Raw genomic sequence first — 57,671 nt, forward strand, 5'->3', positions numbered from 1 at the left:
AATTACAGGAGGTAAAAGTGGTTTTCTGAGGTTTGAATTAAGATAATCTAAAGTTATTACTTCAGGAGAAAAGGCAACTATAAAAGATGCAATAAATGTGAAATTGAAACTATCTATTGAAATCTTTGAGGGTACAGTTATATCATCTGTTTCAATAGATTGATAGTGATTATCACAGCACTTTGGCCCTTTCAAAATTGTTTGATTTGAATTATGGTCATGCTTACCTTCACGATCATTATCCATTTCCATCCCGCAATCAAGATTCTTCGTTCCAAATGTAATTTCAGAAAGCATTGGAATGCCACCGCAAATATGAGTTGCCATGGTAATGCTACTATTACCAAGTAACAATATTAAAATTAGCGATATGGAAATTACTCGTTTCAAATCAAACTTTTAACGATTCAAATATATGATTAGTTGTGATAAATTAAAATATAAGCACATTAATATTTGTTAATCGATTTTACTTTTAAGCTTTTTCAAATTAAAAGAAAGAATGATCTCAAATATTCCGATAGCTATAAATGTTATTGCTGTCCAGATAACAACAGTCGCCCCGGCAATAATAGGATTCCATAGAAGAATAAATGCAAGAATTACACCTATTATCCCTAAGAAAAGCATCCAGCCCCAATTCGGGTTTTGGTATTTTCTGATTTCCATTGACCAGCTAACTGAAAGCATGGATCTGAACAACAAAGCAAAGCCTACTATAAAAGCTAAAACAATCATTCCTATTTCGGGTCTTGAAAGAATTATAATACCAATCAGGACTTCCAGGATTCCACCACCTAAAGACCAGCCCCAGCTATCCAATTCGTTGCGATTAGCAATTGCGTAGATGATCTCAATGGCTCCTGTAAATAAAAATGTAATACCGAAAATAAATGCCAGGGTGACATAAGCATCAACAGGATTGGTAAATACATAGGCTCCTACTAATATCAATAATATCCCAATGATTAAATGTAAATACCAATGCTTGATAGTCGATCTAACAGATTTAGTAAATTCAGACATAACTAGTTTGTTTTTTGATAATATAAGTCATGTCATTTATAAAAACAAACGGACTAACCTTAATGGCAGTCCGTTTTTTATAAAACTTAAAACAATACTATTTAAACTTTTCTACATCATCGCTGAGATCATAAACTGTAGTCTCAGGGATTTCTTTCTGTAGCAGACTGGATCCAATCGCAGATCTGTAACCACCTGCACAATGAACTACTATTGGCTTATCTGTCGGTATTTCATTAACCCGATCTTTCAATTCCGGAAGTGGAATTGCAATGGCATTATTAAAGAATAAGCCTTCTTCAGTTTCAGAGTTATTCCTGATATCTACTATTGTATAATTATCTGTATTGTTTTTAAAATCATCCAGATCAAGTTGTTTATCAGACACATCTTTTTCACCATTAACTGAATATGTTCCTAATAATCTTCCTTCATATCCAATTTTGGAAACCCGTTTTTTGGTCTTTTCAATCTGATCAGAATTAGCTCCTATAAGGTAAAAAGGACTTTTCGGATTAACTATCGACCCCAACCAGGTTTCGAATTTATCTTCTTCACCTGCTTGAATATTAATTGCGCCTTTAAGATGTCCTTCTTTGAAACTATCTTCATCTCTGACATCAACTAACACCGCATCTTTATTTATTTCTGAAGTATTTTTAACTACAGGTATTTTACTCAATGTTTCTTCTATCGAACCGGCTCCACTCCTGTTCATGTCCACATCAAATGGAAAATACATCGGTATGAATGGTTGCCCTTCCAGAAAAGCCTCAATAAACTTATCTTTATCTTCCACCTTAAATGCCCAGTTAGTTTGCTTTTGCTTACCTATGGTTGAATCAAGTTCATCACTCATATTCTTGCCACATAATGAGCCTGCCCCATGTGCCGGATAAACTATAACGTCATCATTCAGATTCTTAAATACGTTGTTTATCGTATCATACATCAACCCAGCTAATTCTTTTCGGCTTAACTGAATATTTCCAGCACCTTCTCTAAGATCGGGACGACCTACATCACCTATAAATAGTGAATCACCTGTAAAAACTGCATGTTCCTTCCCTTTGTTATCTATTAACAGGTAAGAGTTATGATCTGGTGAATGCCCGGGAGTAAATAATGCCCTGATTACCAGATCACCTATGAGTACCTCTTCATTATGTCTTAAGGGCTCAAATTTATAATCCACACCAACATCCGGGTTAATATATATACGAGCTCCTGTTTTTTCTTTTAGTTCGAGGTGACTACTAACGAAATCCGCATGGGGATGGGTTTCAAATATAGCAGTTAGCTTAGCATCTTTTTTTCTTAAATAATCAAGATATGGCTGTGGATCTCTTGCCGGATCGACAACAGCAGCTTCATTATTATCAATTATAAGGTATGATGCCTGTGCTAATGGTTTGTCGTAAAATCTTTTAATTTCCATGTCTTTAATTGTATAGTTGGTTTTAAATTGATTCTACTTATTATAACGATAACTAATAGTAGATGTTGGTGACCTTAGTCACATTAATTGTCATTACTGTAGCTTTAAGTAAATAATTACAAGTGCCTAATTTTCAATTAATTAAAAGTTGTAATTAAGAACAAAGTTAACTTGAAACATATCTACTTTATTTATTATGTAATTAGGATTGTCGGGATAATTACCACTTCCCGGTTTCCATGTTAATAACATTTCAGGCTTAAAGCCCTTTAAGGATTTGTTTGAATAAAATACATCCAGATTTACATGGGTATAATCGGGCATTGCGTATTTATTCAATTCAGGATCGGTAACGGTCGGTCTTATATGACGACCCGCACTTATTGTCGTATTGAATACATTTTTACCTGATACGATCTTTCTTTGATAAGTAAGAACAATGGCATGATTATTAGCAAATCCCTCAGTTCTCTCACGTTTTTGAAAACTAAATAAAAACTCTCTACCCCATTCTCTTGGAAATAGAAACCTTCCATCCGGGAAGATGTAATCATAAGCGATCGAAAATTTACCTTTCCCTATTTTATGACTGATTTGCAGCCCGACAATATTTGATTTTGATGGGGTGAAATATCGGAGTGAGTCAATTGGATTACCTCCTTCTCCTACTCTCAACTGGTTTAACCACTCGAAACTTATTGCTGTTTTATTATTCTTAAATTCATAGGTTGGTTTAAAATAAAAGGCATTGAATACATTATCTGTGTAATAATTCCATATTTCAAATTTCAGAGATTCTGTTAACTTGTGATCGACATTAAATACAATCAGGTAATCAGACTCTGTATTATCTTTGTAACCGCTTTTACTTCCATTTTCATTTCTTCCTGTAGGATATTTTCCGATAGATTTACCAATAGAATAAAATCCACTTGTTGATCTAGGTGATATTTCATTTAAAACTCCAACCTCAATCTGAGTTCTTTTTATAGATTTATTCTTATACCAGATTCCCTGTATCAAAGTAGGGATCATTCGCCCATCCTGTCCATTTAAAAACGGGGTTTTAACTTTCATTCTTCCTAATTTCACATCATGACTATTCTTGTGATATCTGATATATAATTCTCCTAATATTGGAATGAAGTTATCTGATGGATCATTTAAGTCATAAAGTCCAAGTTCATATCTACTGAATTTACCAGTAGTCGGATCAGGTTTGCTCAGGTCCTGAACATTTGTATTTACAGATAGATACCCTGCAATTCCAGCTTCAATAGATTCATTAAATTGATAAGTGTATTTCAGGTATCCTCCCACTGCGAGAGAATGGAAATCTTTAAGACTGTCTTTATTGAAAGTACTCATGTAGAATGTTCGGAACTGTCCGGAAACTCCAGATTCTTCAAGACTATCTGTTTTCTGTCCTGATACATTTAAACTTATTAGCAGTAATAGTAATAATGGATATAAAAGCCTGTTTAACCTCATTTTTTCTTTTTTAATCCGTACTGTTGATAATAATAATCAGCAATAGGTTTGAAAGGACCATATTTATGCTGAATAGAATCAAATTCATCTTCCCAGGGGCCATAAGGTGTTGAGATAGGTTTTAATTTCCTGTCAGGAAAGTCCTTTTGAGAATTACTTTTTATCGGTCTCTTAAATTTATTTATATATGCAGCAACGTGAATTGCTTCTTCATCACTAAGTTTTGGTTTTTCGACTGTCGCCTGGCCAAATGGCATATTCCCTTTTATAAAAGCAGCAGCTGTTAATACTCTGTGCATACCAGCTCCATTATTATAAGTATCGTATCCCCAAAGAGGTGGATATTGATAAACTTTATTTTTGTTATCTATTTTAATTCCCTCACCATCACTGCCATGGCAGAGAGCGCATTCCTTTTCATAAATAGTTTCGCCAATTAAAGTGTCTGCTCGAAAAGACGGGATTTCAATATTTGTAAAACCAGCATGTTTTTGAACTATCTGTTCTGTAGCTCCTTCACTTAACCACTCCATATAGCTTATAATGGCTTCCATTTGAGGTGAATCTTTTGGAAGTGGTTTGCCATCCATACTTCTTTCCATGCATCCATTTACACGGTCTTCCAGGGTAGATACTTTATTTTCCCTGCCTCTGAATTTAGGATATCTTTTCGTAACACCCACCCATGATGCTGCACCTGGTTTTGTACCATTATCCAGGTGGCAACTGGTGCATGAAAGGTTATTACCAGTATATCTTAAATCTTCACTTGATGTCTGTGAACCCATGTAACCGGGAGATTGACTTATTAATAAATATCCATATTTTATTTCTTTACCCTTACGGCCGGAAGGTAGATGTTTTTCGATAGTTTTATTTTCGATAAAGGAAACTTCTCTATTATTGTCAGATAAAAATTCGGGGTAAAAATTCATAAGGCTTACCAAAATAAAAAAAATCGACAATCCAAATACCAATAAGGACAACACGAGAGCTAATTTCCCGATAGTTTTTTCAATGTTCATTTGAATAGATCTGATGGTTAACAATTATACAGGTGAAGCTGTTTTTATGAAACCACTATACTTCACCTGTAATCATCGGAAAACAAGTAATGAAAATACGATTACAGAAATGTTCACTAACGTTTTACCGAATGACTGTTACAAAATTACTTCGGCAATCATTCAAAAAAAGTAACTAATGTCACACTAGAACATAAAAAAAGCCGCTCAATGGCGGCTCTTTATAATATCAATTTCACATTTACTTCTTGACTAACCTTGCTATCAAGGAGATGACAAACAGCACAATAAAGATGAAGAAAATAATTTTTGCGATAGATGCTGCACCGGCGGCTATACCTCCAAATCCAAATAGTGCGGCGATAATGGCGATTACTAAGAAAATTATTGTCCAACGTAACATAATAGATTGATTATTTGTTTTTTGGCTTTTAAACAACCAAAATTCTGCCAACTATTGTTAAAGCCATTTTAATGGGATTATGTTAGTTTATATATAATCTGAGGGGAAAATATTCTACAAGAATCGTAGTTTTTTCGGTACAACAATATTAGCTAATAGCCTTGCTAAAGTTTACAATATCATCGGGTTTGCCACAAACATAAATTACATCTCCCCTTCTGATTACTTCCTCGGGCCCTGATTGAATAAATTCATTTTGTCGGTTTATCCCTAAAATATTGATCCTGAATTTTTTCCTTATATCAGAATCTGCCAGAGATTTTCCAATTACTGAACCGGAGTCTGAAATTATCCTGATTGCCTCAATATTAATCTCAGGGATACTCAAAGGTCTGATTTTCTTACTTTCTTTTTTCCTGGTTAACAATTCGTAATTATCAGACCGGAATAGTTTGGCTATATTTTCTAAGCGATGTGCCGGAATTAAATATCTGTGAAGAGCTCTTGAAAATATCTCAATCGAAGTTTCAAATTCTTCAGGTATTACCTCATCAGCTCCCAGCAATAGTAATTCGTCTGTTTCAGAAATAAATCTTGTTCTTACTATCAGATGAACTGACTGAGTAAGTGTTCGAATGTTAGATACAATTCGTTTGGTTGCACCTGGATCTGAAATAGCAACGATAGCTACTCTTGCCTTCTCTATATTAGCTTTATGAAGAATAAAATCATTGGAAGCATCACCATAAAATATCTTTTCACCTTTGCCTCGCTCTGCTTTTACGGTTTTAGCGTTAAATTCAATTATTATATAAGGAATATCAGTTAGTCGAGCTGCTTTGGCTACATTTTTCCCATTCAAACCAAAGCCTATTATAACAAGGTGGTCTTGTAAATCTTCAGTTCCAACAATTTTTTCCTCTCTTAAATCATCCAGTCTACGCCTTTTCTGGCTTCTTTTCCCTGACAAGAAATTAGACAAGTTGCCAGAAAAACCCATGATAAAAGGAGTTGATATCATTGATAAAATAGAAATAGATAAAAAGTACTGGTTCAATTCCGGAGTTAGAAGTCCATTTTCTATACCTACCTGCGATAAAATAAAAGAAAACTCACCTACCTGGAATAATGCCAGTCCACTTACTACACTAGATCTGAATGGATATTTTAATAAGCTCGATGCAAAAAAGACTATTAATGATTTCAGTAGAAAGACCAATACCAATACGGGCAAAACAATGGCGATGTTTTCCCACAGAAAGCCAAGATTCAAAAGCATGCCGATTGAAATAAAGAAAAAGCCGGTAAAGAGCTCTCTAAAAGGCAGTACCAGGCTGACAGCCCTGTGACTGTATTCAGATTCTGAAATAATCAGCCCGGCGATGAAAGCTCCAAATGCCAGTGAAAGACCGGCTTGCTCCGTTAAAACTGCTACTCCAAGACAAATAGTTAGTGTGGTGAAAATAAAAATCTCATTACTCCTTGTCTTAGCGACCAAGTGCATCAGTTTAGGCACTACATATCTTGCACTTAACAAAGTAAAAACAACGATTACCAGTGTTTTTATTGCTAATTCAGCAACACTTTCAAATACATTATCTGTATTACCTGCCATAATTGGAGTAATCAGCATCATTGGAACAACGATCACATCCTGAAATATCAATATACCCAGTGAAAATCGACCATGAGGCATGTCCATCTCATTTCTATCCTGAAGCATTTTAAAAACGAGGGCAGAACTGGATAGAGAAAATAAGAAACCAATAAAAACAGCTACCATCAAATTGTCTACAAAAAAATAAACTACCAGGGTTACAATTATGATAGTGGCGATTACCTGCAAGCTCCCTCCCAGTAGCACTGTTTTACGAATTGAAGCCAGTTTTTTAATTGAAAATTCAAGCCCTATAACGAAAAGCAGGAATATAACCCCAATTTCTGCCAGCATTTCGACTTCTTCATTGGCAGCAACAAGACTTAAACCAGAAGGTCCTATTATGACACCCGAGGCAAGAAAGCCTATTACCGTGGGTAATTTCAGGCTTTGAAAAATCAGTACTACCAATACTGATATACCAAGCAGGTAAAGTATGTCAATGAGAAGAGGTGCTGCGTGCATTGGTTATAGGTAATTACTAATTAATTACCATGAAGATAATCAATGTTGCTTATCTGAAAAGTGTTTAAGCTTCGTTATTTAATAATTTTTCAAGTTTAGTAAAAAACTTCCCAACATCGTACCCATCTACTAAGGCATGGTTAGCATGAGCTGATACAGGAATTGTATATTTCCCATTCTCATTAGTTAGTTTACCAACGGATAGCTTTGGACAACTATCTTTATATTTAAAAGATCTGGCATGACTGATTGAAGAAAATTTAATCCAGGGAATACTTGAGAAATGAATTGCTTCAGGCCCTGCCCTTTCAGTATCTAAACCGGAAGATTTTTTTACCACATTCATTTCTTTTTGAGCATTAATAAAAAAGTCTTCAAAATCCGGATAATACTTAAGCGAGGTAAAGCCAAAAGTCTTATCATCTCTTAATACAGTTGATGACAGGCTCAAAACTTCATACTTATAGACTCTATTATCTAAAATTCGAAGTTTAAATGCATCTATTGAGTTTGCAACTTTAAGAATGCAATGCATATAATATAAAGAAAAGGACCAGTCTTTTGATTTACATAAATTATAAGAACCTGTACAATCTATATCTGTTGTAAATCCGAAATAGGGTTCTTCAAATGAATTGAAAAAATTAAAATGTTCACGTCTATTCCATGTGGAAATATCCAATTCAGATCTCTTACTCATTAATACCGGGTTTTCTGGAATTTAACTTTCCAATCAAAAATGCTAAAATTACTGCCAGATAAAGTTGTCCGGCTATTCCTGTGAAAATAGCAATTGACCTACCAAAATTTGATGTTGGGACAAGATCTCCATAACCGACTGTTGTTAAAGTCACAAAGCCATAATAAAGAAATATACCTGTTCTTGACCCACGGCCTCTTTCCATTATATCAAAACTGGAGGAAAAGTCAAAAGAATTATTATCGTACCAATAACCTATTCCGATGGCTAATGATATAACTATGCCCAATAATAAGTATCCGTTTATAGCCTCAATAATAACGGATGAACTGACTTTTTTAGCCGCCGCAATGATAAAGATCAATCTGAATACTACGTAAAAAAAGAATATTAATTCTAATAGTGAAATTATTGAAAAGAATATCGATCCAGGCAGGTAACTTCCTATAAACCGCGCTATAAAAAGGGTTATTCCGGTAATGAAAACCAGCGATTTGCCAGTTTTATTCTGTTCTTTGGTTTTAATAAATACAACGTAACTACATAATAGAATTATAAAAGCATAAGAGTGACCATATATTTTCTGTTTGTTTTCCTCAGGCAGGAGATTTATGATAAAAATAGTGAATACTAATAGAGCTGTCAGGAGGATATTAATCCAAAGGTTTATATTTTTCTTATTTTTATTCAAGGTGTTTTACTCTGCTTTTTCTATTTTTTCTTCTACTTCAACTTTTTCCTCATTATCCATCTCCAGGTTTTTATGCTCATCATGTTTAAAGGTAAGAGCAAGATCAACCATCACAGGAAAATGATCCGAATTTATTGAAGGTAAAGTTGTTAGTTTAATCAGTTGAAAATGATGACTACAAAATATATGATCAAGCGGCCATCTTAGTAATGGGTATTTAGCATTAAATGTATTATAAAACCCCCTTCCTCGTCGAGGATCAAGTAAATCGCTTGTTTTAAGAAATAATTCTGTCGTATGACTCCAGGCGACATCATTAAGGTCTCCGGCTACGATAACTGGTAAGGATTCTTCGGCAGCTTTTTTTCCAACGATCAAAATTTCTGCATCTCGGTCTGTAGCCCAGGCGTTTTCACTTGGAACCGGAGGTTCGGGATGAAGACAAAATAATTTAATTCGGTTATACCCTAAAACAATATTTGTTTCTATAGATGGTATTTCCTTCTTTATTAAGTAGTTAACATGAGTGTTTTCAAGTTTTAATTTAGAGAATAGTAACATCCCGTACGTATTTTCCTGATCTTCTAAGACACGCTCAGTATATTGATCTCCTATCGCTTTATCCATTGTTTCTCTCCAGTCAGCACTGGTTTCAACTAATAAAATGATATCCGGATCATTTTTGGAGATTAATTTAATGAGCTTTCCATATTGCTTATTATACTGATATACATTTGATATTAGAAGACGAATATTATTTTTGGAATCAGTTTTTACTCTACTCAATTGAATAGGCGAAAAAACAGTGTAGGGATAAATCTGATAGGACAAAAACAAGATACTTCCTGAAAGTAAAACCAGAAGAATTATGTCTATTACCTGAAAATCATCAAAATAAGCAAAGAAGATGGAGATGATGACAAGATTAATGACCCACTTTTGTAGCCTGGGAAATTCAAATACTCTAAAAGTCCAGAAATCATGTCTTAATAATGGTAATAAGGTAGCAAAAACCATAAGTATGGCTAATACCCTAATAACGATGGTCAATATTATATCCAAAATGATTATAATTTTATTGCTATAATTTCAGCAGAATTTTTCTATTTTAAAAATAAATAATAAAATAGACTGAAATGTCGATATTGTGTTTTGGAGAACAACTGTCTTTCCCTTTAACCAATTATTTTCTATTCAATAGTTAGAATTGCTCAATTGCAAAATTGGCTATAAAAAAAGTAAGTCCCTTATTAAAAGGAACTTATAGCATGAGTCATTTATTTAATCGTATTTTGACAAAAAAGTTTAGGCATCATTCATCTAAAAAAAGTTTGATTTTATTTTCTGAAACATATATTTGCGGCTTTAATTTTTTATAAACTTTTTAATTAACTATGAATAGGATTTTATTTTTTGTATTTGCGCTGCTTTTTATAGCGACAGGTACAATTCAAGCACAGGAAAAACTATGGAGTAAAGATTTAAAGGAAGTTCTTTATGAAGTTGGTTGGGTAGAGCAAGCAAACAATGGATATATTATAGCTTCCGGAGCTAAGGGACTTTTAGCTCTTGACCATTCAACAGGTAAAATTGTCTGGCATAATAAAGAGCTAAAAGCTGTTGATCGAAATTCTTTTAGAAATATCGATGGGTTACCATTGTTTATGGCTGAGTATGCACCCATAGCAGGCAAGAAAAGAGGTATTATTATCAATGCTATAGACGGTTCTATTGTATTTGATACCAAAGATGGGAACTACAGCATTAAGGAATATTACCTTGTTCCTGAAAAGGCTTGTATTCTTTTTGAATTAATGGGTGAAGGCAATCGACAGGTGATGAAATTTAGTCTGAAAACCTGGAAAGAAGAATGGGTTGCTGACCTTGGTGAATTAAAAGGATTAAAAGCAAAAGTAAATAATGTAATGGGAATGGGATTCATTAAACACGGTCCTATTTTTACAGAAAATGAATTAATCATTGGTCTTAAAGAGGAGATCTTTGCTTTTAACCTTAAAGATGGTTCTACTAAATGGCAAATGGAGGCTGATAAAAACATCAAAGCCTTAGTTTATTCAGATCTTAATAACAGCTTGTACCTTGGCGTTAAGGGAAGTAAAAAACTCCAGGTATTCGAGCCGGGTACTGGCAAAGATATTACACCTGGTAAATTGAAATTAAGAGGTACTTTGATCGATATTATAGATGATGGAAAAGGAAATCTTGTATTAGTCGAATCAGAAGGATTTAATCTAATTGATCCTAATAGTGGTGAGTTTAAATGGAAGAAATCTTTTAAGATAGATTACCTTGATGAAGTAATACCTTACGAAGGTGGATATATTGCAATTGGGAAAGATGAGAAAAAGAGTCCGATCGCAATCGTTGATGCTAATGGAGACAAGGTTTGGGATACTGATGTAAAAGGATACATTTACTATGCATTACCAACTAAAAAAGGAGTTCTTTACCTTTCTACTGAGCGTTCTAATATTCTTGGATATGATAAGGGTAAGGATGTATGGGATAAAGACATCAAATTTAAATCAATCCCAGCTGTTACTTTTGATAGCAAGTTAAATAAGATCGTTTTCTATGAAGGTGGTGATGCTTTCAAATTAGATCCGGAAACAGGTGCATTGGATCAAATTGCAGAAGATGTGGAATTCGCAGAGGTAAATAAAAAGACTGAATTAAAGGCTGAGTATGTAAACGACGGATATTTCTTTTATACAGCCAATCACCTTTCTTTCATGAATACTGATGGTCAGGTTGTTTATACTAAATTCTTCAAAGCACCTTATACTATTGAAGGGCTTTACCAAATAGCTGAAATAGGTTTAGCAGCTTATGGCATTGATGTTGATATTCAGGGTTCAATTGACAACCTTAAAACACTGGAGGCAATATCAAATGGAACATTGTATACAAACCTTGATCAGGCAGAGGGTTCTTCTTCTTCCAGTCTCGTAGTAGGTTTATACTCAGGTACCAGCTCCGGAACATGGGAGCCTGTGTTTGAAGTAACTAAAAAGAGATATATGAACTCTAAGCTTACTAAAGACCATCAGTTTGTAGTGACACAAATGCAGTCTGAAGGTGCTGACCCAGTATTTATTTATAGAATCAATAAAGCAACAGGTGAGATCGATCAAAAAATTCCATTGATGGACAAGTCTCCTAATTACGTGATTGATAATGTAGATGACAGAGTATTCGTAAACGAAAAGAACAAAATTATTACTGGTTACCAGTTGTAATTTTTAATGGTATCAATTTTAAAGCGTGGCCTTCTGGTCACGCTTTTTTTGTTTTTGCTGATTTTAGGAGATTTTAATTAATTTGAACTAATACCAAATTATCTAATATTTATTATTATACCAGATTCATTTGATGTCGGTAAAAGTGTCTATCCACATAATAAATATTAACTTCTGACTATATCATATACCCGATATAGTCACTTTTATTATATAAACATATGAATAAATAATATAAATATTTTATCTTAATAAAGGTTTCCTTAAACTTTAATCTTTATTACTATGAAATTTCTATTAACCACTTTTCTATCTTTTGTCATTCTCAATATTATGAATGCCCAGGATAAACCAAATATCCTTGTGATATGGGGAGACGATGTCGGACAGTCAAACATCTCAAATTACACAAAGGGTGTTATGGGTTACCAGACACCCAATATTGATCGAATTGGCAAAGAAGGAATTACCTTTACTGATTATTACGGAGAACAATCTTGTACAGCCGGTCGATCCTCGTTTATTATGGGGCAAAGTGTATTTAGAACCGGATTATCAAAAGTCGGATTACCCGGAGCAAAAGAAGGGATGAATGAAGCTGATCCAACTATTGCAGTTATTTTGAAAGACCAGGGTTATTCCACCGGGCAATTTGGAAAAAACCATCTGGGTGATCGTGATGAGCACCTACCTACCAATCATGGTTTTGATGTGTTTTTCGGTAATCTCTACCATCTAAATGCCGAAGAAGAACCAGAAAATGAAGATTACCCGAAAGATCCGGAATTCAGGAAAAACTTTGGACCAAGAGGAGTAATTAAATCTACAGCAGATGGTAAAATCGAAGATACTGGTCCACTTACAAAGAAAAGAATGGAAAGTATCGATGATGAAACTTCAGATGCTGCAATTGAATTTATTCGTGAACAACATGAGGCAGGCAACCCATGGTTTGTCTGGTGGAATGGAACAAGGATGCATTTTCGTACTCATGTCAGTGAAGAACGCATGGCCAAATTCAAAGAAAAATATCCCCACGCCGACGAATATACTGTGGGAATGTTAGAACATGATATGCATATTGGGAAATTCCTCGATCTATTGGATGAATTAGGTATTGCAGAAAACACTATCGTACATTATTCTACAGATAATGGTCCTCATTATAATACCTGGCCTGATGCTGCTGCAACTCCCTTTAGAGGAGAAAAGAACACAAACTGGGAAGGAGGCTGGAGAGTTCCAGCCATGGTAAGATGGCCAGGTGTTGTAAAACCCGGAACTGTATCCAATGGTATCGTTCATCACATGGATTGGTTACCTACTTTTGCTGCCGCAGCTGGAAAAGAAAATATTAAAGAAGATCTTCTCGATGGGTATACTTCCAGTGCATTAGGGAGAAACTATAAAATTCACCTTGATGGATATGACCTTAGAGAACATCTTAAAGATCCTCAAAATGTAGAAAGTCCAAGAGAAGAAATATTCTATTTTTCAGACGATGGCGATCTGACCGCATTAAGATATAAAGACTGGAAGGTGATTTTCATGGAACAAAAAACACAAGGAACTTTCCGGGTGTGGATGGAGCCGTTTGTTCCTTTACGAGTACCGTTAATTTTTAATTTAAGAAGAGATCCTTACGAAAGAGCAGAAGAAACCTCTAATGTTTATTATAATTGGCTACTTGATCGCGCATATATTTTAGTGCCTGCTCAGGCTTATGTAGGTAAATTCTTAGAAACTTTTAAAGAATATCCTCCAAGACAAAAAGCCGCAAGCTTTTCATTGGATAAAGTGATGGAAACAATGGCCGATGGAGCTACCGGAGCCAGATAAGAATATTTTTGACATTTAATCGAGGGGTGATTTGATTCATCCCTCTTCATAATATTTTTAAAGAAATTGAAAAAGAAAATAATAATTTTATCCATTACAATTTTATTTCATTATTGTAGTTATTCACAATCAACCCGCAGATATGACAACGAAATATATAACAGGTATTTTGATAGCCTGGAGCAAATGGAGTACAACAAAATTTTGCCTGTTTTGGGTAAACAAGCTTATAAAAGAGGATATGATATTCAATATGCTTACGGAATCAGTGGGGTTTATTTTACGCAAACACAGGAAATACAAATTGACCGTACATTAATTGGATTTAACGATGGAGAATTGGTTGACCTGAGTGACTTTGTAGTTTTTGCTCCTACAGTGGCAACAACTAATGCTTATACAATCAGACCAGATATCTGGATTTTACCATTTCTAAATGTTTATGCAATAATCGGGGGTGGTACCACAGAAACAGATGTTACTTTATTAAATCCTGTTGGAATTCGAACCACTCAGAGATTTGGAGCGTCATCTTTTGGTTTAGGCGTAACAATTGCCGGGGCAATAGGGCCTGTCTGGCTAGCGCTGGATAATAATTATAACTGGGCAGATGTCGAAGTAGTTGTTGAACCGGTGCCTGCATACAATGGCAGCCTGAGAGTCGGTCATACATTCTTTAATCCCAATAACCCACAAAGCAACCTGGCTATATGGGGAGGTTTCTTTTACCAGGTAATACAAAGTGATACAGAAGGAAGCATACCTCTACAGAATGTGTTTCCTAATGTCGGAAGCGGGCAGACCATAGATAATTTAAGAGACTGGGCTGCTACTCTCCCACCACCACAAAGATTAGTCGCTAATCAAATCATTAACAAACTTGAGGATATCAGTAACGGAATTGATCCCGGAAATGCGACGATAAATTATAAACTTGATAAAAAAGTAGCGAAACCAATAAACCTGATTTTTGGTGCTCAATATCAATTTAATAAACGATGGATACTCAGAACTGAGTTGGGAGTGTTTGGTAAAAGAAGTCAGTTTATGCTAAACTTAAATTACCGGTTTATCGGATTTTAGAACATTATATACCCGGGAAAGTTATAAAATTTTATATTACACTACTAACTGAAAATTAAACTTCAGGCTAAAATGTAATTGTATGGAAAAAAAGCACATTTAAAATTATTTATCAATCAATAATACCAAATGTTATGAGAAGCAAATTAATATTTTCAATTTTCCTGTTAAGCCTTCCACTGATGCTGAATGCTCAGGACAAACCCAATATTTTAGTAATCTGGGGAGATGATATTGGATGGTCAAATTTAAGTGCATACGAACATGGAGTTATGGCTTATAGAACTCCTAATATTGACCGAATAGGTCTGGAAGGAATTATATTTACTGACCATTATGCCCAGCCGTCATGTACAGCTGGAAGAGCTGCTTTTATTACTGGTCAGTATCCGATAAGATCTGGAATGACCACGGTAGGACAACCAGGAGATGCATTAGGTCTTCAAAAAGAGTCTCCAAGCCTTGCAGAAGTACTTTTAGCACAAGGCTATAGTACCGGGCATTTTGGCAAAAATCACCTGGGAGATCGAAATGAGCATTTGCCAACTGTTCATGGATTCGAAGAATTTTTCGGAAATCTTTATCACCTAAATACACAGGAAGAAGCAGAGCAAAGAGATTATCAAAATTTTGCAAGAGCATATGAAGGATCTTTAGAGGAATATGAAAAGAAATTTGGCACCCGGGGAGTAATCCATTCGTTCGCCACCGATGAATATGATGATACGACAGATCCCAGATTTGGAGAAGTTGGGAAACAACGAATCACTGATACCGGTCCTCTAACCCAGGAGAGAATGAAAAATTTTGACCGGGAAGAAGTTATACCAAAAGCACTTGATTTTATAAAACAGTCTAAAGAAGATGATGAGCCTTTCTTTGTATGGTTAAATACCTCCAGAATGCACCTATACACCCGAATTGAAGATAAATGGTTAAATAAGGTAGAAAAATACACGAGTGAGGCGGATTACTACGGTGCAGGAATGTTACAACATGATTCAGATATTGGATATGTATTAGATCAACTTGAAGAAATGGGATTATTAGACAATACCATCATTTTGTATTCTACAGATAATGGTCCGGAGCATGCTTCATGGCCTCATGGAGGTACAACACCCTTCCGGGGAGAGAAAATGACAACATACGAAGGAGGCATCAGGGTTCCCTGTATGGTTAGATGGCCCGGTAAAATCCCAGAACGACAACTACTAAATGGAATTCAGGGACATCAGGATCTATTTACAACATTGGCAGCTGCTGCAGGTGTAGATAATGTTGCAGAAATGATTATGGAAGAAAAGAATCAATATATTGATGGAGTCAACAACCTGGATTACTGGATGGGTAAAACAGATAAGTCTGCCCGTAATCATATATTTCATTATTATGAAAGTAAGTTAACAGCAATAAGAATGGGGCCCTGGAAGTTTCATTTCTCCACTAAGGAAGATTACTATGCTAACCTGGAACCCCGGACTGTACCATTGGTATTCAACATTCGAATGGATCCATATGAAAGCTATGATAACACAGATTCTTATGGGCATCTGATGCAAAAAGTATCCTGGCTTATTCAACCAATGGGTGAATTAATGGGACATCATTTGAATACGCTAAAAGAATATCCACCGGTACAGGGTGGTAAATCATTTGATATGTCAAATGTTGTACAAGAGTTTATTAATAAAGCGAAGCAGTAATGTAACTATAGAGTATTAACTATTAACCATTAACCAATATGAATAAAATTAAATCCTTTAAACAATGTTTATTACTTGGGTTATTTATGTTTTCGTCAATAGTGATGGCCCAGGATAAAGAAAAACCCAATATTCTTATAATCTGGGGAGATGATATCGGCATGTGGAATATCAGTGCCTATCACAGAGGAATGATGGGAGGATCTACTCCTAACATTGATAAAATAGCACTTGAAGGAATGATCTTTATGGATCATTTAGCTCAGGCGTCATGTACAGCAGGAAGAGCAGCTTTTATCACCGGGCAGTATCCTATTCGTACCGGACTGACTACTGTAGGGCTTCCCGGAGCAAAAGAAGGAATTCAGGATAGTGATCCTACCCTGGCATCTATGCTCAAGGACCATGGTTATGTTACCGGGCAGTTTGGTAAAAACCACCTGGGTGATCGGGATGAACACCTTCCTACTGCTCATGGATTTGATGAGTTTTATGGTATTCTTTACCATCTTAATGCCGGTGAATATCCTGAACAATACGATTTTCCGAAGGATGAAAAAACGCTGGAAAAGTGGAATCTCGATCAACGCGGGATCATCCATTCTAAAGCACTCGCTGACGGGTCCCAGGAAATCGAAGACCTGGGTCCATGGGGGCGTGAAGTACAGAGAACTCTTGATCAGCAGGTAATGGAGCAGTCAAAGCGATTTATCAGGGATGCAGTTGAAGATGACAAGCCTTTTTTCGTATGGCACAATACGACACGCATGCACTATCGTACGAACCTGAGTGATGAATACGAAGGAAAGAGCGGTTATGGTCTTTATGCAGACGGTATGATGGAGCTGGATGATGATGTTGGGGAATTACTGGCTCTTCTTGAAGAACTTGGTGTAGATGAAAACACTATTGTTATGTTCTCTACTGACAACGGAGCACCATCTAATTCATGGCCGGATGGCGGAAATCACCCATTTCATGGCGAGAAAGGTGTAGGAGGCTGGGAAGGCGGTTTTAAAGTTCCAATGATGGTTAAGTGGGATGGTAAAATACCTGCCGGCACTCATACTGGTGAATTTATGACTATGGAGGATTGGGTGCCTACACTCATGTCATGGGTTGGTGATGATGATATCAAAGAAGATCTACTTGATGGCATGGTTATCAATGGCAAAGAATATAAAGTACACCTTGATGGATATGATCAAAGCGATATTTTGCTAAATAATGGTAAAACTAACCGGAAAGAATTTTTCTACTTTACAGAAACCGTTTTTCACGGTATGCGTTTCACAGACTGGAAATTACTTTTCATCGACCAGGAAGAATGGTTCCGTGCCGAACAGGTACCGCTTTCCACTCCTATTCTTATCAACCTGAAGCTGGATCCATTTGAAAGATTTATCGAAGCCCGCGGATATGATGAGTGGGCCGAAAACAGGAGCTGGATTCTTGGACAGGCCGGTAAAATTATTGGGAGATTCGTGCAAAGTTTTGAAGAATATCCACCCAGTCAGAAAGGTATGTCTGTTCAGGTCACTAATTTAAGTGAGAAAATTAATAACATGCCGGGATCGCGTTAAAATTTTTAATTCGATTTATAAATATATCCGATTTTATAAAAGTCTTTTTCGAAACTTGAAATGGACTTTTATAAAATTTCTATAATAATACACTTTGAATTAATATTTATAAACAAATATTATCAGCATACTCAAAACCGTTACTATTGTTGTTTTTTCATTATCTTAATATAATAATCAAAATAATAGTCTATTTAAGTGGTTTCTATAGTTAAATCAAGGCTTTGAAATCATAAATTATTTATGCCAAACTCACATGATCTATGAAAAATTTCAACTACCAATTACTGGTCTTGTTGGGAGTCCTGGTAATCATTTCCTGTTCGGGTAATCAGGAAAATGAAAATGTGACTGAAACCACTGAGACAGATAAAACAGAAACAGAGATAAAAAACAATCCCCTTAAAGACGTCTATTGGGGTGATACTCATAATCATACCGGAAATTCATTCGATGTATTTTTATTTGGAACACCAAATTCTACTCCTGAAACAGCTTATAGATTTGCCAAAGGTGAAGAAGTAGAAAGTCCCACTTCTGGAAGACCAATGAAACTGACTGAGCCACTGGATTTTCTGGTCGTTGCAGATCATGCAGAAATGCTTGGTGCATTTACTTTGCTTTATGATAATAATCCTGAAGTAGCAAATACGAAATCCGGAAAAAAATTCCTTGAAATCAATCCGGATAAAAATAATGAGGAAGGACTTCAGAAAATCTACGACATCCTCAATTATGCAGGTTTTGATGAACCAAATGAGGCTGATTTAGGTAGTAAAGACTTGATGAATGACCTTGGGGGTGAAAATAGAAAGGAAGCATGGTACCGATATATTGAAACTGCTGAAAGGCATAATAATCCTGGAACATTCACAACCTTAATTGGATGGGAATGGAGTTCTAACGCGGGAGGAGCTAATCTTCATCGGGTGATTTTTATGCCACAGGATGGTGGTGTTGGAAAACAATTTTTACCATATAGTGCATTATACAGTGAAGATCCCGAAGACTTATGGAAGTTTCTTGAAGAAACGAGTTCCCGTGTCGGGGCAGAATTTGTTGCAATTCCCCACAACCCTAATATTAGTCTCGGCTTAATGTTTCCTGAAACCAGGCTAAATGGTGAGCCTGTTAATGAAGAATATGCCAGGACAAGAATGAAATGGGAAAAAAATGTAGAAGTAACCCAAATAAAGGGCGATTCAGAAACTCACCCCGCTCTTTCTCCCAACGATGAATTTGCAGATTATGAAACCTATGACTTTGCCCTTACACCTGACGGAAGAAGAGCTGAGCCAACTAAGGCAGATTACGTGCGATCCGGATTAAAAAGAGGTCTTGCATTAGAAGAAAAAATTGGCGTTAATCCATATAAAGTAGGAATGGTTGGAAGTAGTGATTCGCATACGGGGATGTCGGCAATTGAAGAAACAAATTTCGCTGGCAAAGGGCAACACGATGCCACTCCTGAAAAACGCCCACATCCTACAGGTATAGGATCGTCTAAAGGCTGGGATATGGGCGCTGCCGGTTGGGTGGCTGTATGGTCTGAAAGTAATACGCGTCAGAGTATTGTCGATGCCTTTCAACGAAAAGAAGTATATGCTACTACCGGACCGAGGATCAAACTCAGGTTTTTTGGAGGGTTTGATTTTTCAGACAGTGATCTGGGAACCGATATGGTTGAAACCGGCTATGACCGCGGTGTGCCAATGGGCGGTGATCTGAGCCCGAGTGGAGATAATGCACCTACGTTTATGATTTCTGCAATCAAAGATCCTAACGCGGCCAACCTGGATAGAATACAGGTAATCAAAGGCTGGCTTGAAGCGGATGGAAGTACTAAAGAAATGGTCTATGATGTAGCTTTATCTGATGACAGAACAGACGGAAGTGAACCTGTTGGAAATACAGTTGATCTGGCGACAGGAAAATATACTAATACAATTGGTGATGCTGAATTAAAAGTTGTCTGGACAGATCCTGATTTTGATCCGACAAAAAATGCTTTTTATTATGTCAGAGTACTTGAAATTCCAACTCCGAGATATTCTCTTCTCGATGCCATAGAACTGGGAATTGACGTAAAAGAAACAAATCACCCGGCTACGATTCAGGAAAGAGTATATAGTTCACCGATTTGGTATACCCCCTCTAATTAGGATAAAGCTATCTATTTCCTGAATTATAAGATTTTTCGTATTGATTCAAGAACTAGTAACCGATCAGTAATATGAAACATTATATTCTAAACATAAGGCTAATTGCGATCTTTTTCTTCGTTCAAACAGGGTTTATCGGATTTTCGCAGGAAGATGCCGCTAAACCTGCAAGCTCTGAAGCCGAAGAACTTGCAAAGAAACTGGCTAACCCAATTGCTTCTCTAATTTCAGTTCCCTTTCAAAATAATACGGATTTTGGTATTGGAGAATTTGAAGGGACAAGAAATACATTGAATATCCAGCCTGTGGTACCCATTAAGCTATCTGAAAATTTAAATCTGATAACAAGATATATTTTCCCGGTTATTACTCAATATAATATAACCGAACCCGGTAGTAAGCAAAGTGGCTTAAGTGATGCGGTAGTATCTGCATTTTTCTCTCCCAGTAATTCAGAAAAGTTTACCTGGGGTGTTGGGCCTGTGTTTCTATTACCTATTGGGTCTAATGACTTTCTTACAACTGATCAATTTGGAGTGGGGCCAACTGCAGTCGCCCTTACCCAAACGAATGGATGGACCTTCGGAGGATTGATAAACCAGATATGGTCAGTATCCGGAGATGAAGATCGACAGGATGTCAGCCAGATGTTTTTTCAACCTTTTATCGTTTATAACTGGAAATCAGGATCCGGCATTGGAGCAAACATAGAGTGGACTCAAAACTGGGAAACCTCGGAAGGAACTATTTGGTTTAATCCTACTTTTAGTGCAGTTAGTGCCATGGGGAAACAAAAATTTCAATTGGTTATCGGCCCAAGATTCAACCTGGATGCACCTGATGGAGCCAGAGCAGACCTTGGTGGAAGAGCAGTTCTTATCTTTCTTTTCCCTAAATAGGAAACAAATAAACTAATTAATATTTTAATATCAATCAAACCAATTTGTATCTATGAAGAAGCTTTTAAAAGAGCCATTTCTCCATTTCGTATTAATAGGGCTGCTTATATTTATGGTGTATTCATTAACCACTGACGAATATGATTCTGATAAGGACATCATTATTGATGATAGTGATATCAGTCACCTGGTGTCTATCTGGGAATTACAATGGCAGCGCGAACCCACTACTGAAGAACTAACCGGATTAATTAAGAAAACAGTTAAACAAGAGGTGATGTACCGGGAGGCATTAAAGATGAATCTCGACCATAACGACGAGATAATTAAAAGAAGACTGGCTCAGAAAATGGACTTTCTTACTAATGATGTTTCTGCCTTGGTTAATAAACCAAGTGATGAAGATCTTGAATCTTATTACAAAGAAAATTCAGGCCGGTATCTTCGACCACATCAGTTTAGTTTTTACCAGGTATGTTTCACTTATGATAATCATTCAGACCCGGTGAATCAGGCTAAACTAATTTTAAATGACAATAGTGATCTTTCTCCCGAACAGTTTATGAAATTTGGTGACCCTCTTCCGTTCCCCTATTATTATGAGAGTATTTATGCCAATAAACTAAATTCGGAACTCGGTGGTAAAATAGCCGAATCACTTCAAGAGCTTCCGCTAAACCAATGGACCGGTCCTGTGGAATCCGGTTTTGGAACACATTTGATTTATTTAACCGACAGAACAGAACCCAAACTACCCTCATTTGCTCAAATGAAAGATGTAATCAGGAGAGATTACGATTATGATATGGAAATAGAAAGCCGCAAGAAGATCTATGACAATATAAAATCTGGATATGAGCTTAAGCTGAAAGCTAATCTGGATAAAGAATTGAAAGATAAAATTATGTCGGAATTTGGGAGTTAATATAATGATCAAAACAATGAAAAATTTATTCTTTTTGTTGATCACGATGATATTACTGCCGCTTCACATCGCAGCCCATGAAATGAGACCGGCTTATCTTCATATCAAACAAGTTGATGAAAATACTTATAATGTATTCTGGAAGATCCCCAGAAGAGGTGATATGGTTCTCCGGCTTCACCCTGTTTTTCCTGAATCAGATAACCTAAGAGAGCTAACCATCCCAAAAGTAATGGAGGGTGCCATGTTATATTCATATTCCCTTACTACCCAGTCACCGTTAGAAGGTCAGAATCTTACCATTGATGGTCTGCAAAAGACAATGATTGATGTATTAGTCAACGTTGATTATTTGAATGGAGAAAAAGTATCCTTCATGTTAAAACCGGATGAACCTGAAAAGGTCATCCCGGGTAGAATAAGTACTTTCCAGGTTATCAAAAGTTATACGGTACTTGGAGTAGAACATATTTGGTTTGGAATCGACCATTTACTATTCGTATTGGCACTTATTATCATCACAAAAGGATTTAAAAAGATTGTTAAAACGATCACCGCTTTTACTATTGCCCATAGTATTACGTTGAGCATGGCTGTATTGGGCTTTGCCAATCTACCGGGACCACCCGTTGAAGCAGTAATTGCGCTAAGTATTATTTTTCTGGCGGTTGAAATAGTAAAAAATATAAATGGCCAGGAAACGATCACCAGTAAAAAAACCTGGCTGGTTGCCTTTACATTTGGCCTGTTGCATGGCTTTGGATTTGCCGGAGCGCTGGCTGAAGTTGGTCTTCCTCAATCTGATATTCCCCTGGCATTAGCTTTTTTCAATATCGGTGTTGAAATAGGACAGATTGCCTTCGTTGTGGTTGTGCTTGCAGTGATCAGAGGTTTAGCACTAAAAAAGGACTGGCCGGTTATCCTCAAAAAGGTACCAGCCTATGCAATCGGATCTATTGCCGCTTTCTGGACTATCGAACGAATTGCCGGTTTCTGGATTTAAGAATAATTTTATGACATCCATCTTTATAAATGGTAAAATCAAAGTTACTTTACTTACTCTTAATCAGCTTTTTATGCTTGTTTAATCCCGATATAAATGCCCAGGAGAGGCCTGAGAAAGAAAAGAAATTCAGAATTATTGGTCTGCCGACAATTGATTATAATCGGTCTATCGGATTTAAGATCGGTGCAATGGGCATGGGATTTTTTGACATGAGTGAAAAGGATACCCTCTCTCCCATCTCATCAGTTGGCGTTATGGGATTCTGGTCAACTAACAAATCCTGGATGACTTTGGCGTATACTCAGTTATTCTTTGCTCAAAATAAAATGAGAATTAAGGCTGCGGCGGGTTTAGTTGATTTCAATTTTCAATATTATGAAGATACTTTTTTTCCGGGAGGTGTATTCATTGATTTTAATACGGCATCAGATTTCGCTTACATGAATATCGGCTTCCGGTTAAGAGAAAATTTGTACTTCGGACCTCAGTTAATTTTTTCAAAAAGGGAAACACTCTTTGATATTCCTGTAGATATCGAAAATGGAACACAATCTTTTAATGGAATTGGCGGAGTGCTGGAATGGGATAACCGTTCGAATGTATATAATTCGCATTATGGCTTATTTGCGAAGTTATCTACATTCAATTACCGCGACTGGCTGGGATCAGATGTGAAGTTCAACAATATCCAATTAGAAGTGAATAAATATTTCCCGATAGACTCATTGCGAACAGTAGCTACCCGATTATACGGTTATTTTGCCGTTGGTGATGAAATACCTTTTGAAGGACAGCGAACGATTGGCAGAACTGATATCCGAGGCTATACTCAGGGAGAATTCCGTGGAGAACAAAATATAGCTTTACAAGCAGAATACCGATGGACTTTTCATAACAAATGGGGAATGGTGGCTTTTACCGGAATGGCTATTTCACATGCACCGGATGGCTGGAGTCAGCTACTGCCGGGTGGTGGCGCCGGGTTGCGATATATGATGATCCCGGATAAGAGGATAAATGCCGGGATTGATCTGGCTGGAGGAGTCCGTGATTGGGGGATTTATTTCAGAATAACAGAGGCATTCTGATTTCTAAAACTTTAATCAGAATGCCTCTGCTATATCAAACTAAATATTAATTAGAAGGCTCATACCATATAGGTGAACCCCATGCCCTTTCAACAATCTGTTTTGGAATACGATCGGGGAAATCTACTCCTTCACGGATTTCATCATATAAATTCCACCTGGCAGTAGGCAATTGTAAAACTCTTATGTAATAATATGCATATTCATTCGGGTCAAAATCAGGATCAGTCCATACACCCATTAACTCCGCACTTCCTTTTTCTTTATTATACTCACCGGTTTCAAGATCTACAGGAGCATCTATCGGAGTTACGGATCCATCAGAATTCATTCTGTCTCCAGAAGCTACAACATTGTATACTTTATCTTTCATTTCACCATTTTCAACCCATCCCTTTATGATCTGAATTCTATCAAGTCCTGGTCCGATTGGGTCTTTTATTGCCCAAACCAAAATTTGAGGTGCAGATTCTCCATTATAATTTCCTCCCATCGGAACTCCATTTGCATATCCTGCTTCAACTAGAGCATTATTTGATTCGTAGCTATCCTCATAGTCCTGACCGGCAAAAGCCCTGACTTTCATTCTTGGTCCACTGGTGGCAAAAGTCTCTTTGGCATACATAGCATCCCAGATAGCCTCACGGGTATTGGATGTTGCCCACACACCTGTTATAGCTCCCGTACTCATGTCAGCTACAGTTAGCTCACCATCCATATCCCTGGTAGCCCTGTCTTCAGCGGTCTTATCTACTACCCCATGGCTACCTACCATATAATTATCTTCAGCTACATTGCTGGGGCTACCATTATGACTATCAGTACCACCAACGAAACCATATTTAAATGGGTTAGTCCCAAATTCCTCCTGATATTTTAATCCTCTGGTCAGACCATACCTTACAAAATCTTGCTTGGTAAAGATTCGATCATTGAATTTTTGTATAGAAACCGCATTTTCAAAATCTGCAAACTCATCATTTGGCCAGAACTTTGGAAATACCTCTGAATTACCTTTGATCTGCATCATTTCAATCAATGGTTCCATACTATTTCTTAATTCAACATATTCTCTAGTAATCGGATCTCCGCTTAGTGTTTGTTCAGCAAATTCCATTTGCTTTCCTTCATTTGAGTTATGCGGTACACAAAATACTCTCATTCCTTTATCACGCTGCTCCTGTAACCACTCCCAGAGTTTGATTGGATCGGGACTTTCATTAGAAGAAAAGGGTATTTCCGGAAGATTTGTATCTCTAAAGAATACATTTCTATGAAGATTCGCTTCATCTGGTGCAGCAGACCACTCATAGGCGTGAATGGTAGTGAAAGTTCCAGGATCGTAATGCTTTTCTGTTGCCTCGATATTTCGTTGCCAGGCTGATTTAATTGATTCTTCACCTTGGAAAAACGGTGGATGAGGACTTCCTCCCCCTGCTAATGCATCCAGAACATATTTTTTATAGAGGCCTAAAGCCTTTTGATAGTCTGTCGTTTCTCTGAATTCTTTGGCAACCGGATGATCATACCCCGGGGCTCCGGAAGTTAGCAAAGACATCGATTCACCCATGAATTCTGAGTGGTCTGTCACCGCACACCAATCCAAAGGTCTTTTGATGCTGTGCATACTTCCATTTACCATGACTTCTTCGCCTTTGGCAAATCGATATGCTTCGTCCGGGGTGAGTCGGGTTCCAGCTATGAAAGCATCCATCGAAACACCGGTATGCAAATGTGTTTCTCCAAAATAGGCTTCCTTTAATGGATTTTCTTCAACTTCTCTTGAAGTTTCAGTGTCTGTAGTCATTTCGGCATTCTGATCATCAGAATCCTCATTAATATTACCACAACTCACCAATACCAAGATAAAGATTGTGTACAATAGGTATATTATTTTTTTCATAATTAATTAAGAGGCGTTTTGCTTATATAATTTAAAAAAAATAATATTAATCACTGATTTAATATGATTTTTTTATAAATACTTATATATGAAAATTAATGATTTTCATATATAAGTGAAGCTATTTACAACGGCTATAAATTTTCTTTTTATAAAAGCTATAATAAGAAATGCTAAACACCTATAATACTAACGGTATAGAATATATTAAGCATTTAATCTCCGGCATGAATTCCTAAATAATTTACTGCAAGTTTTGGTTAACCTTACTGCAATAAAATTATTACTAAAATCATTTTACAGCACCCATAATCAATTCAATATCTTCTTCTTTGTATGCAGGATTTGCACCAGGTTTAGAACAAACATAAGCACCCATGGCACTGGCAAAATCAAGTGCATTTTGTGGGGATTCTCCTTCGTAAATTTTAAAAACTAATGAACCTAAGAAAGAATCACCTGCTCCTACTGTATCAACTACCTCAATATCATAACCGGAATTATAATAGAACTCCCTATCAGAATAAAATACAGCCCCTCTATCTCCCTTTGTTACACAGATCTTATCAATCCCGGAATATTGTGATATGCATTTCATGGCATCTTCAATCCCTTCAAAAGGCTGACCATAAACTAACTTAATGATCTCTTCTATCTCCTGATCATTGAATTTCACGAAATCTGCTTTATTGATAAGACCTAATAGATTTTCATTGGTATAATAAGGTGCGCGAAGATTAATATCCAATACATTTAGAGCATTATTATCCAGCAGTTTTATAAGGGTTTCCCTGCTTATTTCATTTCTTGAAGCCAGAGAACCATAAATAAAAATGTCGCTGCTATCTACCACATTTCTTAAATCTTCGGAATACTGGATTTCATCCCAGGCAACAGGTTGATTTATTTTATATGTCGCAGTTTTATTGTCATCCAGGATGACATCAACCGTACTTGTGGGAAGTGTTGAATGCTTAAAAATTGATGAAGTATCAATTTTCTTTGCAATTTCATTTAATAATAAATCCCCGTTTTTATCCTCTCCTACAGCGCTAATCAAGCTGACACTGGCACCAAGGTCATTCATTGTAAGGGCTACATTTAAAGGGCCCCCGCCTATTTTTTTATCTTCATTAAAGACATCCCAAAGTATTTCTCCAAATGCAACAACATTAATTCCTGTCTTTTCCTCGTTCATTTCAGTTTTTATTTTAACAAAAAATAAACGAATTCCTGCCAAAACAAAATTTAGTAAGATGTTTAAGGATCAATTTTTCTCATATTGTTTTCTGATTTGAATATCTCTCTGACTGTACCTAAAGTCACAATATAGAATAACTCAAATAGCTAAATTGATATCAAATAATATCATTAGCCATGGAAAATACAGAATTAAACAAAGTAACGCAAATGCCCAGAATTGGTGACCTTGCTCCGGATTTTGAGGCTATGACGACGAAAGGAATTATTAAGTTTTCTGAATATGCTAAAGATAATTGGGTTGTTTTATTTTCGCATCCAGCTGATTTCACCCCAGTATGTACAACGGAAATGAGTGGATTTGCTCAAAGAAAAGCTGAATTTGATAAATTAAATACCCGGTTAATCGGATTAAGTATTGACAGCATTCATTCTCACCTTGCATGGGTCAATAATGTAAGGGAAAATACAGGAGTATATTTTGACTTCCCTATTATAGCCGATCTGGATATGAAAGTATCTAAACTTTATGGTATGCTGCAGCCTAACGAGCATGAAACAGCCGCCGTAAGGGCAGTATTCTTCATTGATCCTGAAAGAAAGGTAAGATTAATCATGTACTACCCTCTTAATGTTGGTAGAAATATGAATGAAATACTAAGGGTGTTAGAAGCATTACAGATTTCAGATAAACATAAAGTAGCCTTACCTCTCGATTGGCAAAAAGGTGATAAAGTGATTATACCACCACCAAAAACTCTCGAAGAAATGGATGAAAGACTGGCAGATGATTCAGTTGAGAAAACGGACTTCTACCTCGCTAAAAAAGAATTGGTCTAGTCTTTTTTAGCTTAATGATAAGTGGCGCTTAACCGGCGTCACTTTTTTATTTTCCTTGTTTCAGCTTTTTTTACTGATTTCAAACTCCTGAATTGCCCAAATAATGAGAATAAACCCAACCCCGGTCAAAGCAGGTGGGGCTATATCGTTTTTAACACCTAAATAGATCATTATTACGGCAATTATTAATAGCAAAATACTGATCAGGTTAATTTTGTTTTTCTTAGTCATAAGCAACACATTTAAATAAATACTTTAACGATATTTGGCTTGACATATAAAAAATAGAATTAATTATAGGTCAATATCAACAACAACCGCATTATGGTCGGAAATAAAATCATCTCTCGTTGGTATGATCATCGTATCGAATTTCCTCAGGCTGTGTGATAGTAAAATATGATCGAGCTGCTCTTGCGTTCCAAGGTATGTATAAGTATTTCGAGTTGTCTTATCTTCAAAATATTCATCATCTCCTGATTGGATCAATTCTTCATAAATATCATCGAATCCCCTTATCCTCAATATTACCGGGTGTCGTTTTTCACTATTCAAATCCCCCATTACGATAACATTTTTATTTTCAGCCAGTGATTCAAGTACATATCTTCGTACAATTGAGGCTTGCCCTAATCGCTGGTAATCAGATTCCGCCCCACCCCTTTCTGATTTCAGATGAAGCACATAAAAATCTATTGTATCACCATCAATATCGATTGTTGCTTTTAATCCTTTACTCACACCGGTATCATCAGTTTGATCTCTGTCTGGCTCTGTAAAATAATAAGATCTGCCATCTAATTGATCTTTGCTTTCAATGATTGGGAATTTAGAAAGTATTGCAGCTCTTTGTCCGGTAATATTATCTCTGGAAAAACAAACTACTGAGTGGGAGTAATTAGTCCCCAGGCTATCGAGCTTATCGATAAGTAAACTCACTTCTTCCTCCTGGCCTACCTCCTGTAATCCAATAATATCAGCATCTAAGGTGTGAATATATTTTGCCACCTCAATTGTCGCCTCATTAAATTTCTTGCTTCTGAACTGATCAGTCCACTGGTCACGAATATCCTGACTAGTGTCACTTAATCTGAATGGTAGACTGTATTTTACATGAATCGTCTTTTCTACCAGGAATTCGCAATTGAACGTTGCTATTCGAACCTGTGAAAACAGGTAATTGGTGGCAAGTATAAATACAGTCAATATTAATCCTAAGGCCTTCATGTACTTATAATTTAATGAAAATCAACCAATTAAAGAATGATTTTTCTATAATTATAAGTCTTAGGTATTAATTTTTCATCATACCGATAATACCAGATTCCAGTCCTCTCAATTCTGCCAGACCTCTTAATCTTCCTATTGCTGAATATCCGGGATTTGTTTTTTTGGTAAGGTCATCTAACATCTGATGCCCGTGATCAGGTCGCATCGGGATGGGATGTGATCGTTTTTGTTGTTCTATAACAAGTTCTTTCATCACATTAAACATATCCACATCGCCTCCAAGGTGATCAGACTCATAAAATGAGCCTTCTAAATCACGTTTTGTGCTTCTCAAGTGAATAAAGTTGATCTTATTTCCTAGTTTTCTAACCATCCCTGGCAGGTCGTTATGCATCATGACACCAAAAGAACCGGTACAAAAACATACTCCATTACTTGGGCTATTTATAGCATTTAAAATACCCGTAATATCCTTTTCGGAGCATACCACCCTGGGTAGCCCCAGAATCTGATATGGTGGATCATCGGGATGAAGAGCCATTTTTATGTTATTCTTTTCAGCTACAGGGATAATTTCTTTCAGAAACTGAATTAAATTATTATGAATATCCACATTTGATAAACCTTCATAAGTTTTGAGAATCTTTTTGAAATCATTAATTGAATTCACACCTGCAGTCATTCCACCAGGTAATCCTGCTATAATATTTTTTGTGAGAGTTTTAATTCCTGAATTACTTAACTGTTTAAAATAGGCTTCTGCCTTCTTGATTAATTTTCATTATAATCTTCAAATGCGCCTTTTCTCCTTAAAATAAAAAGTTCAAAAGCAGCGAAAGCAATCTTATCAAATTTCAATGCCGTAGATCCATCAGGCATTACAAAATTGAGATGGGTACGAGTCCAGTCAACTACAGGCATGAAATTATAGGTGACGATATTTATCCCACATTTACCAAGATTTTCTATCGTTAAATTATAATTATAGATATACCGATCAAATTCTCCTGATCTTCGCTTAATATCTTCATGAACAGGAATGCTTTCTACTACGGACCAGGTTAGCCCAGCCTTTTCTATTACCCTTTTTCTTTCTTTTATTGCTTCAACTGGCCATATCTCTCCTATTGGAATTTGATGTAATGCCGTAACTATACCAGTTGCTCCTGTCATTTTAATATCTTTCAAGGTAACAGGATCTGAGGGACCATACCATCTGAATGTTTGTTCTAATCTTTTCATGTTATATTCCCGAATATGCAGTGAATCCGCCATCTACAGGTACGGTAATTCCGGTTACCAGGCTACTCGAATCACTACACAACCATAAAACTGTGCTGATCAATTCTTCAGGTCTTCCAAATCGTCTAATTGGAATATGTTCTATAATTTTCTCTCCTCTTTCTGTGAGTGAACCATCATCTTTCAGAAGTAAATTTCTATTTTGCTCCCCGATAAAGAAACCAGGTGCTATTGCATTTACACGAATTTCAGCAGAATATTTTTGGGCCATTTCAACTGCCATCCATTTAGTGAAATTTTCGATGGAAGCTTTTGCTGCAGCATAACCTACCACCCTTGTAAGCGGTTTGTGAGCAGCTACTGATGAAATATTTATTATACACCCTGAATTTTGCTTTGCCATTTGCTGGCCAAATATTAAAGATGGCAAAACCGATCCCTGTAAATTCAAGTCAGTTACTTTACTAAAGTCATCAATATTCATTTTAAAAAAATCATCATCAGGCCCTATAGTTGCTCCTGATACATTTCCTCCTGCTGCATTGATTAAGATGTCTACCTTTCCCCATTTTTCCAGAATTTCATCACTGGCATCAGTCAAGGAGGCTTTATCTAATACATTTGCAGCAATAGTAATAACCTCAGTTGATGTTTTTTTTATTATTTCATTTTTGCTTTATCTAGCTTTGTACTAGTTCTCCCTAAAAGAACAATTTTTGCTCCACGAGAGGCTAAACCTGAGGCCATTGCACTCCCAAGCACACCACCACCTCCTGTTATTATAGCTATTTTATTTTTAATATTATCTTCGTACATAAGATTCTAATTTGAAGGGGATTTTTGCAAAAAACAATTTAGTGATTTGAATAATTCATACTCAAAAACGGATTTATATCGACACAAATCACAACTGTCTTTAATTTAAAAAATCTATATAGTAAATTATAGTACATAATTAAAATACAGTTCAAATAAATGAAGGACTAAAATAAAGTAACTCCATTCACCTCTGATATATGCACATAAAATATATACCAGGTTTTTTAATTTTCTTTCTCCTGTCTTCACACTATAGTTTTAGTCAGGATGAATCGGATAGTTTAAGTAGAAATATATCCGGTAAAGTGATTAGTTCCGGAGATAGCATAATTACAGATACAACCCGAATTATTGAAGATGCTCCTCTGGATATCGGACAGGATCGGGGATTGTTTATTATTAGCGATGATAAGAAATTACAATTAAGGATACTCGGGTCCGTTAGGTATCATGTGGTAATGGATCAGAATAATTTAGAGTCTGAAAATTCTTTTAACACTCATGAAATCCCAACAGGTGATGATAATGATCCGATTTTTAATTATTCAAATCAAATCAGTCAGACCAGACTCGGATTTGAAGTAACACAAAGCACAAATCTGGGCAATATTTTTGTGAGACTGGAAACTGATTTTGCCGGACCTAACGGGTTTAGGATACGTCATGCCTATGGTCAATTTAAACGAGTTCTTTTCGGGCAGACATGGAGTTTATTCTCTCATGTGACATCCGTCCCAGCCACAGTAGATTTTGCCGGACCAACATCGTCAATCAATTTACGTACGCCACAAATAAGATACAGCATACCAAATATTGGAAAAGGCTTCAGCCTGGATATTGGATTAGAGTATTTAATTCCAAACATAAATATACCCGATAGCATCGACGCAGAAGTATTTCAATTATTACCTGATTTTACGGCAAGGATCAAAAGAGAATATAAGTGGGGGCAGTTCCAATTATCCGGTATTTTACCAGTATTATCAGCACGAGGTCCTAAAGATAATGTATTTATAAAATATGGTTTTGGTGCAGCAGGATCTATTGTGGTAAATTCATGGAAAGAAGGGAAATGGTATTTTCAAACAGTGGTAGGTAGAGGAATATCAAGGTATTTTAATGATTTAGATAATAATGTTTTAGATGTATTGGTTAACGATAGTAATCAATTGGTTCTACCTTTAAATTATGGATTCAACGCAACCTACGAGCATGCATGGAATGATAAATGGCAAACGAGTTTCACATATGGTGTATTACAAGTTGAAAGGTATGCCGTTAATCCTCCAGACTGGTATTTCAGGGGGCAAACTATTAGGTCTAATACTTTCTGGAATATATCAGATGGAGCAAGAATCGGCGGAGAAATTATCTGGGGTCAACGCACAAATAGAGACTTTACAACAGGAAACGCTGTCAGATTAAATGTCTTAGTTTATTATGACTTTTGATCCTTCAGATTTTAACTGTTAGATTTTGCATATCTCGATCTGAAATGATCATTATCCTTAAAAACGCATTCATTAATCTCATTGATCTTATTCCCTTCTTCTTTGTCTACTTCTAATATATCGATTAAGGAAACTCCTACTTTTGGCATTACCTTGTCTCGCATCATGAAATATACCTTATCTATTTCAGGATGAAGCAATAAGCTTTGAGTTGTTGGAGTAACACTTGAATATTTTTTCTGTAAAAATCACACATATCCTGAAGCATGTGATAAGGATGAGAAAAGTCAAATTCATAATTTTCTCTGACTTTATCTATGAGACTATCTGGCATTTTTCCCTTTTCATAAGACTTAGCTACTTCATGTGTTTTATAATCAACCTCATCAAAATTTGAATTGCCATAATTCAGTAATTCAGACTCTTTTTGAAGAAGTAATATTTTCATTAACTGTTCCAGGGATAACCATAATAGGTTGCTCCCGCCAACAGTGCCACCGCGTATCCACAGGTATCTACCTTGAATATAATTCCTGTCAGCGGTAGATAACCAGTTGTTTAATACCTTGATAAAATGTTTGTTTTCAGCCATATATAAATTTAAGAAAAAGAGGCCTAAAATAATGAGACTCAAGTCACATATATGAATTATTAAATCATTCATTAATAAAATGCTTAGAGTGGTAACCTATATCATTATTCATTCACTAAACTATAAAAGCAAGAATTAATTTATTAGCTTATATTATGATAAGGACAGAAAATCTAATTTTATACTTGAATAAATACTGAATCATTAAAGACCAAAACCACCCAGCCATGAAAAAAAATATACTTTATTCTTTATCAATAATTTTATTCTCAATAGTTATCTGGGGTTGTAAATCCTCAGGATCTACATCCAGTGGAGATAAAGATTTTACAAAAATGCCATTGGCAGAACTCGATATAAATTCAAGACCTCTCGAACTAGGTAATATTGGGCAAATATATCGAATTCAGGATCCACCTGCTGCTGAAATGCGCTTACCTGTCACTTCGGACATAGCAAAGCAGCTTTTACCAAAAACCATAAGGCTTTTTCGTTATGAGGAAAACGATAATTTATGGGTAGAGATTAAAGATTCATATTATGATATTGAAAACAATGAAATAATAGCAAGTAATTTCAAACCCGGACTGTATACTGCCAGTGGATGGTCCGCCAATCCTGCAGCCAATGCCATGCAACGATTGATCTATGATATGAGTAAGGGGTTTGAACCTGTTTTTAATGATGAGCAGCTCTACCAGGATCGGGATAATAATATGAATATTGATTTCAGAACGACAATCGTTCAAAATTGGATTAGTTATAGTGTGAATCTTGAACGAATTACCTGTGAAACTATTGATAGTGAAGATTGTAATGAAAACTGTCAAAGACTAGCCGGAAGAACAAAATTGAGTTCCTGTCCGGAGGATTGCCCTGAACCTCAATGTTGCGAGTGTATAAAATTTACCTGGCCGGAAAAAATATTAATACCGGTTAGCTTTTTAGATATTCCCGATATCCCATTACCACGACCAATTTGTCCTTATGGATTAAGTTGCCCGACAAATTCGGATAATACGATCATCGCTCCAACATTGGATGTTCCTGATTATTCTTTTATGAAAGACCTTGGAATGGATAGATTGATAAGCGATCCGGCGTTAAGAGATAATTTACATCAGCTTACCGAATTAATCATTGGTAAGGAATATCCAGTTCCACCGCCCTGGCCGGCGAACTAAGTAAATCTAGATAAGGTGAGCTAAGCCTTGAAACTATTTATAAGAAAGAATCCTTATCTATTGAAATTAAAGTTTAAGATGCTGACTATTTCAAGCTTCAAAACAAAATTACAGCACGAAAAATCAAAGAACAAAAATCTACTTTAGATATTTCCATTTCATCAACAGAAGGCATTCAGCATCCTGAAGAGATTCGCCCGGGAAAACACACAGTAGCTGTTCATTTCTTAGATCAAACTACTTACTCTAACCTTGTAGGACATAATGTACAATTAGTTCGATTTGATAATGGCTACGATGCTGCCTTACTAAATGATTTAGGAAATTATATGAATTGGGTACTACCCGAAGGACTAACTTCTCATTCACCTGAAGGAACTACATTTATAGGAGGAGCAATGGAAATGATGCCAGGAGTATCCTACTATTATGTAAACCTCAAACCCGGCACATATGCATGGATCGCAGAAGTTCCGGACCCCGCCTCTAAAGGTATGTTAAAAGTATTTACCGTTGGTCCACCACAATAGAGAAAACTTAGATGTAGAGCAATAAATGGCCATGATTATTCATGGTCATTTTTTTTGATTAAAATTTATTTTTGACTGAGCGTTTGAAACGCTTCTTTCAATGCCATTGTATATCAGGATCTTTCACCTTAAAACAATAATCATTTAACATATCCAAAATTCAAACAGTGGTAAAATTTATAACTTAAAATGCTTATATTATTAATAGAATTATATTCGTTCCGATTTCATTTTCAATAAGTGAATTATTGGTAATAGGTAAATAATTTGCTCTATTAAATCTGTTTGAAAATTAATAATCTACTAATAAACACCACCTAAATAATTATCTATATGGGTATTTATCTTGTTTCATAAACTCAACTCTAGACTAATATGATGCTTTACAATATTCCCTACTCCAAATCCAAAGGCCTATTTTCCATTCTTTTATTACTAACCATTGTGACAAATCCTGTTTTAGCTCAGCAAAAGGATCAAGATGAGAAATATACTCCTTACGAACTACTATCTAGTTATTACAATAAAGACTTTAAGCCTTTTGGTAAAAGAAATGTGTACATTGGATTATCTTTTTCTCTGGAAGACAGGAATTTGTCGAACACAGATTTTTTATTACAAAGAGTAATTGATGGTGAACGTTTGGATTATAATATTGTTCTAAAGAGTGGTTATTATACGGGTAATTATGGTATGGTTGGTTTGAATGTTAATTATTACCAAAGTAAATTTGATGGTGATGTATTTCGCGATCCGGATACACTCCGATCTAACAGGATAACCAGAGGATTTGCTATAACTCCTAATTTCAGGTCGTCAGTGCCGCTTACCAATAATGAGCGATTGAGCTTTTTCACAGAACTTGGATTTACAATCGGTAGAAGTAACTCATTAACCAGGGAGACCATGAATTTAGACGAAATAAATAAAATCTACAGTACAGATTATAATTTTCGACTGGGTTTAAGTCCAGGAATCACTTTTTTCGTCATGGAAGCGTTTGCTTTTGAGGTGCAGTTGGATGTTTTAGGATATGAGCTTAAGATTGAAGAAAAGACGACTAACAATGAAGATTCTTCCAGGGAATTAAGACAAAACGTTGATTTCAATATTAATCTTCTATCTCTAAGATTTGGATTGGCTTATTATTTCGGTGCAAAAAACATTAAAAATTAAGAATATGAGAATATTTAGTTATTTGTTCATTTGCCTGTGTTTGGTTTCATGTGTAGAGGAAGATTACTTTGGTTTATCTAATATTGGTAACATAAAGAATATTGTAGTCAGCAATCAGGCAAAGAATGCCAGTATTAATACTCAAGATAAACAGTCCGAGTTGAAATACCCGGTGGAGTTGATCTTTCAACGATTACAATAGAAACATTGGAAATTTCATCATTCGCGACTTCTGATAAACAAGTTGGAGATGTACTTGATCTGAATTCACCTCAGGAAATTCAGATCACAGCAGAAGATGGGAGCACTTATGTATGGACAATTACTTCATTTGTCGCTTCTGCTACACCCCAACTCGATAACGGAGATCTCAATCTATGGTACCAAACCCCTTCTAATTATTATGAACCAGGAGAAAGTGCTTCTAATACCATATGGGGGACCGGTAACCAGGGTACACAGATATTAAATAAACTAGCCACTATACCAGAAGATCTGGGTAATGAAAACCTGGCTGCAAATATGACTACTTTGGATAATGGGTCTTTAGCGGGCACATTTGGAGCCCCAATAGCTGCCGGATCTATTTTTACGGGGAGGTTTAATCCCGACGAAATTGACATCTCAGATCCAGAGGCAGCAATCGAATTTGGCACTCCTTTTACTGGAAGGCCGGTAAAAGTGCGTTTTAAATACCAATATATACCCGGAGATGTTAATAAAAATAAAGTCGGTGAGGTATTAGAGTACCCCGATATGCTTGATATCTATGCTCTATTAGAAGTACGACTGGGAGGGAAAACTGAACGTTTGGCAACAGCATGGTTTAGAAGCAGCGATGTTGTTGAGGAATTAATTACGAAAGAGATTGAATTTACTTATGGCGAATTAGACGCGAGTTTTCCGGATTACATGAGACCAACAGATCATGGTTTTGTAAGTGAAGATTCTGCAAGTTTTATACTACCAACTCATATTACTTTTGTTGCTTCCAGTAGTTTCGATGGAGCTAATTTTGCAGGAGCAATAGGTAGTGAACTTATCATCGATGATATCGAAATGGTATATGAGGAATGAGATTCTCTGTGATTTCTTATATGATAATAGCTAATGTCCTCACGAAACAGTTTTGACATTAAGTTAGATATTGATATCAAATCCATGGATCAAAATAAGTCTGAGTCCGACAAAGAAAATTAATATGGCTGTTAGAATTCCTATAATTCTCAGATTTAATCTTTTAGTCGATATATAAGACCCCAGCATACCTCCAAGTACTACTGCAATAACCAGGTTAATCAACAATTCATAATCTATTATAAATGTTCCTGCTACATTTAATCCAATAATGCCAGCTATAGAATTGACTAAAATAAATACTGAGGCCAGTGAAGCAATGACACGGGCATTTTTCCAGTTAAGTAAATTGAGTGTTGGAGATAAAAAGATCCCACCTCCTATACCTGATAATCCAGAAATAAATCCAATTACACCTCCAAGTATAAATTTCTTAGGCTTAGATAACTCTGTCGAATTCAGATCTGTCCTTACAAATTTCAACACCATAAACAAACCGGCTAGTAATAATGCTCCTCCCAGAATGATAAAAAATAATGTTTCAGCAAATTCTACGGTCGCTCCCAGGTAGGCCATCGGGATACTCAGCACAAAAAATGGCCAGACGAGCTTTAATTTTAGAATTCCGCTTCTGATGAACATAATAGTTCCGATCGAAACGACACATACATTTAAAACTAAAGCAGTAGATCGGATCTCGTAAAAATCGGTTAGAACCAGGCTTAATAAAGCCAGGTAACTGGATCCACCACCAAAGCCTATAGAACTATAAAATAAAGCAATGAAAAAGAATATAAAGGGCAGGTATTCTAAAGACATCTTAAATCAAATAGCATTCAATTTTATCACCTTTTTTTAATGTGGTATTTGCATCGATAAAGGCTAATGCATTACCCAAAGCCATTGAATGAATCATTGAAGAACTTTGCGCATTTAATATTTCTACTGATTCATATTCTACCCTGGCTTTTAAAAATGAAGGCCGATCTGATTTATTGGAAAAGTCATGACTGATGGAAAAAGGAAATCGGCTCAATCCGATGGTATTAGAACCACTCAATTTTCGTAAAAACGGAAGAACATAAATATAAAAACAGCTTAATGAAGATGCCGGGTTACCGGGTAAAGCAAATACAAACTTTTCTCCTCTACGACCAAAATAAAGTGGCTTACCTGGTTTTTGGAATACTTTATAAAAGAGTTCCTCTACCCCATTTTCCTCCAACCCTTCTTTTACATAATCATAGTCACCAACTGATATACCACCACATAAAATCAGCACATCAGAAGATTCCAGGAGTTCTTTAATACCCCTTTTTACAGCATCAAATTCATCTTTAATATGTTTCTTTTCCCGACATGAAAATCCATATTGTTCACATGCAGAAGCTAATGCATAACTATTTGATTCGTATATCTGCCCTTCTTCTTTTTCATCTCCTAATTTAGCCAGCTCGTTACCAGTAGTAATTAGGTTGATTACCGGTTTTTTATATACTTCCAGCTTTTCAACACCCAGGCTTCCAATAAGTCCTGTCCCGGCTGGAGTAATTGTATAGCCCTTTTCAAATACTATCTGGCCTTTGGTTAGCTCTCCTCCTTTTCTCCGGATACTTTGGCCTTCTTTAGGCAATTCTTCTAAAATCAATTTAGATCCTTCCACCTTAGTTTTTTCCTGCATCATTACAGCATCGGCACATTCCGGAACTCGTGCACCTGTAAATATTCGGACTGCTTCACCAGGATTTAAATTCATTTCCTGATTGTCACCAGCCGCAATTTCACCGACTAAAGTATATTCTTTTTGAATACCACAAAGAGCATAGCCATCCATAGCGGAATTATCAAAGGAGGGAATATCAAAAGATGCAGTGATATTTTCAGCAATGGAATATCCTGTAGATTCAGCTAAATTCCTTTTTTCCTTTTTTAGAACTGGGGTTTGATCGTTAATTAACTTTAATGCTTCTTCTATGGTTACCATTAGCCTCCAATTGAAATCATTGATCGATTTTTTTCAAAATGATCCGCATCCATCTTCACATCCATGCCATCACGGGAATATTTCTTTTTCTTTATAGCGTTTAATATTATATCATCTAATTCTACTCCATTTCTCATTGGTGTTAGCAGATCGGTTTCTGAATTTGCGAAAAGACAATTCTTCATTTTACCATCAGCAGTTAGCCTTAAGCGGTTACAATCACTGCAAAATGGATTTGTTATCGTACTTACAATCGCAAAACTCCCTTTATGATCCGGAATTTTATAGTTTACTGAAGTACTGTGCTTTGGATTTTCAAGTTCTTCTATTTTACCATATTTCTCTGAAACCATATCGAGAATCTCCTGTTTTCCTACTCCATTACTCCAATCCCACTTATTACCTTTAAAAGGCATGAATTCAATGAATTTAACTGTCAGATTTTTGTGCCTGGTCATTTCTACAAAATCATTGATCTCCTTGTCATTAACACTCTTTATCAACACAATATTCAGCTTGACTTCCATATCCATTGCTAAGGCCTTTTCCAGGTTTTGCATGATCCGGTCAAAATAATCTCGCTTCGTAATGAAGGCCGATCTGGCTTTATCAAGGGTATCCAGGCTTAGATTGATCTTTTTCAATCCGATTCGTTTGAACAGATCCAGGTATTTATCCAGAAGAATCCCATTGGTAGTGATTTTTAATGTCATACCCAGTTTCGATAATTCTTCAACAAGGTAACCGAAGTTTTTTCTAACTAACGGTTCACCACCGGTTAACCGAATTGTATCTACTCCAAGATTTTTAAAAATGGTAGTGAGCTTAATGATCTCCTCCAGGCTCATGATGCTCTCCTTCTCAGCTAGCTGAACACCCTCTTCCGGCATACAATAGAAACATCGAAGATTACACCTGTCCGTCAGGGAGATCCTGAGATATGTATGTGGTCTTCCGAAATTATCTATTATTTTCGGCTTGTTAATCATGTCTTTTCCCTTCTATCACTTTAAAAACGTGTAAAATATGTGGGAATATCGCATCCATACACTCTGCAGCTCCTTTACTGGAACCTGGCAATGAAAGTATCACTTTCCCATCTTTAATTCCTGCAACCGATCTTGAAAGCATAGCATAAGGCATTCGCTGCTGACCGTAATTTCTCATGTGCTCTTCCACTCCTTTCAGGTGGAAATCCAGCAAGGGTTCGATAGTATTTGGTGTAACATCCCTGGGACCAACTCCTGTTCCTCCCGTAAAAATGACCATATCCGTATCATTTTCTTCAACAGCTGTTTTGATCTTTTCAGGATCATCAGGAATAACCAATTTATCTGCCTTTACTCCAAGTTCACCTAGCTTCGTAATTATGATCTCTCCGGCTTTATCTTTTCCTTCACCTTTAGAAATAGTATCTGAGCAAACAACTACTTTTGCCGTCAACTCATCGATATCGAGATTAAATGATGATTTACCGCCTTTTTTCTGCTCAAGTTTTATGGTACTGATTTCAATATTCTTGTCGATTGGTTTAAGCATGTCATACATGTTTAAAGCCACAATACTTGCCCCATGCATCGCTTCTACTTCTACACCGGTTTTATAGATAGTCTTTACAGTAAATGATATTACTATATCCAATCCGTTGATCTTATACTCAATCCCGGTAAACTCAATAGGCATCGGATGGCAATCAGGTAATAGCTCCGGTGTTTTCTTTACGCCCAGTAATCCTGCTGCTTTTGACATCTCGAATACATTTCCTTTCGGGACTTTGTTTTCTTTGATCCTTTGAATCGTTTCAGCACTACTCGTTTTCACTATAGCGGTGGCTGTAGCTTCTCTAAGGGTTGTTATTTTATGGGTTATATCGATCATTTATTTACTTTCCATTGATGGGTTTCATCTTCGAAAATCTCTTTGCCGAAAATGGGCACTTTAGCCTTAATTTCTTCTACAAAATAATTTGTTGCTTTAATTGCGATTTTTCTACGAGCGGAAGAAGTGAATACAAACAAGCACAATTCGCCTTTATTGACTTTTCCCAGGCTGTGGTAGATATGAGCACAGGTGATGTCAAATTTTAAAAAAGCAGATTCTCTTATTTCGTGAAAAACCTGTTCCGCCATATCTTTGTATGCGGTATACTCAATAGCGTATACCGTTTTGCCATCAATCTCATCTGCACGCACCTGGCCGAGAAAAATGCTATGCGCACCAATATTGGTTTTAGATTGATGATTTGCCACCGACTGGGCAATTTTTTCGGGTGGTATAGCACCTTCAACAAATACTTTCTTTGGTTTTTTCTTATCCATTTATAATTGTTTCTAATCCTCCTTCAACATTCTTTAAGTTTTGTAATCCAAAATCCCTTTTTAGTAAGTCAATAGCTTTTGCACTACGGACTCCTGATCGACAGAAAACCCACACTTCATCCTTAACAGGTATTTCATTAAATCGATCTCTCAAATTACTAAGAGGGATATGAATTACATTTTCTGAGTGTACTTCGGGTTGTTCAAACTCTTCGCGTACATCCAGATATACCTTGGTTTTTATTTTTAACTCACAGTTTAATCTTTCAGGAATGATACCCTGTAACTTTACTTTCTCTATTTCTTCAGGTCTTTTCTGAATAGTCAAGATCTGCTCAGTTCCCTGCATTACATTGATTAACTTTAGTTTACCTGAAAGTACTGATCCTCTACCCAGAATCATTTTGATTATCTCTGTAGCCTGGAGTATTCCAAGTAATCCAGGTGTCACTCCTAACACACCGGTAGATTCGCAACTTATATTTTGCTTTGTTGTTATGGGGAAAAGGCACCGATATGAAGGTCCATCCTCGTAATTAAAGACAGATATCTGACCTTCATTCTTGTAAACAGAAGCATATACCCACGGCTTGTCTGTTAAAACACACGCATCATTGATCAGGTATTTGGTTTCAAAGTTGTCTGTACCATCGAGAATAATATCAAAATCTAAAAAAATCTTTTGAGCATTCTCATGACCTAATGCTTCATCAATGGCAATAAGTTCTATCTCAGCGTTTAACTGCTGTAATTTTTCTTTCGCTACGAAGACTTTTGATTTTCCTACATCTAATTCACCAAATAAAACCTGCCTGTGTAAGTTTGTAATTGATACTCTGTCGTGATCCATTAACCCGATTTTTCCGATACCAGCACCAACAAGGTATTGAGCAGCAGGACACCCTAAACCTCCAACACCAACGATCAATACGCTGGCGTTTTTAAGTTTCTCCTGTCCTGAAGATCCTACTTCACTTAGTTTTATTTGACGGTCATATCTCATCATCCTCCCGCGAAAGGTGGTAAAAAGGCTACCTCATCCCCTTCTTTTAATTCACTTTCTAATTCTAAATTCTGGTTAACAGCCAGTTGAACTGACTCGGGATCTGCAATCTGGTATTTCCTGATTTGCTGATCTTTAAATTCAGCTACTGATATAGCTTCATTTACTTCCAGAAGCTCTTCACTTTTCCCGACTGCCTCGGCGATCATCCCAAAATATTTAACATTTATCTTCATTGCTTTTCCAACTGTTTTAATAATTCAACATCTTCAGTAGTGTCGATGTCAATATTGCCTCTTTCAAATTCAACTATATTATAACTAAAGTCCTCCTGGTAGATTAATTTCTTCGCTCCCTGGTCTCCTCTTAGATTTATAACTTGAGAAAACACTTCTTTTGAAAAATTGCAGGAACTCCTGGTTCATTCTCATAACTGGAATAAGTAGCATTCCCTTTTTGATTTAATTGTACTTCCACCAGTTTACTAATTAAGCTTTTTGAAATAAATGGTTGGTCTGAAAGTAGAAAAAGAATATGAGAAAGAGCAGGTTCTTTCTCTATTGATTCTACCACACCTTTTCTGATACTTGATGCAATTCCTTCCTTCCAATTTTCATTGAGCAGAATTGTAAAGTTCTTTTCATCGATCTCATTTTTAATATTGTCAGCTTCGGCTCCCAGAACAACAATTTTAGTGTCAAAATCGAATGATTCTGATTTATCAATTGCTAGTTGAAGTAAAGTTTTACCCTGAAACTGAACCAATTGTTTAGGATGTCCAAGTCTACTGGATGAACCTGCAGCCAATATCACTACCCCTATTTTATTGTTTTTGATCAAATCTTTACTTCTTTAAATTTCTCTATTCGTTTATCGTGAATGGGACCTTCCTTTTCTTTTAAAGGTTTTGCCAGGGTATTGGTAAGCACAGACTGTATTTCTGCCAATATTGAAAGACCGATCTCTGCAGGTGTTTCAGCCCCGATTTCAAGCCCTACAGGAGCATGAATTTTATCGAGAAACTTTGTTGAAAGCTCAATAACCTCATTTTTTATCTCCTCGAGCATTCGGTTGTATTTTTTAAAAGGGCCAAGAATACCTATGTATGGTATTTGATGTAAGTCCTTCAATAACTTAAATACGGCAAGGTCATAATTGTAATTATGGCTCATTAATACAATGCAAGTTCTTTCATCCACATCAATATTATCGAGTGTTTCTTCAGGTCTTGCAACAATCACCTGGCAATTAGCAAATCTATGTTCAGTAGCATGCGTTGGCCTGCCATCTGCTACGATCACCGTCCATCCCAGCAGTTCTGCCTGTTGAGCTAATATCTGAGCATCATTACCTGCTCCGACTAAGATCAGTTTTACAGGGGGTTGGAAATACTGAATAAAAAGATGTTCTTTTTTTCCATTTATTGAAGTTTCCATGAACTGTGAATGCTTTTGAAGCAATACTTCGTGTGCTTTTTCCTCAATTAAATCATTCAATACGGCTTCCGGAACTGAGCCAATAACCTGCTGATCTTCATTGATCAACATAGAAGTGCCGGATTGTAACTCCTTTTTATTCAGGTTAAACCTGACAACTATTGCAAGTACCTCATTTAATTCGGTAGCCTTTTTCAATAACTCACACGGATTTTCTTCATCTTCATAATCAAGTGGCTCAAACAATACCTGGATAATGCCATTACACCCTAATTGAGCGCCAATTACAGCATCATCCTCGTTATTGGTATCGTAAGTCACCAGTTTATTCTTTTGTTGATTTAAAGCATTCAAAGCTTTTCTTAATGCATCACCTTCGAGGCATCCTCCGCTAATTGCACCTGTAATGTTTCCAAAAGCATCCACTAGCATTCTGGCCCCTGCTCTTCTATAAGAAGAACCTTCAACATGAACTACAGTAGCCAAAACGCATCCAGTTTCATCTGACTTTAGTGTTTCATATTGCGCTAGTATGTCCTCAAGCTCTCTCATACTGCAGTAGCTTTTAACTGATTTACTGCTTTGGATATCTCAGCAGCTGCTAATTCTATCTCTCCTATTGTGGTATTTCTGCCCAGGCTAATTCGAATTGAAGCGAGGGCAAGCTCATCACTCAAACCCATTGCTTTTAAAACATGCGATGGCTTAATTGTATTCGCACTGCATGCCGACCCTCTCGATAAGGCGAGCATATTAAGTTTTCTCAATAAATCCACACCACTTATATTGCTAAAGGAAATATTGATTGTATTTGGAAGTCTTTCGGATGATCCTGAATTTATCTTTGAACCATCAATTTGCAATAATAACTTTTCGAGGTAGCTTCTTAGCGATATTAGTCTATTATACTCTTCATCAAGACACGATAAAGAAATATCTATCGCTTTACTAAAACCTACAATTCCAGGAACATTCAATGTACCGGGCCGCAATCCATATTCCTGGCCACCACCATATAAATGGGGTTCAATATTTATCTTGTTTTGCTTGTTTATGAATAACGCACCAACTCCCTTAGGTCCATAGATCTTATGTGAAGAAAAAACAGCGATATCCGGATTCAATTCTTGAAGGTCTATTGGTATCTTTCCGATTGCCTGGGTCAGATCACTCATCAATTTAGCTCCTTTACTATGAACAATATCCCGGATTTTCTCCATGGGATAAATAACGCCGGTTTCATTATTTGCCATCATAAGGCAAACGAATATTGTTTCTGAGGTGATAGACTTTTCAAGCTCATCAAGATCGATCATTCCTTCGTTATCCACCTCAAGGTAGGTAACATCAAAACCCTCATTCTCTAGATTTGCAATTGTATCTAAAACCGCTTTATGCTCTGTTTTACAAGTTATTATATGATTACCTTCTGATTTATGCTTTTTACAAAATCCATTAATCGCAAGGTTTGCTGCTTCTGTTGCACCCGAAGTAAAAATGATCTCAGTTGGATTACAATTCAATAGATCTGCTATTTCCTCTCGCGCTAGTTCCACAGCTTCATCTGCTTCCCAGCCATATGCATGATCGCTATTAGGATTACCGAATACATTGGTAAAAAAGGGCATCATTTCATCTACTACCCTTTGATCAACAGGTGTTGTAGCATTATAATCCAGGTATATTTTTTCGTTTATTGACATTTAGAGCGTTATATTTCTTTGTATATATCGGTAATCATAATAAAAGGCTCAAGACTAATCTTAAGCCTTTATATTTATCTAAGAATCTTGGTTAGCTCATGATGTTTACCAACTAATTCATTAATCTTTTTCTGAAGACTTTCATATTCTTCTATTACTTTTAAGCCATGGTTAGTCACTTCGGCTCCTCCGCCATCCTGACCACCTTTTTTCATTACCACTAATGGCTGTTCACAGTGATTATTCAGCCTCTGAATTATGTCCCAGGCCTTTTTATAAGACATATTCATTTGACCGGCAGCTTTTGATAATGAACCCAGGCTCAAAATACCTTTTAGTAGTTCATTAGGACCCGGACCGTAAAACCGTTCGCGATCTTCTTCTATCCAGCATTTGAATTTAATCACCTTCTCCATTACAGAAAACTCTTAACCTTTAACTGTTTTTGTTCCGGAATTTAACTCATTAATAAATGGCTGATTATAAAACCGCTTACCGGTTGCTTTATACAAAGCATTGGCGAGTGCTCCCATTATTGGCGGGAATGGCGGCTCACCCAACCCAGTCGGATCTATTCCATTTTCTACAAAATACACATCGATAGATTTGGGTGCCTCAGAATGACGGATCAATCTGTAGGTATCAAAATTTTCCTGCTGTGGAATTCCTTCGCTGAATGTCATCTGGCTATACATTGCATGGCCAATGCCATCAACAGTTCCGCCCTCTACCATATTTTTAGCAGCGTCAGGATTTACAACAATACCACAATCTACAGCACAGGTTACTTTATCTATTACAGGTTCATTATCATCCATACTCATGTCCAGAATTTGAGCCACATAAGAGTTATGGCAATAATAGGCTGATACCCCTCTGGCTTTACCTGCACTTTGATCAGACCAGTTGGACTTATCTCTTACCAGCTCTAAAACTACGGCATATCTGGACGGATCATAATCGTTTTTTTCACCGACCGGATCATTTTCTGCTCGTTTTAACATATCTAATCGCATCTGTATAGGATCCTGCCCCATTTCTTCAGCGAGTTCGTCGAGAAATGACTGCTCAGCACCGGCAATAAAATTAGATCTTGGTGCTCTGAAGGCTCCGACAGAAATATTTGTATCAAGTGCCCAGCTTTCAGCGAGGTAATTATCGACAGCTCCTGCAGGAAAACGATTAGCAAATAAAGGACTTTCAGGAATACCTCCTGCATTTACATGGAATCCGGTAAGGTTATTGTTTTCATCTAATGCAGCACGATAAGTAACATGATATGCAGGACGATAAACTCCATTAGTCATATCATCTTCACGAGAATATACAAGCTTTATCGGCTTACCCATTTTTTTTGAAATCACGGCTGCTTCAACCAGAAAGTGACCATAAAGTCTTCTGCCAAATCCACCACCCATACGGGTCATCTGAATATCAATGTCTTCAAGTTTATATCCAAGACGTTTATTTATACTTTTCTCAGCATATTCAGGTGTCTGAATTGGTCCCAATAGCTCTACTTTTTCATCAGTTACATTAGCGAAAAAGTTCATCGGCTCCATACAATTATGAGCCAGAAAAGGACAAGTATAAGACCGTTCAATTACTTTAGCTGCATTCTTAAATGCTTTTTCCGGATCACCATCACGTCTGACAACTTCAGCCTTTTTAGCTCCTATGTCTGCCATTAAAGATTTGTGCCTGTCAGTACTTTCCATGCCCGTAGCGTCATTCATCCCAGCGGATTTCTCGAGTATCTGAATCTTTTTAACAAGGTCAGGTTTAAGATCATATTCTACTTCTAATGCCTTTTTGGCCTGCATTACCTCCCAGGTAGTGTTTCCAACTATTACTGCCAGCTTTGAAAAGGCTGCAGTATCACTCCACTCCTTCTCCATATCTTCCGGATACGTGTCTATCGTGAATACATCGACTATGCCTGGCATATTCTTAACTTTATCGGCATTCATGGATTTAAATTGCATGCCAAAAGCCGCAGGTTGAGCGATCATAGCGATTAACATATCATCTCTGTCTACATCCAGGCCATAAAGTGGCTGTCCGGTAACAATCTTTCGGCCATCAACATTCTTACGGGATGTACCTATAATTTTAAAGTTATCATTTTTCTTAAGCTCAACTTCTTCGGGAACTTCAAGTTCAGATGCAGCTTTGGCAATATCTCCATAATTGACAGTTCGATCGCTGGCTTTATGTTTTATGATGCCTTTATCAACAGTCAATTCAGACTCTGAAACTTCCAGTTGTTTTGCCGCAGCAATAAGAAGCATTTGCCTGGCTGTCGCTCCTGCCATTCTTAATCCTTCCCAACCCTGACGTATCGATTGACTTCCACCGGCAAGTTGCCTTGTGAAAATATCAGTATTTAGAGGTGCCTGTTCAACTACCACATTATTCCAGTCAACGTCGAGCTCTTCTGCCACAATCATAGGCATGGATGTTTTTACATTTTGTCCTATTTCCGGGTTTGGTGAATAAATCGTTACAACTCCATTTTCACCGACTTTTAAATATCCGTTAAGCTCGAACCATTCTTCGGGCATTTCTAATTCAACGTATTCTTCTTCCTCAACACCGGCATTTTCTACTTCGCGCTTACATGCAAGCCAGTTAAAACCGATTATCAGTCCACTACCGGCCATGGAAACACTCTTTATAAAAGATCTTCTTCCTATTCCTGTTTTTAACTTAGTCATCTTTCATGGGGTTAAAATAAACTGACAATTATGCTGATTGAGATTTAGCGGCGGTTTTTATTGCAGCTTTTATACGAGTATAAGTCCCACAACGACATATATTACCATACATCGCATTTTCTATGTCTTTATCACTCGGATTAGGGTTACGCTTTAATAAAGCAGTAGCAGTCATTATCTGTCCCGCCTGGCAATAACCACATTGTGGAACATCGTGTTCCAGCCAGGCTTTTTGCACAGGGTGATCTCCTTTTTCAGAAAGGCCTTCAATCGTTACAATTTCATTATTCGCAACTGTAGATATAGGTAACTGACAGGATCTTACTGCACTTCCATCCATATGAACAGTACATGCTCCACATTGAGCAATTCCACATCCATATTTAGTCCCTACGAGTTTTAAGTGATCCCTTAAAACCCAAAGTAGAGGAGTATTAGGATCTGCATCAACAGTAAGGTCCTTTCCATTAATATTAATATTGAATTCTGCCATGGATTACGATTTTTTATAAATTAATAAAATAATTTATTATATCCGATTGAAGACTCTATATAGTAAGCATTAAAGTGTTAAAAAATTATAAAGAGACTTTTAACACTAATAATGCAATTATATGTATCCACATGCTTAAAAAAATCAATAAGAAAGCGCAAGAAAGTTCTTGCGCTTTTACTATACGAACATAAAGGCTTTTTTTAAGTTTCTTCCTCTCCTTTTTCTTCTGTCGCTGTGGTAACAGAACCAGTAGTTGAATTTCCATAAACAGGTTTTTCATTTCGCAAAATATCAATAACCCTGGCAAAATTTTCTGCAGTCATATAAGGTGTCTCTTCTCCTTTACCCTGAAAAGTGGTAAAATAATATTTACCAAGATCAATCTTTGGATCCCATAAAGCCTGGTATCCTTTAAGTTTAGTCCATCCGGTTGTCCCTTGAGCATAGTGTGGCATGATAGTAAGATTTAGTTAATAATTTTAGATTAGAATACTGATTAGCCCTTATGTAACAATAAATTCACTTATCAGGATGGCATTTGTAAATAATCCTGTTTGGGTATATTTAGAGTTTTCTAATTCTTTATAATACCAAATCTAAAATTGGTTGCATTATCCACTATTATATTGGGTCTATTTTACAGTTATAAAAAAACCGAAGAAGATAAACTCCTTCGGGTTTTAAAATTTTGTTTTAATTAATCAAAATACTCACTAATAAAATATTCTGTGATTATTTTTACTGCTCACAGGTAAGATTTGGCTTAGGTAGAGACCAACTAGATGCATTATCCGAAAAAAGCACACAGGTATTTACATTACCAACATTCCATGATGACAAATCTTGGTTGAACATAAATGCAGCATAAAACATTTTAGTCATATTAGTAACATTTCCTACATTCCATTTAGATAAATCTTGATTGAAAGCTTTAGCCAATTGAAACATAGAAATCATACTTTTTACTTTTTCAACGTTCCAATTTGAAATGTCACCATTAAATTCAATAGCTTGTGTAAACATATATCCCATATTTTCTACGTTGCTAACATCCCATGAAGATATATTTCCATTAAAAGATTCAGCCATATTAAACATAGCTCCCATATTGGTTACATTGCTGACGTCCCAATAATTTAAATCTTGATTGAATGAAACAGCCTCAGAAAACATTAAACTCATATCTGTAACATTACTAACATCCCAATTGGCTATATATTGATTAAAATCATTATTGTCTTGAAAAAGAGATCTCATACTCGTAACAAATGTTGTGATTACTCGTAGAGGTCCTGAACTATACCTAACTCTGGTTTTAAGGAGGGTATTATCTACTATTTCATACATTTGACCTTGATACTCCTATTTTTCCCCGATTTCTGCTGTAGGCATGCAATAAAGAGTGACTCCGTTTTCAGCTAATTGTATCATTTTAGCACAACCATTTTCATCAACTGTTAACCCAGCTTCTGTATTCTCACATTGATCTAAATAATCAGGCACACTATCTCCATCAGAATCAATAGTTTTATCAATGAAAGTAGCAGTTATTTTAATATTCTTATCCATTTTTACCAACAAGGGATTATCAGTTGAAATAATATCTCCTGTCCAGCCTTCAAATTCATACCCTTCTTCAGGAGTTGCAATAACCTCAATGGTTTCTCCTTCTACGACTTTTTTTGTTTCAGGTGTAACAGAACCAGGACCTTGAACCTGAGTTATTAATGTAAAAGAATTTGTTTTTGATTTAAAATTAGCAGTAATATTGTAATCATTGTCCATTTTAATAGACAGTGGATTGTCTGTAGAAACAAGGTCGCCTGACCAACTTTCAAATTCAAATCCCTCATCAGAAATAGCAGTCACCTCAATGGTTTCTCCTGCTTTAACATTTGCTGTTGCTGGTGAAACGGATCCGGAACCTTCTATTTGTGTCGTTAAATTATAAGAAGTAACTACCTCATCTTCTTTACAGCTCGATACGCCCAAAATAAGGGCAAATAAAAAAATGTAATACTTGTTCATTAAAGTGTTTGTTTTGGTTTTTATATAGTTGAATATGAATAGGCAATAGCAGCGAATAGACACATTAATCATATCGCCTTATTGCTTTTGATTTTATTTTACTTTGGTTGATAGATATCCTTTTAAAAAATATGCTGCCAAATGTAATGCTTAATCTTTATAAGGCAAAAAATAAGTCCATTAAAAATTACAGCTATTTGAATTTTCACAGAGTGTTCTAACCTCATAAAATAGTTAACAAACAAATAATTGATTCCCTATTTGATTTAAATCCGATCCAAATGAATTTTGAAAACTCGTAATTAATTATTAGGCAAATCAATCTCAAAAATTGTCCCTTTATTAATTGAACTATAAATATTAACCCCACCATTATTTAATTTCAATAGATGAAGACAAAATGTAAGTCCTACCCCTTTCCCTTCCTCTCCTTTGGTTCCTGTGGTATCAAAAGATATTTCCTGGTTCAAAATTTTATGTATCTGTTCTTCGGTCATTCCCCTACCCTCATCAGTTACTGTTATTATAGCTTTAGATCCGTTTTCTATTGACCTTATCTTTATTGTCGAATGCTCTGGTGAATATTTGATTGAATTATGGATTATGTTTCTGATAATAATCTTAAAATGATTTGGATCCATAAATACATTTCTTCCCAGGACTTCTTTTTCTATTTTTATATTCTTGGATGAAACGTCAAATTTTAATTGATCGATTAGGTTATCAATCTCTTTATCAACATTAATCTGAGATGGATTACATTTTAAACCTTTCAGTTGGTGTAAAGACCAATACAATAGCTCATCTATCATGTTCTTTAATGGAACAAGCTTGGTTTTAATTGTCTTTGAATTTTCCAGAAATTCTTCTTTCGTTATGTATCCCTTGAGAAAGGCATTCAATAGTGATTCAAAGCTTCCTATGGGTCCTCTAACATCATGAGAGATAATATTAATCAATCGGTTTTTTTCTTCATTTGCCTTATTGAGCTTGATTATGATTGCCTCCAGTAATTTTTTTAACAGAATCATCACCAAATAGGATATCAAAATGACTCCTATAGAATTAATGATTAATAAAAATTCCGGGCTATTATAATCCTCTGGTTGCAGTGTGTATTTTATATGTTTAAAATATATAAAAAATATTACTGAGACGAAGCAAACAATCTTTTCAGCTTTGCCGTCTAAAAGAAAAACAGCTACCACCATTACTACAAATAAAAAATTCTCAGTGTCTGTAAATCTTTGGTCATTAAAAGCTAACTGAATACCGATTACAACCAAAGGCAACAAGGTAGCTAATAATATAAATTTTGCTAATGCACCTTTATGAGTGCTGCATAAATAGATAGTGAGTAAACTAATTATTACGATAATGGCATTCAGTAATGCCATATCATATATTTCATATATCAGGCAGCTAACAAATAGCAAAAAGCATAGAATGATCAGAATTAATGATATATAAATAGTGGCAACAATTCGGGTTCGTTCAAATTGATCTTCAATTCCATTTACACTTTGCTTTATAATAACAGATAACATGAATCTCTGAAAATTCGGCTCCTTGGAATTTAATACTTTATCTCTTTATATTCGCTATTAAACCTACTTTTATAGTGAATTTGGTCTTCTTTAATTCGATTTTGGTTAAAAATCCATTTTGGCAATAAAATCATCGATCGGCCAAGTATTGCTTCTGATTTTCATTATTCTTTCATCTGACCGAAATCATTGATAAAAACCTGACAACCAAATACTTTACCGATATAATAAATTAAAATCCTAATAGAAAAATGAATTCATATAAAAGATTCATTAAAGAGAAATTCCGTTCAAGTCTTTAAGTTTAAAAACACCATTATATTGACTAAAATCTAGAAACTGATTTAAAAAAATAAAAATATTATAATATGAATTTTGATAAATATGCTTCTAAAGGAAACCGAATTTTAAACGAAATAGCATCAGAATTTGGGCCTCCCGAAAATTCTGATCTATCAGCCCGATTGCTTAGATCTACGTTGCATACTCTTCGGGAAAGATTAACAGTGGAAGAATCCTTTCATCTACTGGCTCAATTACCATTTGTTTTAAAAGCTATGTACGTAGACGGATGGAAATACAACAACAAACCTGAACGCATTAAGACGATCAAGGATTTTGTCAGGAAAGTAATCCATGAGGACAGACCAGTGGCCCACCATGATATCCAAACTGCTAAGGATGGTGAAAACGCTGTGAAAGCTGTACTAAAAATTTTACAAAAACATGTGTCTCAGGGGGAATTTGAGGATATCCTTTTAACGATACCTGGAGATTTACATCCTCTTTTTGGAAAAGAACCCGTTAAAAGTTAAAATGGACATTTACTTTCCCCAGGGGAAAGCTTCAGGCATTTGATTTCCGTCCGACTCAATATGTAATGGGTGAAGTGCTTTGGATTCATCGATGTAAAAAAAGACATCGTATCGAAAAGGGATTACACTAGGAACGGAATTGCCATATAATATATATCATTTTCCGAATGATATCCCATGCCTATACTATCAATATTATTGTGCTTTATTTAATAGTTTAGTTTTCAACAAAAAAAGGCCTGTATTTTTAAAAAATGCTTTTTACATTCCGGATATTAGCATGACTGGAAGAAATAGGATTTAATCAGATCATAAAAGTACCCAAATCGACATCCAACCCACCGGAAGCTGAATAATTTGACACTTCTTTAACTTTGATGTTTTTAAACACCGGACTTTTATAAATTTCCTTTTCGCTTTTATAAACCTTAAAAAAAATGTCAGGGTCCTTTTCAGCAGGGGAATCCAGAGATCTAAACTTTTTTCTATAGATACTTATTGAGGCATGACCGAAATTATCTAATCCGGTTTCACCAAGAAAATCATCTTTGATTAAATCTTCATCATAAAACTCAACACGATAGTCATCACCGCTTAACGGTTCTTTGTTATCCTTTCTGATTAAATCCAACCGAATATTTAGTTTATCATCCATGACCTTATCCTTACTATAAATTTAGTAAGAATATTAATAATATTTAATGATGTAAATAATTATATGTAATTCAGGAATCTCCACCTGGATTTTGTGATGTGAGGAATAAAATAAGCGTTTTATATTGATAAAAAAATTGTAAAAAAAGCCTTCAGTTTACTACTGAAAGCTTATAAAATTGTGGATAAGAAATGAATTTATTAGATATAATCTTTCAATTGGTAGTATAATCTATAAAATCCAATTCCCCTTTATAATATACCGTAATTGGCTTTTTATCTATATTCAATCCCTCGAATGATATTTCATATTCCCCACCATTCCTTGTAACCTTTGCTGTACCGCTATATAAGTTGGAATAGTGTATAAATTGTCCATTAATTAATACCTGGACTTCTCCGTAGTGATAATAGCCCGTTGGAACAAAGTTTTCATGGTTTAGAGTATAATCACCAGGGGCAATTCCATTATCTGATGAAGAAAACATTTCTAAATAAAGAGCAAACCCTGTACCTTCTAGATATTTCTTACCACTACCTTGTGTGAAATGAAGCCCTTCTGAAATAATTCTAAGATCCATCCAGTTTCCTTCAAAATTTAACCCTGAACTGGGATTAGAATCAGTACCAAAGTTTTCAATAAGACCAGATGTCATATGGTAATTATTACCGTCAAATGACGATTCTCCCCGATTAACATTATTAGGTGCAGGATCCTCTTTAGGATCTTTACAGCCGGTAATTGATAAAAGAATTATCAGAGAGGCTATAGATAATTGTTTAAAAAATCTCATTTTCTTAGTGATTAAAGTTTTAGTTATTCATTAGTTGATTACTTTCAGGGGCTAAAATAAATGATTTCTTATCTAAAGAGAAAATATGAGATGATTTTACATCCGATTATTTGTTATTTTATTAATCAACTTGTCCAGGCCTTATGGGAAAATAGATCCGAAAATTAGTCCCCTCCCCTTTCCTGCTATTTATTTTTACTTGCCCATTATTCATTTTTAACAAATGCATACAAAAAGCCAGTCCAACACCTTTACCAACTTCACCATCAGTACCAACAGTATCAAACGATACATCCCGATTGAAAATCTTTTGAATTTGATCCTCAGTCATTCCCTGACCGAAATCTAATACAGATATGTTAACCTTATTACCTTCAATTTGACTGTTAATATGTACAATTGAATTTTCTCGAGAATATTTAATCGAATTATGAATAATATTTCTCATGATTATCTTAAAATGGTTCGGATCAAGGTAGGCATTTTTACTTTCAAAATTTTTGATAATCTTAATCCTTTTATCCTTATAAGTTTGTTCTAATTGAAATAAAATTTGGTCAATTTCCCGTTCAATATTTACTGGAAAAGGGTTGCTCTTTAGACCTCCTAATTGATCCATTGACCAATACAATAATTCATCGACCATAACCTGGACAGGCCCAAGTCTTTCTTTTACATATTTAGAGTGATTGATAAACTCAGATTTATTTATATATCCTTTTTCACTGGCATTTAAAATAGTTTCAAAGGTTTTAATTGGTTCCCGGATATCGTGAGATAAAATATTTATCAACCTACTTTTATCATCGTTTGCTTTATTTAGTCTTTCCAGACTTTGATTAAATACTTTGTTCTTTCTGATTTTAAAAAAACAGCAAACAAAAAGGCTTCCAAAGACAAAAAATATCACTATCAAGACACTAACCATTCTTTCAGTATCCAAAAAATCAGATAATCCAAATAGATCATATTTACGATCTATGAACAAAAATGCGATTACAGAAGTAATCAGTAGGAATATTACTATCAGTAGTAAAATCCTGAAGATTTTATTTTTCATTATCTTTTTTTACAAAAACAGAGACAAAATTAACAAGAAAATATAAAAACTAATATATTTTCCATAATTTTATATCAATGAAAAACAGAATACTTAATAAAGCAATCGAGTTATTTACTATATATGGATTCAGGGCTATTTCTATGGGAAGGATAGCCAGAGAATTAGGGTGTTCCACAAAAACCCTCTATCAGCACTATCCCAATAAGACTTTAATCATTAAAAACATGGTTGAACAAGGGATACTAATTGACCAACAATTTATTAATGAAATCGATAAACAAGATATTTTATCAATTGAAAAATTATTGAAATTTAAGGGCTTTATTTATAGTCGGCATCTTCAAAATCTATATCCGGGAATGACTGACGATCTTAAGAAGTATGAGCCGGATATATATACTTTAATAGAAATATTTTTTCAGGAAACACTTTCAATTTGGTTTATTAAAACACTAGAAAAAGGAAAAAATGAAGGTTTTTTCAGGGAAAACATAAATTCTGATATTCTTTCCAAATACCTTATAGAATTATCTATGAAATCTTTATCCTCTCAAATATTCCCTGCTTATGAACTTAGAGCCAGTAAAGCTTATGCGGAATTAACAGAAAATTTCTTATATGGAATTTCTTCTATTAAAGGGGTGAAATATCTGGATGAAAATTTCAGTAAATACATAAATATTAAATAATATGTAAACTGTTTATTTTTCCCACAAACAAACCTGTTTTCATTCTGAATTTAGTCTGGAGATTTTTTTCAATTGATTCAAGACTTTTTTTAATGTATTTTTCAGGATAGAACTTTTTAAACAACATTAAACATGAAAAAACTACTCTATACCGGATTATTGCTTGGTCTCCTTGCTTGTGGTTCTCAATCTGACACACAAGATCAGACAGAAAATACCTCAGATACTACCAAAGTAGGTCCGATACAAAAGAAAGTAAACGATTTTGCCAAGGTAACTCTGACAACGGATCTGTCAGATCTAAGTGAAAATGAGAAAAAGATGATTCCTTTACTGATTGAGGCATCTCAAATTATGGATAAGCTATTTTGGAGAGAAGCTTACGGCAATAAAGAAGAATTAATGGATGGTCTGACTGAGGCCGAACAGGCCTATGCTGAAATCAATTACGGTCCATGGGAACGTTTAAATAATGACAAACCATTTATCGAAGGTGTTGGTCCCAAACCTGCAGGAGCTCAATTCTATCCTGAAGATATGACTAAAGAAGAGTTCGAGCAATGGGATGAACCCAACAAGGATGGTCAGTATTCTTTTGTTAGAAGAGATGAAAATGGAGAATTATATTTAGAGCCGTATCATGTTGCTTTTGAAGAAGAAGTTGCCAGGGCCGCGGAACTATTGCGTCAGGCTGCCGAATTAGCTGAAGAAGAGGGACTTAAAAAATATCTGA

58 protein-coding genes and 1 pseudogene (2 of these 59 only partly in view) are annotated in these 57,671 nt (G+C 35.8%); 19 read left to right on the top strand and 40 right to left on the bottom strand.

The genetic code is table 11. From position 1 onward, the window contains the following. The 10 genes from DCC35_RS11950 to DCC35_RS11995 form a co-directional block, all read right to left on the bottom strand. Positions 1-390 carry the 5' portion of an HYC_CC_PP family protein gene (locus tag DCC35_RS11950; RefSeq protein WP_449405362.1) on the bottom strand. 39 nt of this gene lie to the left of the window's left edge, so only the first 390 of its 429 coding nucleotides appear in the window; its start codon is at positions 388-390; the stop codon falls past the left edge of the window. A gap of 69 nt (positions 391-459) precedes the next feature. Further along, positions 460-1,026, bottom strand: a complete 567-nt coding sequence (locus tag DCC35_RS11955; RefSeq protein ID WP_137091025.1) for an HdeD family acid-resistance protein — start codon at positions 1,024-1,026, stop codon at positions 460-462. Positions 1,027-1,123: 97 nt separating this feature from the next. Then, a complete protein-coding gene (locus DCC35_RS11960; RefSeq protein WP_137091026.1) occupies positions 1,124-2,464 on the bottom strand; it encodes an MBL fold metallo-hydrolase in 1,341 nt (446 codons plus the stop codon). A 141-nt stretch (positions 2,465-2,605) separates the two neighbouring features. Next, positions 2,606-3,955: an OprD family outer membrane porin gene (locus DCC35_RS11965; protein WP_137091027.1), complete on the bottom strand. Its 1,350-nt coding sequence runs from the start codon at positions 3,953-3,955 to the stop codon at positions 2,606-2,608. Then, the gene (locus DCC35_RS11970) at positions 3,952-4,890 is read right to left on the bottom strand and encodes a c-type cytochrome (RefSeq protein ID WP_246070007.1); all 939 of its coding nucleotides are present in this window, start codon (positions 4,888-4,890) and stop codon (positions 3,952-3,954) included. Before DCC35_RS11970 ends, DCC35_RS11965 begins: the two co-directional genes overlap by 4 nt. A gap of 331 nt (positions 4,891-5,221) precedes the next feature. Further along, positions 5,222-5,434 carry a DUF1328 family protein gene (locus tag DCC35_RS11975; RefSeq protein ID WP_449405363.1) on the bottom strand — a complete coding sequence of 71 codons (213 nt, stop codon included), beginning with the start codon at positions 5,432-5,434 and terminating at the stop codon, positions 5,222-5,224. Between the two features lie 97 nt (positions 5,435-5,531). Beyond that, positions 5,532-7,505 (bottom strand): monovalent cation:proton antiporter family protein, encoded by a 1,974-nt coding sequence (locus DCC35_RS11980; protein WP_137091029.1) that lies wholly within the window; start codon positions 7,503-7,505, stop codon positions 5,532-5,534. 64 nt (positions 7,506-7,569) lie between these two features. Further along, the gene (locus DCC35_RS11985) at positions 7,570-8,205 is read right to left on the bottom strand and encodes a chloramphenicol acetyltransferase (RefSeq protein WP_137091030.1); all 636 of its coding nucleotides are present in this window, start codon (positions 8,203-8,205) and stop codon (positions 7,570-7,572) included. Next, positions 8,198-8,896: a potassium channel family protein gene (locus DCC35_RS11990; protein WP_137091031.1), complete on the bottom strand. Its 699-nt coding sequence runs from the start codon at positions 8,894-8,896 to the stop codon at positions 8,198-8,200. The genes DCC35_RS11985 and DCC35_RS11990 overlap by 8 nt, the downstream gene beginning before the upstream one ends. Before the next feature lie 6 nt (positions 8,897-8,902). Next, positions 8,903-9,958, bottom strand: a complete 1,056-nt coding sequence (locus DCC35_RS11995; protein WP_217495824.1) for an endonuclease/exonuclease/phosphatase family protein — start codon at positions 9,956-9,958, stop codon at positions 8,903-8,905. Positions 9,959-10,290: 332 nt separating this feature from the next. On the opposite strand from DCC35_RS11995, the gene DCC35_RS12000 reads away from it, so the two are divergent. From DCC35_RS12000 to DCC35_RS12045, 10 genes are all read left to right on the top strand, one after another. Beyond that, on the top strand, positions 10,291-12,156 hold the full coding sequence (locus tag DCC35_RS12000; protein ID WP_137091032.1) for an outer membrane protein assembly factor BamB family protein: 1,866 nt from the start codon (positions 10,291-10,293) through the stop codon (positions 12,154-12,156). Positions 12,157-12,441: 285 nt separating this feature from the next. Further along, a complete protein-coding gene (locus DCC35_RS12005; protein ID WP_137091033.1) occupies positions 12,442-13,995 on the top strand; it encodes an arylsulfatase in 1,554 nt (517 codons plus the stop codon). Between the two features lie 186 nt (positions 13,996-14,181). Then, positions 14,182-15,078, top strand: coding sequence for a hypothetical protein (locus DCC35_RS12010; protein WP_246070008.1), 897 nt, complete (start codon positions 14,182-14,184; stop codon positions 15,076-15,078). A gap of 134 nt (positions 15,079-15,212) precedes the next feature. Next, positions 15,213-16,784: an arylsulfatase gene (locus tag DCC35_RS12015; RefSeq protein WP_137091034.1), complete on the top strand. Its 1,572-nt coding sequence runs from the start codon at positions 15,213-15,215 to the stop codon at positions 16,782-16,784. Between the two features lie 38 nt (positions 16,785-16,822). Then, positions 16,823-18,367, top strand: coding sequence for an arylsulfatase (locus DCC35_RS12020; protein WP_137091035.1), 1,545 nt, complete (start codon positions 16,823-16,825; stop codon positions 18,365-18,367). Between the two features lie 263 nt (positions 18,368-18,630). Further along, entirely contained in the window at positions 18,631-20,529 is a 1,899-nt protein-coding gene (locus DCC35_RS12025; RefSeq protein WP_137091036.1) for a DUF3604 domain-containing protein, read from the top strand. 71 nt (positions 20,530-20,600) lie between these two features. Then, the gene (locus DCC35_RS12030) at positions 20,601-21,428 is read left to right on the top strand and encodes a transporter (protein WP_137091037.1); all 828 of its coding nucleotides are present in this window, start codon (positions 20,601-20,603) and stop codon (positions 21,426-21,428) included. A gap of 52 nt (positions 21,429-21,480) precedes the next feature. Next, positions 21,481-22,353, top strand: a complete 873-nt coding sequence (locus DCC35_RS12035) for a peptidyl-prolyl cis-trans isomerase (protein ID WP_137091038.1) — start codon at positions 21,481-21,483, stop codon at positions 22,351-22,353. 16 nt (positions 22,354-22,369) lie between these two features. Further along, positions 22,370-23,356, top strand: coding sequence for a HupE/UreJ family protein (locus tag DCC35_RS12040; RefSeq protein WP_137091039.1), 987 nt, complete (start codon positions 22,370-22,372; stop codon positions 23,354-23,356). 29 nt (positions 23,357-23,385) lie between these two features. Then, positions 23,386-24,447 carry a BamA/TamA family outer membrane protein gene (locus tag DCC35_RS12045; protein WP_137091040.1) on the top strand — a complete coding sequence of 354 codons (1,062 nt, stop codon included), beginning with the start codon at positions 23,386-23,388 and terminating at the stop codon, positions 24,445-24,447. Between the two features lie 46 nt (positions 24,448-24,493). Here the strand turns inward: DCC35_RS12045 and DCC35_RS12050 are convergent, their stop codons facing one another. Both DCC35_RS12050 and DCC35_RS12055 read right to left on the bottom strand, forming a co-directional pair. Continuing rightward, the gene (locus DCC35_RS12050; RefSeq protein ID WP_137091041.1) at positions 24,494-26,350 is read right to left on the bottom strand and encodes a DUF3604 domain-containing protein; all 1,857 of its coding nucleotides are present in this window, start codon (positions 26,348-26,350) and stop codon (positions 24,494-24,496) included. Between the two features lie 292 nt (positions 26,351-26,642). Continuing rightward, positions 26,643-27,548: a carbohydrate kinase family protein gene (locus DCC35_RS12055; protein ID WP_137091042.1), complete on the bottom strand. Its 906-nt coding sequence runs from the start codon at positions 27,546-27,548 to the stop codon at positions 26,643-26,645. A gap of 179 nt (positions 27,549-27,727) precedes the next feature. Here DCC35_RS12055 and DCC35_RS12060 point away from each other — a divergent pair, with 179 nt between their 5' ends. Beyond that, the gene (locus tag DCC35_RS12060) at positions 27,728-28,390 is read left to right on the top strand and encodes a peroxiredoxin (protein WP_137091043.1); all 663 of its coding nucleotides are present in this window, start codon (positions 27,728-27,730) and stop codon (positions 28,388-28,390) included. A 60-nt stretch (positions 28,391-28,450) separates the two neighbouring features. On the opposite strand, the gene DCC35_RS20700 is transcribed toward DCC35_RS12060, so the two are convergent. The 5 genes and pseudogenes from DCC35_RS20700 to DCC35_RS21535 form a co-directional block, all read right to left on the bottom strand. Further along, positions 28,451-28,621 (bottom strand): hypothetical protein, encoded by a 171-nt coding sequence (locus tag DCC35_RS20700; RefSeq protein ID WP_175402805.1) that lies wholly within the window; start codon positions 28,619-28,621, stop codon positions 28,451-28,453. 63 nt (positions 28,622-28,684) lie between these two features. Next, complete coding sequence (locus tag DCC35_RS12065; RefSeq protein ID WP_137091044.1) at positions 28,685-29,617, bottom strand: endonuclease/exonuclease/phosphatase family protein; 933 nt, start codon at positions 29,615-29,617, stop codon at positions 28,685-28,687. Between the two features lie 67 nt (positions 29,618-29,684). Next, positions 29,685-30,862: pseudogene (uxuA, locus tag DCC35_RS22085) on the bottom strand (mannonate dehydratase). 1 nt (position 30,863) lies between these two features. Then, positions 30,864-31,526, bottom strand: a complete 663-nt coding sequence (locus DCC35_RS12075) for an SDR family oxidoreductase (RefSeq protein ID WP_317129023.1) — start codon at positions 31,524-31,526, stop codon at positions 30,864-30,866. Then, entirely contained in the window at positions 31,523-31,678 is a 156-nt protein-coding gene (locus DCC35_RS21535) for an SDR family NAD(P)-dependent oxidoreductase (RefSeq protein WP_262710339.1), read from the bottom strand. Before DCC35_RS21535 ends, DCC35_RS12075 begins: the two co-directional genes overlap by 4 nt. A 200-nt stretch (positions 31,679-31,878) precedes the next feature. Here DCC35_RS21535 and DCC35_RS12080 point away from each other — a divergent pair, with 200 nt between their 5' ends. Beyond that, the gene (locus DCC35_RS12080) at positions 31,879-33,132 is read left to right on the top strand and encodes a DcaP family trimeric outer membrane transporter (RefSeq protein WP_137091045.1); all 1,254 of its coding nucleotides are present in this window, start codon (positions 31,879-31,881) and stop codon (positions 33,130-33,132) included. Positions 33,133-33,143: 11 nt separating this feature from the next. On the opposite strand, the gene DCC35_RS12085 is transcribed toward DCC35_RS12080, so the two are convergent. Continuing rightward, a complete protein-coding gene (locus DCC35_RS12085) occupies positions 33,144-33,299 on the bottom strand; it encodes a hypothetical protein (protein ID WP_175402806.1) in 156 nt (51 codons plus the stop codon). 14 nt (positions 33,300-33,313) lie between these two features. Beyond that, positions 33,314-33,724: a hypothetical protein gene (locus DCC35_RS12090; RefSeq protein ID WP_137091047.1), complete on the bottom strand. Its 411-nt coding sequence runs from the start codon at positions 33,722-33,724 to the stop codon at positions 33,314-33,316. Positions 33,725-33,951: 227 nt separating this feature from the next. Here DCC35_RS12090 and DCC35_RS12095 point away from each other — a divergent pair, with 227 nt between their 5' ends. From DCC35_RS12095 to DCC35_RS12110, 4 genes are all read left to right on the top strand, one after another. Beyond that, the gene (locus tag DCC35_RS12095) at positions 33,952-34,908 is read left to right on the top strand and encodes a hypothetical protein (protein WP_137091048.1); all 957 of its coding nucleotides are present in this window, start codon (positions 33,952-33,954) and stop codon (positions 34,906-34,908) included. A gap of 329 nt (positions 34,909-35,237) precedes the next feature. Further along, a complete protein-coding gene (locus DCC35_RS12100) occupies positions 35,238-35,438 on the top strand; it encodes a hypothetical protein (protein ID WP_137091049.1) in 201 nt (66 codons plus the stop codon). A gap of 375 nt (positions 35,439-35,813) precedes the next feature. Continuing rightward, the gene (locus DCC35_RS12105) at positions 35,814-36,614 is read left to right on the top strand and encodes a hypothetical protein (protein ID WP_137091050.1); all 801 of its coding nucleotides are present in this window, start codon (positions 35,814-35,816) and stop codon (positions 36,612-36,614) included. Positions 36,615-36,821: 207 nt separating this feature from the next. After that, complete coding sequence (locus tag DCC35_RS12110) at positions 36,822-37,691, top strand: PCMD domain-containing protein (RefSeq protein WP_217495825.1); 870 nt, start codon at positions 36,822-36,824, stop codon at positions 37,689-37,691. Positions 37,692-37,754: 63 nt separating this feature from the next. On the opposite strand, the gene DCC35_RS12115 is transcribed toward DCC35_RS12110, so the two are convergent. The 18 genes from DCC35_RS12115 to DCC35_RS12195 all read right to left on the bottom strand — a co-directional run bounded on the left by DCC35_RS12115 (position 37,755) and on the right by DCC35_RS12195 (position 52,923). Continuing rightward, positions 37,755-38,510: a sulfite exporter TauE/SafE family protein gene (locus tag DCC35_RS12115; protein ID WP_137091051.1), complete on the bottom strand. Its 756-nt coding sequence runs from the start codon at positions 38,508-38,510 to the stop codon at positions 37,755-37,757. 1 nt (position 38,511) lies between these two features. Further along, a complete protein-coding gene (locus DCC35_RS12120; protein ID WP_137091052.1) occupies positions 38,512-39,675 on the bottom strand; it encodes a molybdopterin molybdotransferase MoeA in 1,164 nt (387 codons plus the stop codon). Further along, on the bottom strand, positions 39,675-40,664 hold the full coding sequence (moaA, locus tag DCC35_RS12125; protein ID WP_137091053.1) for a GTP 3',8-cyclase MoaA: 990 nt from the start codon (positions 40,662-40,664) through the stop codon (positions 39,675-39,677). The genes DCC35_RS12120 and moaA overlap by 1 nt, the downstream gene beginning before the upstream one ends. Further along, complete coding sequence (moaCB, locus tag DCC35_RS12130) at positions 40,657-41,553, bottom strand: bifunctional molybdenum cofactor biosynthesis protein MoaC/MoaB (protein WP_137091054.1); 897 nt, start codon at positions 41,551-41,553, stop codon at positions 40,657-40,659. The genes moaA and moaCB overlap by 8 nt, the downstream gene beginning before the upstream one ends. After that, positions 41,550-41,993: a molybdenum cofactor biosynthesis protein MoaE gene (locus tag DCC35_RS12135; RefSeq protein ID WP_137091055.1), complete on the bottom strand. Its 444-nt coding sequence runs from the start codon at positions 41,991-41,993 to the stop codon at positions 41,550-41,552. The genes moaCB and DCC35_RS12135 overlap by 4 nt, the downstream gene beginning before the upstream one ends. Continuing rightward, positions 41,986-42,999, bottom strand: coding sequence for a HesA/MoeB/ThiF family protein (locus DCC35_RS12140; RefSeq protein WP_217495826.1), 1,014 nt, complete (start codon positions 42,997-42,999; stop codon positions 41,986-41,988). Before DCC35_RS12140 ends, DCC35_RS12135 begins: the two co-directional genes overlap by 8 nt. Continuing rightward, the gene (locus DCC35_RS12145; RefSeq protein ID WP_137091056.1) at positions 42,996-43,232 is read right to left on the bottom strand and encodes a MoaD/ThiS family protein; all 237 of its coding nucleotides are present in this window, start codon (positions 43,230-43,232) and stop codon (positions 42,996-42,998) included. The genes DCC35_RS12140 and DCC35_RS12145 overlap by 4 nt, the downstream gene beginning before the upstream one ends. Then, complete coding sequence (locus DCC35_RS20705; RefSeq protein WP_175402807.1) at positions 43,229-43,387, bottom strand: glycosyltransferase family protein; 159 nt, start codon at positions 43,385-43,387, stop codon at positions 43,229-43,231. Before DCC35_RS20705 ends, DCC35_RS12145 begins: the two co-directional genes overlap by 4 nt. Further along, positions 43,369-43,836, bottom strand: coding sequence for a nucleotidyltransferase family protein (locus DCC35_RS12150; protein ID WP_137091057.1), 468 nt, complete (start codon positions 43,834-43,836; stop codon positions 43,369-43,371). The genes DCC35_RS20705 and DCC35_RS12150 overlap by 19 nt, the downstream gene beginning before the upstream one ends. Next, positions 43,833-44,984 (bottom strand): XdhC family protein, encoded by a 1,152-nt coding sequence (locus DCC35_RS12155; protein ID WP_137091058.1) that lies wholly within the window; start codon positions 44,982-44,984, stop codon positions 43,833-43,835. The genes DCC35_RS12150 and DCC35_RS12155 overlap by 4 nt, the downstream gene beginning before the upstream one ends. Further along, the gene (locus DCC35_RS12160) at positions 44,981-46,135 is read right to left on the bottom strand and encodes a cysteine desulfurase family protein (RefSeq protein ID WP_137091059.1); all 1,155 of its coding nucleotides are present in this window, start codon (positions 46,133-46,135) and stop codon (positions 44,981-44,983) included. Before DCC35_RS12160 ends, DCC35_RS12155 begins: the two co-directional genes overlap by 4 nt. 74 nt (positions 46,136-46,209) lie before the next feature. Then, positions 46,210-46,551: a winged helix-turn-helix domain-containing protein gene (locus tag DCC35_RS12165; protein WP_137091060.1), complete on the bottom strand. Its 342-nt coding sequence runs from the start codon at positions 46,549-46,551 to the stop codon at positions 46,210-46,212. 12 nt (positions 46,552-46,563) lie between these two features. Then, the gene (locus DCC35_RS12170; RefSeq protein WP_137091061.1) at positions 46,564-48,852 is read right to left on the bottom strand and encodes a xanthine dehydrogenase family protein molybdopterin-binding subunit; all 2,289 of its coding nucleotides are present in this window, start codon (positions 48,850-48,852) and stop codon (positions 46,564-46,566) included. A gap of 28 nt (positions 48,853-48,880) precedes the next feature. After that, the gene (locus DCC35_RS12175) at positions 48,881-49,345 is read right to left on the bottom strand and encodes a (2Fe-2S)-binding protein (RefSeq protein ID WP_137091062.1); all 465 of its coding nucleotides are present in this window, start codon (positions 49,343-49,345) and stop codon (positions 48,881-48,883) included. A gap of 203 nt (positions 49,346-49,548) precedes the next feature. Continuing rightward, positions 49,549-49,803: a hypothetical protein gene (locus tag DCC35_RS12180; protein WP_137091063.1), complete on the bottom strand. Its 255-nt coding sequence runs from the start codon at positions 49,801-49,803 to the stop codon at positions 49,549-49,551. A 283-nt stretch (positions 49,804-50,086) separates the two neighbouring features. After that, positions 50,087-50,695: a BspA family leucine-rich repeat surface protein gene (locus DCC35_RS12185; RefSeq protein ID WP_137091064.1), complete on the bottom strand. Its 609-nt coding sequence runs from the start codon at positions 50,693-50,695 to the stop codon at positions 50,087-50,089. 15 nt (positions 50,696-50,710) lie between these two features. Beyond that, positions 50,711-51,376, bottom strand: coding sequence for an InlB B-repeat-containing protein (locus DCC35_RS12190; RefSeq protein ID WP_175402809.1), 666 nt, complete (start codon positions 51,374-51,376; stop codon positions 50,711-50,713). Positions 51,377-51,678: 302 nt separating this feature from the next. Continuing rightward, positions 51,679-52,923: a sensor histidine kinase gene (locus DCC35_RS12195; RefSeq protein WP_137091066.1), complete on the bottom strand. Its 1,245-nt coding sequence runs from the start codon at positions 52,921-52,923 to the stop codon at positions 51,679-51,681. A 368-nt stretch (positions 52,924-53,291) separates the two neighbouring features. Here DCC35_RS12195 and DCC35_RS12200 point away from each other — a divergent pair, with 368 nt between their 5' ends. Then, the gene (locus DCC35_RS12200) at positions 53,292-53,738 is read left to right on the top strand and encodes a DUF2267 domain-containing protein (protein ID WP_137091067.1); all 447 of its coding nucleotides are present in this window, start codon (positions 53,292-53,294) and stop codon (positions 53,736-53,738) included. 304 nt (positions 53,739-54,042) lie between these two features. Here DCC35_RS12200 and DCC35_RS12205 read toward each other — a convergent pair whose 3' ends face one another. The 3 genes from DCC35_RS12205 to DCC35_RS12215 all read right to left on the bottom strand — a co-directional run bounded on the left by DCC35_RS12205 (position 54,043) and on the right by DCC35_RS12215 (position 56,246). Beyond that, positions 54,043-54,393: a C2 domain-containing protein gene (locus tag DCC35_RS12205; RefSeq protein ID WP_137091068.1), complete on the bottom strand. Its 351-nt coding sequence runs from the start codon at positions 54,391-54,393 to the stop codon at positions 54,043-54,045. 214 nt (positions 54,394-54,607) lie between these two features. Continuing rightward, positions 54,608-55,186, bottom strand: coding sequence for a hypothetical protein (locus tag DCC35_RS12210; RefSeq protein ID WP_137091069.1), 579 nt, complete (start codon positions 55,184-55,186; stop codon positions 54,608-54,610). A gap of 121 nt (positions 55,187-55,307) precedes the next feature. Next, on the bottom strand, positions 55,308-56,246 hold the full coding sequence (locus DCC35_RS12215) for a sensor histidine kinase (RefSeq protein WP_137091070.1): 939 nt from the start codon (positions 56,244-56,246) through the stop codon (positions 55,308-55,310). Between the two features lie 77 nt (positions 56,247-56,323). On the opposite strand from DCC35_RS12215, the gene DCC35_RS12220 reads away from it, so the two are divergent. Further along, positions 56,324-56,938, top strand: a complete 615-nt coding sequence (locus DCC35_RS12220) for a TetR/AcrR family transcriptional regulator (protein WP_137091071.1) — start codon at positions 56,324-56,326, stop codon at positions 56,936-56,938. 132 nt (positions 56,939-57,070) lie between these two features. Then, positions 57,071-57,671 carry the 5' end (the start) of a dipeptidyl-peptidase 3 family protein gene (locus DCC35_RS12230; RefSeq protein WP_137091072.1) on the top strand. Its footprint extends 1,049 nt past the window's final position, so 601 of the gene's 1,650 nt are visible here — the first part of the coding sequence; it begins with the start codon at positions 57,071-57,073; its stop codon lies beyond the right edge, outside the window.

It is taken from the genome of Mangrovivirga cuniculi (genome assembly GCF_005166025.1).
Lineage (GTDB): Bacteria > Bacteroidota > Bacteroidia > Cytophagales > Cyclobacteriaceae > Mangrovivirga > Mangrovivirga cuniculi.

Excerpts from the sequence above, each read along its gene's own strand:
- DCC35_RS12055 (WP_137091042.1), bottom strand. The coding sequence starts at position 27,548 with ATGAACGAGGAAAAGACAGGAATTAATGTTGTTGCATTTGGAGAAATA.
- DCC35_RS12170 (WP_137091061.1), bottom strand. The coding sequence starts at position 48,852 with ATGACTAAGTTAAAAACAGGAATAGGAAGAAGATCTTTTATAAAGAGT.
- DCC35_RS12000 (WP_137091032.1), top strand. The coding sequence starts at position 10,291 with ATGAATAGGATTTTATTTTTTGTATTTGCGCTGCTTTTTATAGCGACA.
- DCC35_RS12145 (WP_137091056.1), bottom strand. The coding sequence starts at position 43,232 with ATGAAGATAAATGTTAAATATTTTGGGATGATCGCCGAGGCAGTCGGG.
- DCC35_RS12050 (WP_137091041.1), bottom strand. The coding sequence starts at position 26,350 with ATGAAAAAAATAATATACCTATTGTACACAATCTTTATCTTGGTATTG.
- DCC35_RS12085 (WP_175402806.1), bottom strand. The coding sequence starts at position 33,299 with ATGATGCGAGACAAGGTAATGCCAAAAGTAGGAGTTTCCTTAATCGAT.
- DCC35_RS11960 (WP_137091026.1), bottom strand. The coding sequence starts at position 2,464 with ATGGAAATTAAAAGATTTTACGACAAACCATTAGCACAGGCATCATAC.
- DCC35_RS11970 (WP_246070007.1), bottom strand. The coding sequence starts at position 4,890 with ATGAATTTTTACCCCGAATTTTTATCTGACAATAATAGAGAAGTTTCC.
- DCC35_RS12030 (WP_137091037.1), top strand. The coding sequence starts at position 20,601 with ATGAAACATTATATTCTAAACATAAGGCTAATTGCGATCTTTTTCTTC.
- DCC35_RS11955 (WP_137091025.1), bottom strand. The coding sequence starts at position 1,026 with ATGTCTGAATTTACTAAATCTGTTAGATCGACTATCAAGCATTGGTAT.
- DCC35_RS12160 (WP_137091059.1), bottom strand. The coding sequence starts at position 46,135 with ATGTCAATAAACGAAAAAATATACCTGGATTATAATGCTACAACACCT.
- DCC35_RS12155 (WP_137091058.1), bottom strand. The coding sequence starts at position 44,984 with ATGAGAGAGCTTGAGGACATACTAGCGCAATATGAAACACTAAAGTCA.
- moaCB (WP_137091054.1), bottom strand. The coding sequence starts at position 41,553 with ATGATCGATATAACCCATAAAATAACAACCCTTAGAGAAGCTACAGCC.
- DCC35_RS12005 (WP_137091033.1), top strand. The coding sequence starts at position 12,442 with ATGAAATTTCTATTAACCACTTTTCTATCTTTTGTCATTCTCAATATT.
- moaA (WP_137091053.1), bottom strand. The coding sequence starts at position 40,664 with ATGATTAACAAGCCGAAAATAATAGATAATTTCGGAAGACCACATACA.
- DCC35_RS12080 (WP_137091045.1), top strand. The coding sequence starts at position 31,879 with ATGCACATAAAATATATACCAGGTTTTTTAATTTTCTTTCTCCTGTCT.
- DCC35_RS12025 (WP_137091036.1), top strand. The coding sequence starts at position 18,631 with ATGAAAAATTTCAACTACCAATTACTGGTCTTGTTGGGAGTCCTGGTA.
- DCC35_RS12035 (WP_137091038.1), top strand. The coding sequence starts at position 21,481 with ATGAAGAAGCTTTTAAAAGAGCCATTTCTCCATTTCGTATTAATAGGG.
- DCC35_RS11980 (WP_137091029.1), bottom strand. The coding sequence starts at position 7,505 with ATGCACGCAGCACCTCTTCTCATTGACATACTTTACCTGCTTGGTATA.
- DCC35_RS12090 (WP_137091047.1), bottom strand. The coding sequence starts at position 33,724 with ATGGCTGAAAACAAACATTTTATCAAGGTATTAAACAACTGGTTATCT.
- DCC35_RS12180 (WP_137091063.1), bottom strand. The coding sequence starts at position 49,803 with ATGCCACACTATGCTCAAGGGACAACCGGATGGACTAAACTTAAAGGA.
- DCC35_RS12095 (WP_137091048.1), top strand. The coding sequence starts at position 33,952 with ATGAAAAAAAATATACTTTATTCTTTATCAATAATTTTATTCTCAATA.
- DCC35_RS12040 (WP_137091039.1), top strand. The coding sequence starts at position 22,370 with ATGAAAAATTTATTCTTTTTGTTGATCACGATGATATTACTGCCGCTT.
- DCC35_RS12135 (WP_137091055.1), bottom strand. The coding sequence starts at position 41,993 with ATGGATAAGAAAAAACCAAAGAAAGTATTTGTTGAAGGTGCTATACCA.
- DCC35_RS21535 (WP_262710339.1), bottom strand. The coding sequence starts at position 31,678 with ATGTACGAAGATAATATTAAAAATAAAATAGCTATAATAACAGGAGGT.
- DCC35_RS12185 (WP_137091064.1), bottom strand. The coding sequence starts at position 50,695 with ATGTATGAAATAGTAGATAATACCCTCCTTAAAACCAGAGTTAGGTAT.
- DCC35_RS12220 (WP_137091071.1), top strand. The coding sequence starts at position 56,324 with ATGAAAAACAGAATACTTAATAAAGCAATCGAGTTATTTACTATATAT.
- DCC35_RS12190 (WP_175402809.1), bottom strand. The coding sequence starts at position 51,376 with ATGAACAAGTATTACATTTTTTTATTTGCCCTTATTTTGGGCGTATCG.
- DCC35_RS12140 (WP_217495826.1), bottom strand. The coding sequence starts at position 42,999 with ATGATGAGATATGACCGTCAAATAAAACTAAGTGAAGTAGGATCTTCA.
- DCC35_RS11965 (WP_137091027.1), bottom strand. The coding sequence starts at position 3,955 with ATGAGGTTAAACAGGCTTTTATATCCATTATTACTATTACTGCTAATA.
- DCC35_RS12010 (WP_246070008.1), top strand. The coding sequence starts at position 14,182 with ATGGAGTACAACAAAATTTTGCCTGTTTTGGGTAAACAAGCTTATAAA.
- DCC35_RS12115 (WP_137091051.1), bottom strand. The coding sequence starts at position 38,510 with ATGTCTTTAGAATACCTGCCCTTTATATTCTTTTTCATTGCTTTATTT.
- DCC35_RS12120 (WP_137091052.1), bottom strand. The coding sequence starts at position 39,675 with ATGGTAACCATAGAAGAAGCATTAAAGTTAATTAACGATCAAACCCCA.
- DCC35_RS12210 (WP_137091069.1), bottom strand. The coding sequence starts at position 55,186 with ATGAGATTTTTTAAACAATTATCTATAGCCTCTCTGATAATTCTTTTA.
- DCC35_RS12205 (WP_137091068.1), bottom strand. The coding sequence starts at position 54,393 with ATGGATGATAAACTAAATATTCGGTTGGATTTAATCAGAAAGGATAAC.
- DCC35_RS12045 (WP_137091040.1), top strand. The coding sequence starts at position 23,386 with ATGGTAAAATCAAAGTTACTTTACTTACTCTTAATCAGCTTTTTATGC.
- DCC35_RS12175 (WP_137091062.1), bottom strand. The coding sequence starts at position 49,345 with ATGGCAGAATTCAATATTAATATTAATGGAAAGGACCTTACTGTTGAT.
- DCC35_RS12100 (WP_137091049.1), top strand. The coding sequence starts at position 35,238 with ATGAATTGGGTACTACCCGAAGGACTAACTTCTCATTCACCTGAAGGA.
- DCC35_RS11985 (WP_137091030.1), bottom strand. The coding sequence starts at position 8,205 with ATGAGTAAGAGATCTGAATTGGATATTTCCACATGGAATAGACGTGAA.
- DCC35_RS12060 (WP_137091043.1), top strand. The coding sequence starts at position 27,728 with ATGGAAAATACAGAATTAAACAAAGTAACGCAAATGCCCAGAATTGGT.
- DCC35_RS12215 (WP_137091070.1), bottom strand. The coding sequence starts at position 56,246 with ATGAAAAATAAAATCTTCAGGATTTTACTACTGATAGTAATATTCCTA.
- DCC35_RS12195 (WP_137091066.1), bottom strand. The coding sequence starts at position 52,923 with ATGTTATCTGTTATTATAAAGCAAAGTGTAAATGGAATTGAAGATCAA.
- DCC35_RS20700 (WP_175402805.1), bottom strand. The coding sequence starts at position 28,621 with ATGACTAAGAAAAACAAAATTAACCTGATCAGTATTTTGCTATTAATA.
- DCC35_RS12105 (WP_137091050.1), top strand. The coding sequence starts at position 35,814 with ATGATGCTTTACAATATTCCCTACTCCAAATCCAAAGGCCTATTTTCC.
- DCC35_RS12165 (WP_137091060.1), bottom strand. The coding sequence starts at position 46,551 with ATGGAGAAGGTGATTAAATTCAAATGCTGGATAGAAGAAGATCGCGAA.
- DCC35_RS12015 (WP_137091034.1), top strand. The coding sequence starts at position 15,213 with ATGAGAAGCAAATTAATATTTTCAATTTTCCTGTTAAGCCTTCCACTG.
- DCC35_RS12020 (WP_137091035.1), top strand. The coding sequence starts at position 16,823 with ATGAATAAAATTAAATCCTTTAAACAATGTTTATTACTTGGGTTATTT.
- DCC35_RS12200 (WP_137091067.1), top strand. The coding sequence starts at position 53,292 with ATGAATTTTGATAAATATGCTTCTAAAGGAAACCGAATTTTAAACGAA.
- DCC35_RS12065 (WP_137091044.1), bottom strand. The coding sequence starts at position 29,617 with ATGAAGGCCTTAGGATTAATATTGACTGTATTTATACTTGCCACCAAT.